The sequence below is a fragment of the Caballeronia sp. dw_19 genome, from assembly GCF_018449515.1.
GTDB lineage: Bacteria > Pseudomonadota > Gammaproteobacteria > Burkholderiales > Burkholderiaceae > Caballeronia.
This window is the reverse complement of the sequence record NZ_JAAVUQ010000048.1, coordinates 1-51,942: the sequence shown is the minus strand read 5'-3', so window position 1 is coordinate 51,942 and position 51,942 is coordinate 1. Positions and strand designations below refer to the sequence as shown.

General features: G+C 59.9%; 51 protein-coding genes. 34 read left to right on the top strand and 17 right to left on the bottom strand.

The annotated features are described in order from the left end of the window. Positions 1–253: hypothetical protein (locus tag HB376_RS36175; RefSeq protein ID WP_213768503.1), on the top strand; the 253-nt coding region annotated here is incomplete at its 5' end. A gap of 108 nt (positions 254–361) precedes the next feature. Here the strand turns inward: HB376_RS36175 and HB376_RS36170 are convergent. After that, complete coding sequence (locus tag HB376_RS36170) at positions 362–1,138, bottom strand: enoyl-CoA hydratase (protein ID WP_213768502.1); 777 nt, start codon at positions 1,136–1,138, stop codon at positions 362–364. A 130-nt stretch (positions 1,139–1,268) separates the two neighbouring features. Between HB376_RS36170 and paaN the strand changes: the two genes are divergently transcribed. The 4 genes from paaN to paaK all read left to right on the top strand — a co-directional run bounded on the left by paaN (position 1,269) and on the right by paaK (position 5,740). Next, positions 1,269–2,978, top strand: a complete 1,710-nt coding sequence (paaN, locus tag HB376_RS36165) for a phenylacetic acid degradation protein PaaN (protein WP_213768501.1) — start codon at positions 1,269–1,271, stop codon at positions 2,976–2,978. Between the two features lie 120 nt (positions 2,979–3,098). Next, the gene (gene paaG, locus HB376_RS36160; RefSeq protein WP_213768500.1) at positions 3,099–3,896 is read left to right on the top strand and encodes a 2-(1,2-epoxy-1,2-dihydrophenyl)acetyl-CoA isomerase PaaG; all 798 of its coding nucleotides are present in this window, start codon (positions 3,099–3,101) and stop codon (positions 3,894–3,896) included. Positions 3,897–3,929: 33 nt separating this feature from the next. After that, positions 3,930–4,361: a hydroxyphenylacetyl-CoA thioesterase PaaI gene (paaI, locus tag HB376_RS36155; protein ID WP_213768499.1), complete on the top strand. Its 432-nt coding sequence runs from the start codon at positions 3,930–3,932 to the stop codon at positions 4,359–4,361. 74 nt (positions 4,362–4,435) lie between these two features. After that, on the top strand, positions 4,436–5,740 hold the full coding sequence (paaK, locus tag HB376_RS36150; protein ID WP_213768498.1) for a phenylacetate--CoA ligase PaaK: 1,305 nt from the start codon (positions 4,436–4,438) through the stop codon (positions 5,738–5,740). Positions 5,741–5,903: 163 nt separating this feature from the next. Here the strand turns inward: paaK and HB376_RS36145 are convergent, their stop codons facing one another. After that, positions 5,904–7,145 (bottom strand): MltA domain-containing protein, encoded by a 1,242-nt coding sequence (locus HB376_RS36145; RefSeq protein ID WP_213768506.1) that lies wholly within the window; start codon positions 7,143–7,145, stop codon positions 5,904–5,906. 95 nt (positions 7,146–7,240) lie between these two features. After that, complete coding sequence (gene apaG / locus HB376_RS36140; RefSeq protein WP_213768497.1) at positions 7,241–7,615, bottom strand: Co2+/Mg2+ efflux protein ApaG; 375 nt, start codon at positions 7,613–7,615, stop codon at positions 7,241–7,243. A gap of 279 nt (positions 7,616–7,894) precedes the next feature. Between apaG and rpe the strand changes: the two genes are divergently transcribed. From rpe to HB376_RS36100, 8 genes are all read left to right on the top strand, one after another. Continuing rightward, the gene (rpe, locus tag HB376_RS36135; RefSeq protein WP_213768496.1) at positions 7,895–8,590 is read left to right on the top strand and encodes a ribulose-phosphate 3-epimerase; all 696 of its coding nucleotides are present in this window, start codon (positions 7,895–7,897) and stop codon (positions 8,588–8,590) included. Continuing rightward, positions 8,587–9,336, top strand: coding sequence for a phosphoglycolate phosphatase (locus tag HB376_RS36130; RefSeq protein WP_213768495.1), 750 nt, complete (start codon positions 8,587–8,589; stop codon positions 9,334–9,336). Before rpe ends, HB376_RS36130 begins: the two co-directional genes overlap by 4 nt. Before the next feature lie 401 nt (positions 9,337–9,737). Continuing rightward, complete coding sequence (gene trpE / locus HB376_RS36125; RefSeq protein ID WP_213768494.1) at positions 9,738–11,234, top strand: anthranilate synthase component I; 1,497 nt, start codon at positions 9,738–9,740, stop codon at positions 11,232–11,234. Positions 11,235–11,247: 13 nt separating this feature from the next. Continuing rightward, positions 11,248–11,832, top strand: coding sequence for an aminodeoxychorismate/anthranilate synthase component II (locus HB376_RS36120; protein WP_213768493.1), 585 nt, complete (start codon positions 11,248–11,250; stop codon positions 11,830–11,832). A gap of 14 nt (positions 11,833–11,846) precedes the next feature. Further along, a complete protein-coding gene (gene trpD, locus HB376_RS36115) occupies positions 11,847–12,878 on the top strand; it encodes an anthranilate phosphoribosyltransferase (RefSeq protein WP_213768492.1) in 1,032 nt (343 codons plus the stop codon). A gap of 12 nt (positions 12,879–12,890) precedes the next feature. Continuing rightward, positions 12,891–13,676, top strand: a complete 786-nt coding sequence (gene trpC, locus HB376_RS36110; RefSeq protein WP_213768491.1) for an indole-3-glycerol phosphate synthase TrpC — start codon at positions 12,891–12,893, stop codon at positions 13,674–13,676. A gap of 21 nt (positions 13,677–13,697) precedes the next feature. After that, entirely contained in the window at positions 13,698–14,354 is a 657-nt protein-coding gene (locus HB376_RS36105; protein ID WP_213768490.1) for a CYTH domain-containing protein, read from the top strand. Then, positions 14,351–15,130, top strand: a complete 780-nt coding sequence (locus HB376_RS36100; RefSeq protein ID WP_213768489.1) for a uracil-DNA glycosylase — start codon at positions 14,351–14,353, stop codon at positions 15,128–15,130. Before HB376_RS36105 ends, HB376_RS36100 begins: the two co-directional genes overlap by 4 nt. Before the next feature lie 67 nt (positions 15,131–15,197). Here the strand turns inward: HB376_RS36100 and HB376_RS36095 are convergent, their stop codons facing one another. From HB376_RS36095 to HB376_RS36080, 4 genes are all read right to left on the bottom strand, one after another. After that, positions 15,198–15,794 carry an NAD(P)H-dependent oxidoreductase gene (locus HB376_RS36095; protein ID WP_213768488.1) on the bottom strand — a complete coding sequence of 199 codons (597 nt, stop codon included), beginning with the start codon at positions 15,792–15,794 and terminating at the stop codon, positions 15,198–15,200. A gap of 147 nt (positions 15,795–15,941) precedes the next feature. Continuing rightward, positions 15,942–17,741, bottom strand: a complete 1,800-nt coding sequence (locus HB376_RS36090; protein ID WP_213768487.1) for a PDZ domain-containing protein — start codon at positions 17,739–17,741, stop codon at positions 15,942–15,944. A 158-nt stretch (positions 17,742–17,899) separates the two neighbouring features. After that, positions 17,900–18,631, bottom strand: a complete 732-nt coding sequence (locus HB376_RS36085; RefSeq protein ID WP_213768486.1) for a DsbC family protein — start codon at positions 18,629–18,631, stop codon at positions 17,900–17,902. Between the two features lie 47 nt (positions 18,632–18,678). Continuing rightward, positions 18,679–19,851 (bottom strand): UbiH/UbiF family hydroxylase, encoded by a 1,173-nt coding sequence (locus HB376_RS36080; protein WP_213768485.1) that lies wholly within the window; start codon positions 19,849–19,851, stop codon positions 18,679–18,681. Between the two features lie 252 nt (positions 19,852–20,103). On the opposite strand from HB376_RS36080, the gene ychF reads away from it, so the two are divergent. The 5 genes from ychF (at position 20,104) to HB376_RS36055 (ending at position 25,622) form a co-directional block, all read left to right on the top strand. Beyond that, complete coding sequence (ychF, locus tag HB376_RS36075; RefSeq protein ID WP_213768484.1) at positions 20,104–21,198, top strand: redox-regulated ATPase YchF; 1,095 nt, start codon at positions 20,104–20,106, stop codon at positions 21,196–21,198. A gap of 139 nt (positions 21,199–21,337) precedes the next feature. Next, positions 21,338–22,180, top strand: coding sequence for a DNA damage-inducible protein D (gene dinD / locus HB376_RS36070; RefSeq protein WP_213768483.1), 843 nt, complete (start codon positions 21,338–21,340; stop codon positions 22,178–22,180). Between the two features lie 89 nt (positions 22,181–22,269). Further along, positions 22,270–22,560 carry a DUF3761 domain-containing protein gene (locus tag HB376_RS36065; protein WP_213768482.1) on the top strand — a complete coding sequence of 97 codons (291 nt, stop codon included), beginning with the start codon at positions 22,270–22,272 and terminating at the stop codon, positions 22,558–22,560. Between the two features lie 208 nt (positions 22,561–22,768). Beyond that, a complete protein-coding gene (ettA, locus tag HB376_RS36060) occupies positions 22,769–24,436 on the top strand; it encodes an energy-dependent translational throttle protein EttA (RefSeq protein ID WP_213768481.1) in 1,668 nt (555 codons plus the stop codon). A 67-nt stretch (positions 24,437–24,503) separates the two neighbouring features. Further along, positions 24,504–25,622: a DUF748 domain-containing protein gene (locus HB376_RS36055; protein ID WP_213768480.1), complete on the top strand. Its 1,119-nt coding sequence runs from the start codon at positions 24,504–24,506 to the stop codon at positions 25,620–25,622. On the opposite strand, the gene HB376_RS36050 is transcribed toward HB376_RS36055, so the two are convergent. From HB376_RS36050 to HB376_RS36040, 3 genes are read right to left on the bottom strand one after another with little or no spacing between them, the layout of a single operon-like run. After that, positions 25,623–26,246, bottom strand: a complete 624-nt coding sequence (locus HB376_RS36050; protein WP_213768479.1) for an HAD family phosphatase — start codon at positions 26,244–26,246, stop codon at positions 25,623–25,625. It lies immediately after the preceding gene. 16 nt (positions 26,247–26,262) lie between these two features. Further along, positions 26,263–28,083 carry an aminopeptidase P family protein gene (locus tag HB376_RS36045; RefSeq protein ID WP_213768478.1) on the bottom strand — a complete coding sequence of 607 codons (1,821 nt, stop codon included), beginning with the start codon at positions 28,081–28,083 and terminating at the stop codon, positions 26,263–26,265. A 41-nt stretch (positions 28,084–28,124) separates the two neighbouring features. After that, positions 28,125–28,388, bottom strand: a complete 264-nt coding sequence (locus tag HB376_RS36040; protein WP_213768477.1) for a hypothetical protein — start codon at positions 28,386–28,388, stop codon at positions 28,125–28,127. A gap of 201 nt (positions 28,389–28,589) precedes the next feature. On the opposite strand from HB376_RS36040, the gene HB376_RS36035 reads away from it, so the two are divergent. The 7 genes from HB376_RS36035 to HB376_RS36005 all read left to right on the top strand — a co-directional run bounded on the left by HB376_RS36035 (position 28,590) and on the right by HB376_RS36005 (position 34,718). Continuing rightward, positions 28,590–29,339, top strand: a complete 750-nt coding sequence (locus HB376_RS36035; protein ID WP_213768476.1) for a response regulator transcription factor — start codon at positions 28,590–28,592, stop codon at positions 29,337–29,339. Between the two features lie 51 nt (positions 29,340–29,390). Next, the gene (gene hemA, locus HB376_RS36030) at positions 29,391–30,704 is read left to right on the top strand and encodes a glutamyl-tRNA reductase (RefSeq protein ID WP_213768475.1); all 1,314 of its coding nucleotides are present in this window, start codon (positions 29,391–29,393) and stop codon (positions 30,702–30,704) included. Positions 30,705–30,803: 99 nt separating this feature from the next. Continuing rightward, entirely contained in the window at positions 30,804–31,886 is a 1,083-nt protein-coding gene (gene prfA, locus HB376_RS36025) for a peptide chain release factor 1 (RefSeq protein WP_213768474.1), read from the top strand. After that, on the top strand, positions 31,883–32,719 hold the full coding sequence (prmC, locus tag HB376_RS36020; RefSeq protein WP_213768473.1) for a peptide chain release factor N(5)-glutamine methyltransferase: 837 nt from the start codon (positions 31,883–31,885) through the stop codon (positions 32,717–32,719). The genes prfA and prmC overlap by 4 nt, the downstream gene beginning before the upstream one ends. Before the next feature lie 178 nt (positions 32,720–32,897). Beyond that, on the top strand, positions 32,898–33,209 hold the full coding sequence (gene grxD, locus HB376_RS36015) for a Grx4 family monothiol glutaredoxin (protein ID WP_213768472.1): 312 nt from the start codon (positions 32,898–32,900) through the stop codon (positions 33,207–33,209). A gap of 2 nt (positions 33,210–33,211) precedes the next feature. Then, entirely contained in the window at positions 33,212–33,835 is a 624-nt protein-coding gene (locus HB376_RS36010; RefSeq protein ID WP_213768471.1) for a UbiX family flavin prenyltransferase, read from the top strand. Between the two features lie 97 nt (positions 33,836–33,932). After that, the gene (locus tag HB376_RS36005; RefSeq protein WP_213768470.1) at positions 33,933–34,718 is read left to right on the top strand and encodes a class III extradiol ring-cleavage dioxygenase; all 786 of its coding nucleotides are present in this window, start codon (positions 33,933–33,935) and stop codon (positions 34,716–34,718) included. Between the two features lie 105 nt (positions 34,719–34,823). Here HB376_RS36005 and HB376_RS36000 read toward each other — a convergent pair whose 3' ends face one another. After that, complete coding sequence (locus HB376_RS36000) at positions 34,824–36,416, bottom strand: amino acid permease (protein ID WP_213768469.1); 1,593 nt, start codon at positions 36,414–36,416, stop codon at positions 34,824–34,826. Between the two features lie 422 nt (positions 36,417–36,838). On the opposite strand from HB376_RS36000, the gene HB376_RS35995 reads away from it, so the two are divergent. Further along, complete coding sequence (locus HB376_RS35995; RefSeq protein ID WP_158937752.1) at positions 36,839–37,042, top strand: cold-shock protein; 204 nt, start codon at positions 36,839–36,841, stop codon at positions 37,040–37,042. Between the two features lie 166 nt (positions 37,043–37,208). On the opposite strand, the gene HB376_RS35990 is transcribed toward HB376_RS35995, so the two are convergent. Continuing rightward, positions 37,209–38,459 carry an Hsp70 family protein gene (locus HB376_RS35990; RefSeq protein WP_213768468.1) on the bottom strand — a complete coding sequence of 417 codons (1,251 nt, stop codon included), beginning with the start codon at positions 38,457–38,459 and terminating at the stop codon, positions 37,209–37,211. Positions 38,460–38,462: 3 nt separating this feature from the next. Here HB376_RS35990 and HB376_RS35985 point away from each other — a divergent pair, with 3 nt between their 5' ends. Then, positions 38,463–38,663: a hypothetical protein gene (locus tag HB376_RS35985; protein WP_213768467.1), complete on the top strand. Its 201-nt coding sequence runs from the start codon at positions 38,463–38,465 to the stop codon at positions 38,661–38,663. Continuing rightward, positions 38,656–40,137 (top strand): MFS transporter, encoded by a 1,482-nt coding sequence (locus tag HB376_RS35980; RefSeq protein ID WP_213768466.1) that lies wholly within the window; start codon positions 38,656–38,658, stop codon positions 40,135–40,137. Before HB376_RS35985 ends, HB376_RS35980 begins: the two co-directional genes overlap by 8 nt. Positions 40,138–40,278: 141 nt before the next feature. Here HB376_RS35980 and HB376_RS35975 read toward each other — a convergent pair whose 3' ends face one another. Next, positions 40,279–40,875, bottom strand: coding sequence for a nitroreductase family protein (locus HB376_RS35975; protein ID WP_213768465.1), 597 nt, complete (start codon positions 40,873–40,875; stop codon positions 40,279–40,281). Between the two features lie 138 nt (positions 40,876–41,013). Further along, positions 41,014–42,297 carry an MFS transporter gene (locus tag HB376_RS35970; protein ID WP_213768464.1) on the bottom strand — a complete coding sequence of 428 codons (1,284 nt, stop codon included), beginning with the start codon at positions 42,295–42,297 and terminating at the stop codon, positions 41,014–41,016. A 202-nt stretch (positions 42,298–42,499) separates the two neighbouring features. Between HB376_RS35970 and HB376_RS35965 the strand changes: the two genes are divergently transcribed. Together HB376_RS35965 and HB376_RS35960 are read left to right on the top strand one after the other, a co-directional pair. Then, a complete protein-coding gene (locus HB376_RS35965) occupies positions 42,500–43,087 on the top strand; it encodes a TetR/AcrR family transcriptional regulator (RefSeq protein WP_213768505.1) in 588 nt (195 codons plus the stop codon). Further along, on the top strand, positions 43,084–43,638 hold the full coding sequence (locus tag HB376_RS35960; protein WP_213768463.1) for a DUF1415 family protein: 555 nt from the start codon (positions 43,084–43,086) through the stop codon (positions 43,636–43,638). Before HB376_RS35965 ends, HB376_RS35960 begins: the two co-directional genes overlap by 4 nt. A 2-nt stretch (positions 43,639–43,640) precedes the next feature. Here the strand turns inward: HB376_RS35960 and HB376_RS35955 are convergent, their stop codons facing one another. Next, positions 43,641–44,537, bottom strand: a complete 897-nt coding sequence (locus HB376_RS35955; protein WP_255631765.1) for an SAM-dependent methyltransferase — start codon at positions 44,535–44,537, stop codon at positions 43,641–43,643. Between the two features lie 444 nt (positions 44,538–44,981). On the opposite strand from HB376_RS35955, the gene HB376_RS35950 reads away from it, so the two are divergent. Further along, a complete protein-coding gene (locus HB376_RS35950; RefSeq protein WP_031362147.1) occupies positions 44,982–45,302 on the top strand; it encodes a hypothetical protein in 321 nt (106 codons plus the stop codon). Positions 45,303–45,379: 77 nt separating this feature from the next. Here the strand turns inward: HB376_RS35950 and HB376_RS35945 are convergent, their stop codons facing one another. Further along, positions 45,380–46,087, bottom strand: coding sequence for an FCD domain-containing protein (locus HB376_RS35945; RefSeq protein WP_213768462.1), 708 nt, complete (start codon positions 46,085–46,087; stop codon positions 45,380–45,382). A 169-nt stretch (positions 46,088–46,256) separates the two neighbouring features. Here HB376_RS35945 and HB376_RS35940 point away from each other — a divergent pair, with 169 nt between their 5' ends. Genes HB376_RS35940 through HB376_RS35930 form a run of 3 tightly spaced genes read left to right on the top strand, consistent with a single transcriptional unit; the run spans position 46,257 to position 49,968 of the window. Beyond that, positions 46,257–47,279 (top strand): zinc-binding alcohol dehydrogenase family protein, encoded by a 1,023-nt coding sequence (locus HB376_RS35940; protein WP_213768461.1) that lies wholly within the window; start codon positions 46,257–46,259, stop codon positions 47,277–47,279. 16 nt (positions 47,280–47,295) lie between these two features. After that, a complete protein-coding gene (locus tag HB376_RS35935) occupies positions 47,296–48,414 on the top strand; it encodes a mannitol dehydrogenase family protein (protein ID WP_213768460.1) in 1,119 nt (372 codons plus the stop codon). A 12-nt stretch (positions 48,415–48,426) separates the two neighbouring features. Beyond that, a complete protein-coding gene (locus HB376_RS35930; RefSeq protein WP_213768459.1) occupies positions 48,427–49,968 on the top strand; it encodes an altronate dehydratase family protein in 1,542 nt (513 codons plus the stop codon). A gap of 248 nt (positions 49,969–50,216) precedes the next feature. Here the strand turns inward: HB376_RS35930 and HB376_RS35925 are convergent, their stop codons facing one another. After that, complete coding sequence (locus tag HB376_RS35925; RefSeq protein ID WP_213768458.1) at positions 50,217–51,830, bottom strand: NAD(P)/FAD-dependent oxidoreductase; 1,614 nt, start codon at positions 51,828–51,830, stop codon at positions 50,217–50,219. Positions 51,831–51,942: the final 112 nt, after the last annotated feature.

Sequence of the window (51,942 nt, the reverse complement as noted above, 5' to 3'; positions counted from 1 at the left end):
TAAGAAACACCACCACGCTCAAAGCCAAGCACCAAGCGCCCACACTTATCGGCTGTTAGTTTTTAAAGAACATTCGCTACACACCGCACAGCCCCAACCCTCAGAACCCTGCCGCTTTCGCGTCGCTGCTTCTGCAGCACAGAAACGAGATTATGTCGTGCGTTTCGCTTTTCGTCAACAGGTTTTTTACTTCACCCGAACTTTCCGATTCGCTGCGAAGCCCGTCCTGCTTGGCTCTGCGGCATCCTCTTAAGCGCCACGCTTACTGCACTTTCTCACTTCCCTTCGCCTCTTTGGGAAGCGAAGGAACGGAATTCTAGTGCCCGTTTCACCCTTGCGCAAGGGGTTCGTGAAAAGAATTTCAACGGTGCTTAAAAACCGGTTTCCGCTTCTCAACAAACGCGGCCATTCCTTCCTTCTGATCTTCAGTGGCAAAGAGTGAATGGAACATGCGCCGCTCGAAGTGAACTCCCTCTGCCAACGTCGATTCATATGCGCGATTAACGGACTCCTTCGCCATCATTACCGCAGGCAGCGAGAAGCTCGCGATTATCGATGCTGCTTCCATTGCTTCGTCTAACAAGCTTGCCGCCGGCACAACGCGCGATACCAAACCCGCGCGCTCCGCCTCTTCGGCGCCCATCATGCGCGCGGTCAGGCACATGTCCATTGCCTTCGCCTTCGACACTGCGCGCGGCAGCCGCTGCGTGCCGCCGGCACCCGGAATCACGCCAAGCTTGATTTCCGGTTGTCCGAACTTGGCGGTATCGGCGGCAATGATGATGTCGCACATCATGGCCAGCTCACAACCGCCGCCAAGAGCGAAGCCTGACACCGCGGCAATGATCGGCTTGCGAATAGTGCGCACCGTTTCCCAGTTGCGCGTGATGTAGTCACCCTTGAACGTGTCCATATAGGAATAGCCGGCCATCATGCCGATGTCCGCCCCCGCCGCGAACGCTTTTTCGCTGCCGGTCAGCACGATCGCGCCGATGTTCTCGTCGGCATCGAATTGCTTCAGCGCGACGCCGAGCTCATCCATCAGGGCATCGTTTAGCGCGTTGAGCGCCTTAGGCCGGTTCAACGTGATCAAGCCGACTCGTCCGCGGACTTCGGTCAATAGATTCTCGTAAGCCATTCATTCCTCCTATGTGAACTCGCGCGAAAACGCTTCGCGCACGCGTCTCGAAAATGCTAACATTCGCAAACCAACCGGTCGGTCAATTAATTGATCCAGCGTCCATCACCGTTACCCATCCCTTGCCGCCATGACACATCCGCTATTCACGAAGCACGAAGCGACGCTTAATCAAGCGCTTTCCGCCATTGCAACACGTGGCTACTGGAGCCCGTTTCCCGAAATGCCGAGTCCCAAAGTGTACGGTGAAACGGCTAGTTCGGATGGCGAGGCGGCCTTCAAAGCACACCTGAACCGGACCTTCGATCTGGACCAGCCGACAACCGGCGAGAAAGTTGGCAATGAGCGTTCGCCCTTTGGGCTCACACTCGGAATTCGCTATCCGAAAGCGAACGTCGACGCACTGCTGGCTGCATCCAGGACCGCTCAAAGCCAGTGGCGCGCGGCCGGTCCCGACGCGTGGGTGGGCGTAAGCCTCGAAATACTGACCCGGCTGAACAAGGCGAGTTTCGAGATCGGCTACAGCGTCATGCACACGACCGGGCAAGCCTTCATGATGGCCTTTCAGGCAGGCGGTCCGCATGCGCAGGATCGCGCGCTCGAAGCAATGGCCTACGCGTGGGACGAGCTTCGCCGAATTCCCGCCGACGCTTATTGGGAAAAGCCCCAAGGCAAGAATCCTCCGCTCGCGATGCACAAGCGTTTCACCATCGTGCCGCGCGGTACAGGTCTTGTGCTCGGTTGCTGTACATTCCCCACCTGGAACGGCTATCCGGGGATGTTCGCCGATCTGGCCACGGGTAACACGGTCATCGTCAAGCCGCATCCTGGCGCCATCCTGCCGCTGGCAATTACGGTACGCATCGCTCGCGACGTTCTGCGCGAAGCCGGATTCGACCCGAACGTGGTCACGCTGCTTGCGACCGAAGCGAACGATGGCCCCCTCGTTCAGGATCTTGCGCTGCGCCCCGAAATCAAGCTGATCGATTTCACCGGCAGCACGCAAAACGGCAACTGGCTCGAGCGCCATGCGCACCAGGCGCAGGTCTACACGGAGAAGGCCGGCGTGAATCAGATCGTGATCGATTCGGTAGATAACCTCAAAGCTGTTGCCGGCAATATCGCATTCTCGCTGGCGTTGTACTCCGGCCAAATGTGCACGGCGCCGCAAAACATCTACGTGCCACGCGACGGCATCCAGACGAGCGACGGCCACATGAGCTTCGACGACGTCGCGAAGACGCTCGCGGCTGCCGTCGAAAAGCTGGTCTCCGATCCGGCCCGCGCGGTGGAATTGACGGGTGCCATTCAGAATGATGGCGTGATGGCGCGCATTGCCGACGCCCGGCAACTGGGCGAAGTGCTGACAGATAGTCAATCGCTCGCTCATCCTACGTTCCCCGATGCCCACGTGCGCTCTCCTCTCATGTTGAAACTGGACATTCGTACCGACGCCGCAAAATTCACGCAGGAGTGGTTCGGCCCAATCTCGTTTGTCATTGCGACGGACTCGACAGCACAGTCTCTTGACCTGGCGGGATCGATTGCTGCGAAACACGGTGCGCTGACGTTCTCCGTGTACAGCACGGACGATGCAGTGGTCGACGCTGCCTACGACGCGGCGATCCGCGGCGGTGTCGCGCTCTCGATCAATCTGACCAGTGGCGTGTTCGTCAACCAGACAGCGGCGTACTCGGATTTCCACGGCACTGGCGCCAATCCTGCCGCTAACTCGTCATTGTCAGACGCAGCGTTCGTCGCGAACCGCTTCCGCGTTGTCCAAGGCAGAATGCATGTTGCACCCAAGACCGTGCCAGCAACAGCTAGCCAAACGGCATAGGTGCCCGGCCCGCAACGCCGCGTCAAGACATAGGCCATTCGGCGGAATGGAACGCGGCGCCGGGCGCGGCTAGTATCGAAGGCATGCGTATTTGCACAACCTGGTCAGCAAGGAGACACCATGTCCGACAACAGCAATTCAATCGTCATCTGTATCGACGCAAGCACGCGCGTCGCCACGCTGACGCTCAATCGTCCCGACAAGCTGAACAGCTTCACGCGGACGATGCACGAGGAATTGAACAAAGCGCTCGATCAGGTTGAAGGAAGCAACGCCCGGGCACTGGTAATCACGGGGGCGGGCCGCGGCTTTTGCGCGGGCCAGGATCTCGCCGATCTTGACTTCACGCCGGGCGCGATGACCAATCTGGGCGCGCTGATCGACCGGCATTTCAACCCGCTCGTGCGCCGCCTGCAGGCCTTGCCGTTGCCGGTGATTGCCGCTGTCAACGGTATCGCGGCCGGTGCCGGAGCGAATCTCGCCATGGCGTGCGACCTGATCGTAGCGGCGCGTTCAGCGAGTTTCGTCCAGGCTTTTGTGAAGATTGGTCTGGTTCCGGATACCGGCGGCACGTGGCTCTTGCCGCGGCGCGTTGGCGAAGCACGGGCGCTGGGCCTCGCATTGACCGGAGACAAACTGGGCGCCGAACAAGCTGAGACGTGGGGACTGGTCTGGAAAGTGGTCGACGACGAGCAATTGCAGAGCGCTGCACTGAAGCTTGCCGCGCAACTCGCACAGCAGCCCGCCAAGGCTATCGCAGCAATCAAGCACGCTATCCGTGCCGCCGCGAACAATACGCTCGATCAGCAATTGGATCTGGAGCGCGACGTTCAACGCGAACTAGGTGACTCGCACGACTACGCCGAGGGCGTCGCGGCCTTCAAGGAAAAACGTGCGCCCCGCTTCGACGGCCTCTGAAATTCGATCAGAAAACTCCGGGAGAACGCAGCAATGACACCTGAAGAACTCGCCAACGCGACCGCGCAAGCCATGTACGAAGCGGATGCATGCAGCCGTGCGCTCGGCCTCGAACTCAAGGAAGTTCGTCCGGGGTACGCGCGCATGCAAATGAACGTCCGCGACGACTTTCTGAACGGTCACGGTATCTGCCACGGCGGACTCATTTTCACGCTGGCCGACTCAACGTTCGCGTTTGCCTGTAACTCGTACAACATCAATACGGTCGCGGCAGGCTGTTCCATTGAATTTCTGCGTGCAGTGAAAGGCGGCGACCGCTTGTCGGCAGAAGCTGTCGAACAATCACTGACGGGGCGAACCGGCATCTACGACATTCGCGTCACGAACCGCGAAGGCGAAACGGTCGCGATGTTCCGCGGAAAGTCGTCGCAGATAAAGGGCAATCTGGTTTCCGTGGAATCCTGACCCACCCTACAAAACACAGCGCCCATACGAACTTGATTCGGGCGATTGATTGACGATCAAGAAGGAGACACTCGATGAACAACGCGCTTCCGCTGGACCCGATCGAGACGGCCAGCCGCGACGAACTAACGGCGCTGCAGCTCGAACGCCTCAAGTGGTCGCTCGCCCATGCGTATGAAAACTCGCCGGTGTACCGCCGCAAGTTCGACGAAGCGGGCGTCCATCCGGACGACGTGAAAAACCTGGCCGACTTAGCGCGTTTCCCGTTCACGACGAAGAAGGATCTCCGCGATAACTACCCGTACGGTATGTTCGCCGTTCCGCACGACCAGATTTCGCGAATCCACGCGTCGTCCGGGACGACGGGCAAGCCGACCGTGGTTGGTTACACGGCGAAGGACATCGACACCTGGGCAAATCTCGTCGCGCGTTCCATTCGGGCTGCGGGCGCTCGGCGTGGCGACAAAGTGCACGTCAGCTACGGCTATGGTTTATTCACGGGTGGCCTCGGTGCTCATTACGGCGCTGAGCGTGCGGGTTTGACCGTGATCCCGTTCGGCGGCGGCCAGACCGAAAAGCAAGTGCAGTTGATCCAGGATTTTCGCCCCGACATCATCATGGTGACGCCCAGCTACATGCTGTCGATCGCCGACGAACTCGAGCGCCAGGGCATTCATCCCGCCGATTGCTCGCTGCGCATCGGCATCTTCGGCGCGGAGCCGTGGACGAACGAGATGCGCACGGCTATCGAGAAGCGGATGGGTATCGACGCTGTCGATATATACGGGCTATCGGAAGTAATGGGACCGGGGGTGGCGTCAGAGTGTGTCGAGACGAAGGACGGCCCGACGATCTGGGAAGATCATTTCTATCCCGAGATCATTGATCCGGAGACCGGCGAGGTCTTGCCCGACGGTGAACTGGGCGAACTCGTATTCACTTCGCTGACCAAGGAAGCACTGCCGATCATCCGCTACCGGACTCGCGATCTCACCCGGCTTTTGCCGGGCAGCGCGCGAACGATGCGTCGGATGGAAAAAATCACGGGGCGCTCGGACGACATGATGATCGTGCGCGGTGTGAATGTATTTCCAACGCAAATTGAAGAGCTGCTGCTCAAGCAGCACGCGCTCGCGCCGCATTATCAGATCGTGCTGACGAAAGAAGGTCCACTTGATGTGCTCACGTTGAATGTTGAACCTTGTCCTGAAACGGCCCCGGATATGGGGGTTCTCGATCAGGCCAAAGTTGCGCTCGCTTACGACATCAAGGCTTTGATCGGTGTCAGTGCAGTGGTTCAGGTGCTGGGTGTGAACGGTATTGAGCGGTCGGTTGGAAAGGCGCGGCGCGTGATTGACCGGCGGAAAGCAGCGAGTTGATTCTGTATTCTGCGCTTGTTACGCGAGCGATACTTGCATTCAAGATTCCGGCTCTCTCGGGCCGATCCTCAAATGATCGCCCGCGCGCAAAGCAGCGAGTTGATTGCATAAGCGCCGGCAATCCGGCGCTTATGCCTACTCTCGCGACATCCCCAACACCCGTCTACGAATTCGGCAGCAGCAGCCACATCCTGCCGGCCTGCTTCATCCGGCCAGCGAGATCGCCGGCATCGTCACCCAGACCCCAGAAATAATCCGCGCGCACGCCGCCCTTGATCGCGCTGCCGGTGTCCTGGGCGAACACCAGCCGGTTCATCGGCGAATTGCTCAACGGGCGAGTGGTCTGCAAGAAAACCGGCGTGCCGAGCGGGATGGAGGACGGGTCCACCGCGATCGAACGTTCGGGCGTAAGCGGAACACCCAGCGCGCCCACCGGCCCGGTTCCCACGCCAGCCGCCAGCGTTTCCGTGCCCGGCATCTCGCGGAAGAACACAAAGCGCGGATTGACGTCGAGCAATGCATCGACACGCGACGGATTCGCTTTCGCCCACGCCTTGATACCTTGCATCGTGGCCTGTGCCGGCGTGAGTTCACGCCGATCCAGCAACTCACGCCCAATTGATTTGTACGGCTGGTTGTTCGTCCCGCCAAAACCAATGCGCATGGTGGTCCCGTCTTCCATCACGACTTGTCCCGAGCCCTGGATCTGCAGGAAGAACGCTTCGATAGGGTCGTCGACCCAAACCAGTTCGTTGCCGTTCAACACACCCGAACTTTCAAGCTGGGCACGCGTCGGCAATGCGGTGCCGGCTTTGAACCGATACGGCCATCGATACAACGCGTATTGATAAGCCCCGTGACGCGTACGCGAACCGCGCAACAACGGCTCGTAGTAACCGGTCACGAGACCGTCGAGCGTGCCGTCGGTGTTGGCCAACTGGAATGGCGTGAAATACGCCTCGAAGAATTCGCGGGCGGCGTTCATGTCGAGATCGTCGAGACGCTGCGCCGCCGCGCATGCCCGGCGCCACGCGGGCTGTTGCGCGAGACGGCTGCAGTTCTGGCGCATCGCGGCAGTCGCGCCGAGCAGCGAATCGTCCTGCCAGCCGGGCACTTGCTGCCAGCTCACTGCAGTCAAGCGATTAGCCGCGCGCTGTCCCGTGATGATCGGTGCACCGGTCGGTGGCGCGAGATACCCGGACTTAATGGAGCCACCGCCGCACGAAGCGAGCAGGACGGCTGCTGTGATCGACGCCGCCCAACCCGCCAATCCGGCGAGCGAGCGAGTGAAACGCATACAATGTTCGTTCTTGATGAGAACCGCCATGTCTGATCTATTCGACGAATACCCAATGCTTATTTTTGCGCTCGAGTCTCTCTTGGCGCTGCTTCTGCTGATCTTTATCGTCGTGTGGACGGCTTCGGGCAAGAAGAAAAACAGGCGCCAGGAGAAACGAAAGCAGCAAGCACCATGACGGCACGTGCTTCAGCGCTGCCAGTTCAATGCAGCGTTCGCGGCATGTGCAACGAAAACTCGGCAATTGGCGCCTCGAAACGCTCGCCATCTTCGGCTACGCAAAAATACGAACCACGCATGGTGCCAACGGGCGTCGCAATGACGGCCCAGCTCGTGTACTCGAATTTCTCTCCCGGCGGCAGCAATGGCTGGTTCCCCACCACGCCAAGTCCCTTTACTTCCTGCACTGCGTCGTCGCTGTCAGTAATGATCCAGTGGCGCGAGATCAGTTGCGCCGCGACCTGCCCGGTATTGCGGATGGTCAGGGTGTAGGCGAAAGCAAACTGCCGGGCGTCCGGATCCGATTGTTCAGGGAGATACTGCGTCTGGACGGAAACGCTGAATTCATACTGGCTCATCGCTTTTCCAATTCAAAAATGTGCTACGCGGGTTCGAACCCCTCCCCCCTTTAAGGACAGAGGCCCGGCGCGGGTCTCGCGAATTTGCGTGAACGTCAGGTGACGCATTCTGCTTGATGCAGCCGGTGCCCGCAACAGAACGCCACTGCGTGCAAGGGCTTTGTCAGCCGCACGAAGCTCCCGCGAAAGGCCGCGGGATGGGACGTAGGCCATTCGGTCAGCGGTCAAAAAGGTCTTCACGCTGTAAAATGCATTTTCCGCTCGCAACCGGCCGACGTCATGACGCAATTTCGCCTGTCCCCCAGTATTTTGTCCGCCGACTTCGCCATTCTCGGCGAAGAGGTCCGCAATGTGGTCGCCGCCGGCGCAGACTGGATCCACTTCGACGTGATGGACAACCATTACGTTCCGAACCTGACAATCGGCCCCATGGTCTGTGAGGCGCTGCGTCCGCATACGGATGTTCCTATCGACGTCCATCTGATGGTGCGGCCGGTCGATCGGATCGTGCCGGATTTCGCCAAGGCCGGCGCTAATGTGATCAGCTTTCACCCGCAAGGTTCAGATCATATCGATCGCACGCTTTCGCTGATTCGCGAACACGGCTGCAAGGCAGGTCTCGTTTTTAACCCGGCGACGTCGTTGAGTCATCTCGACTATGTCATGGATAAAGTCGACCTGGTGCTCATCATGTCGGTGAATCCGGGCTTTGGCGGCCAGTCGTTCATTCCCGAAGCGCTCGTTAAACTGCGCGAAGCGCGTCGGCGCATCGACGAATACCGCGAGCGCACCGGACGCGAGATTCATCTCGAAGTGGACGGCGGCGTCAAAATCGACAACATCCGGGAAATCGCGGAAGCCGGCGCGGATACGTTCGTGGCCGGATCGGCCATTTTCGGCCACCACAATTATCACGACGTGATTGCGCAAATGCGCGCCGAGTTGGCCAAAGTGAATACCGGGGAAGCACGATGAGCGAACTCACGGCGGAGCTTCCGGCGTTCACGAACAAGACGCTGCGCGCGGCGATCATTGACCTTGACGGGACCATGATCGACACCGCGGACGATTTCGTCGCCGCGCTCAACGGCATGCTGGCGCGGATTGGCACGAAGGCCACAGATCGGGACGAAGTCATTGGCTATATCGGCAAAGGTTCGGAGAACCTGATCCGCAGCGTGCTGGCCGTGCGGTTTTCAGCACTCGAAGCAGCCACGAAGTTCGAGGACGCGCTCGCGATCTACCAGACCGAATATGCACGCATCAATGGACAGCACGCCACGCTCTATCCCGAAGTCACGGAAGGCTTGAAAGCGCTGCGGGATCTCGGATTGCCGTTGGCATGCGTGACGAACAAGCCGCACAGGTTCGCTGTCGAATTGTTAACAAAATTCGGCTTGGCCGAATACTTCAAGGTTGTGCTCGGCGGCGATTCCGTCCCGCAAAAAAAGCCTGATCCGGCGCCTATGCTGATTGCTTGCGAACGGCTGGACGTGCTGCCACGCGAAGCCGTGGCCATTGGGGATTCGGAGAATGATGCGCTGGCGGGTCGCGCAGCGGGTATGGCGACGCTTACGGTGCCTTACGGTTACAACCACGGCAAACCCGTGCACCTGGTGAAATCCGATGGTATAGTTTCTTCCCTGCTAGCTGCCGCACAGGCAATAGCAGCAACCATGACCGCGCCCGCCGCACCCGGCGCGACAACATCGACTGACTAGTTCAATCCTCATGTTTCTGAACAAAAAACGGAGTCTGAGCAGCATCGACCGGGGAGCCTGGCCCTGGCGTCGCTGGTCGCGCTAACCTCGCCTGAGGAACGCCGAAGCTCGTCTTCGGCAACCGTTTTTTGTTTCGCTGCGCATTCCGCGCGCCGATCCCGCCGACTTGTTTTACCTTGATGCCTGGCCTGATCCGCATCATTCGTTGCGCCCAAATTCCGTTTTGCGGCCGTGCCGTTTTAGCAAATGGCTACCACCGCCTAAACGATCGGGACAGCGTTTGAAGCATCAGGCAACGCACAAACGAGAGCGAGATTCGCGCCGTGCGGTAAATTGTCCGCAGCGCCCAGTGTGTGCTCGATGTCGCCAAATCCAACAAGCGACACGTAAAGGATCAGAACATGACCGAACTCGAATTCCAATCGCTGGCGAATGAAGGTTTCAACCGCATTCCCCTGATCGCCGAGGCGCTGGCCGACCTCGAAACGCCGCTTTCGCTTTATCTCAAGCTGGCTCAAACCGAGCGCAATGGCGCCAACTCGTTCCTGCTGGAATCGGTGGTGGGTGGCGAGCGCTTCGGGCGTTACTCGTTTATCGGCTTGCCGGCCCGCACCATGATTCGCGTACAGAACGGCGTGTCGGAGGTGCTGAAGGACGGCAACGTCATTGAAACGAGCCAAGCCGATCCGCTGACGTTTATCGAAGAATTTCAGAAGCGCTTCAAAATTGCGCAGCGCCCGGGACTACCGCGCTTTTGCGGCGGTCTGGCCGGGTATTTCGGTTATGACGCCGTGCGTTATATCGAAAAGAAGCTGGCCCATACGGCTCCGCGTGACGATCTCGGCCTGCCCGATATCCAGTTGCTGCTGACCGAAGAAATGGCGGTTATCGATAACCTCGCCGGCAAGCTTTATCTGATTGTCTACGCCGACCCGACCACGCCCGAAGCATTCACGAAAGCCAAACAGCGCCTGCGCGAATTGCGGTCGCGTTTGCGCACGACCGTGCAGCCGCCGGTGACCTCAGCTAGCGTGCGGACGGAGACGTATCGGGAGTTCGCGAAGGACGATTACCTGAACGCGGTGCGAAAGGCGAAGGAGTACATCGCGGCTGGCGAATTGATGCAGGTTCAGGTTGGCCAGCGGCTCGTGAAGCCGTTCCGCGATAACCCGCTCTCGCTGTATCGCGCGTTGCGTTCGCTGAATCCATCGCCGTATATGTATTACTACAACTTCGGCGGGGAATTCCACGTGGTGGGGGCATCGCCGGAAATTCTGGTGCGGCAGGAAAAACGTGGCGACGAACGGATTGTGACCATTCGTCCTCTCGCCGGCACGCGGCCGCGCGGCAACACGCCGGAACGTGATGCAGAACTCGCGACCGAATTGCTGAACGATCCGAAAGAAGTGGCCGAACACGTGATGCTGATCGATCTGGCGCGTAATGATGTCGGCCGGATTGCGCAGACGGGATCGGTGGTGGTGACCGACAAGCTGGCGATCGAAAAGTACTCGCACGTTCAGCACATCGTGAGTTCGGTGGAAGGCAAGCTGAAACCCGGCACGACCAATTTCGACGTGCTGCGCGCCACCTTCCCCGCCGGCACGCTGTCGGGCGCGCCGAAAGTGCGGGCGATGGAAATCATCGACGAGCTGGAGCCGGTGAAACGCGGCTTGTACGGCGGCGCTTGCGGGTATCTGTCGTTCACGGGCGAGATGGATCTCGCCATCGCGATCCGCACGGGTCTGATCCACAAGGGCAATTTGTACGTGCAGGCGGCAGCGGGCGTGGTCGCTGATTCGGTGCCCGAGTCGGAATGGCAGGAGACGGAGAACAAGGCGCGAGCAGTGCTGCGCGCCGCCGAGCAGGTGCAAGACGGCCTCGATAGCGACTTCTGACCGGAGACAGACCATGCTGCTGATGATCGACAACTACGATTCGTTCACCTATAACCTGGTCCAGTATTTCGGCGAACTGGGCGAGGATGTGCGGACTTTCCGCAACGACGAAATTACCCTCGATGAAATCGCAAAGCTCAATCCCGAGCGGATCTGCCTCTCGCCGGGGCCGAGCAATCCGCAACACGCGGGCATCACGCTCAACGTGCTGCGCGAATTTTCCGGAAAGATCCCTATTTTGGGCGTTTGCCTCGGCCATCAGGCCATTGGTGAGGCGTTCGGCGGACGCGTAGTGCGCGCGCAAACCATCATGCACGGCAAAGTCAGCACTATCGAAACGGATTGCCGCGGCGTGTTTTCCGACCTGCCGAAACATTTCAGCGTGACGCGTTATCACTCGCTCGCGATCGAACGCGAGTCGCTGCCGGATTGCCTGGAAATATCCGCGTGGACGCCTGACGGCGAAATCATGGGCGTGCGTCATAAAGAACTCGCGGTCGAGGGCGTGCAATTCCACCCGGAATCGATTCTTTCCGAGCACGGCCACGCGCTGCTCGAAAACTTCGTCAAGAGCCCGGCGCAAGGCATTCGCGCGTGAACCGAGATCCGATCATGACAATTACGGCCCAGGAAGCGTTGCAACGGACAATCGAGCATCGCGAGATTTTCCACGACGAAATGCTGCACCTGATGCGCATGATCATGCGCGGCGAGATGTCGCCGGTGATGTCCGCCGCGATCATCACGGGTTTGCGCGTGAAGAAGGAAACCATCGGAGAAATCGCGGCGGCCGCCACGGTAATGCGCGAGTTCGCGAATCACGTCACCGTGCCGGATAGCGAGAATCTAGTCGATATCGTGGGCACCGGCGGCGACGGCTCGCATACCTTCAACATTTCGACGGCCACCATGTTTGTCACGGCGGCCGCCGGCGCGAAGGTCGCGAAGCACGGCAATCGCGGGGTATCGAGTAAATCGGGCAGCGCAGACGTGCTTGAAGCGCTGGGCGTGAATATCGATCTGAAGCCGGAACAAGTGGCGTTATCCATTGCCGAAACGGGTATGGGTTTCATGTTCGCGCCGAATCATCATCCGGCGATGAAAAACATCGCGCCGGTGCGTCGTGAACTCGGCGTGCGGACGATTTTCAACATCCTCGGCCCGCTGACCAACCCGGCCGGCGCGCCCAATCAGTTGATGGGCGTGTTCCATGAGGACCTCGTCGGCATCCAGGTTCGCGTCATGCAACGCCTGGGAGCTAAGCACGTGCTGGTGGTGTACGGCAAGGACGGCATGGACGAAGTATCGCTGGGTGCGGCAACCGTGGTAGGCGAGCTGCGCAACGGCGAAGTGCGCGAGTATGAGATTCATCCGGAGGACTTCGGCCTGCAGATGGTGTCGAACCGGACGCTGAAAGTGGCCGACGCGCTGGAATCGAAAACCATGTTGCTCGGCGCGCTGAATAACAAGCCGTGCGTCGCGCGCGAAATCGTGACGCTGAATGCGGGCACGGCGTTATATGCCGCGAACGTGGTCGAATCGATCGCGGCCGGCATGGTCCTCGCGAAAGAGGTGATCGCGAGCGGGCAAGCGCGTGAAAAAGTCGATGAACTCGTGCGCTTCACGCAGCAATTCGCGAAATAAAGAGGCCAGGACATGAGTGACATTCTCGACCGCATTATCGAAGTCAAACGAGGCGAAATTCGCATCGCGCAGGAAAGCGTGTCGCTCGAGGAACTGCGTTTGCAGGCGAGCACGCGCGACTCGCGCGACTTCGTCGGCGCATTGCGCGCGAAGCACGCCGCGGGGAAGCCGGCGATCATCGCGGAAGTGAAGAAAGCGAGTCCGTCGAAGGGCGTATTGCGCGAGAACTTCGTCCCCGCCGAAATCGCGAAATCGTACGAACAAGGCGGCGCCGCGTGTTTGTCGGTGCTGACCGACGTGCAGTTCTTCAAGGGCAGCGTTGCGTATCTCGAAGAAGCGCGCGCCGCTTGCAGCCTGCCGGTTCTGCGCAAGGACTTCATTGTCGATCCTTATCAGATCCTGGAAGCCCGCGCGATGGGCGCCGACTGCATTCTGTTGATCGCCGCCGCGCTCCAGCCCTTGCAAATGCGAGATCTCGAAGCGTACGCGCACTCGCTCGGGCTGGCGGTGCTCGTGGAAGTTCACGATCGTGACGAACTCGAGCAATCACTTACGTTGAAGACACCGTTGATCGGTGTGAATAACCGCAATCTCCGCACGTTCGAGACATCGATTGAAACGACGATCGGCATGCTGGACATGGTTCCTGAAGATCGTATAGTGGTGACCGAATCGGGCATTCTGAGCCGCGTCGATGTCGACCGGCTACGCGCCATGGACGTGCAGACGTTCCTGGTCGGCGAGGCGTTCATGCGCGCCGACGACCCCGGTACCGAACTGGCGCGAATGTTCTTCTGACGCTGTTGCACGGAGTTTATTTTGAGTATTGAACGCGAGATCAAACTGGCGCTGCCTACGTCGGAACATGGCGAGATAGCGAAGGACCTGACACAACGCACCGGTCGGGAAGGCCGCAAGATCCAGCTCACCAACGTGTACTTCGATACCCCTGACCGTGCGCTCGCGAAGGCGAAAAGTGCGGTGCGTCTGCGCGGTACGCCGGATCAATGGTTGCAAACGTACAAGACGGCGGGTGAATCGACGGACGGTTTGCACAACCGCCACGAGTGGGAGCGGCCCGTAGCCGGCGAAGCGCTGGAAATCCCCGCCCTGCTTGAAATTTGCGATGACGAGCACGCCGCCAATGCGCTCAGCGACGCCGCGCCCGAATTGGCCGCGCTGTTCCGCACCGATTTCTCACGCGTGATCTGGGACATCGAAATTGACGGTGCGCGGATTGAAGCCGCGCTGGATCTCGGCGAGGTGGTGGCTGAAGTGGACGGCGAGCGCCTGACCGCTCCAATCAGCGAACTCGAACTCGAACTGAAATCTGGCAACGAGGAAGCATTGAACATCCTTGCCGCGCAAATGCGGGGAGCGTTTCTGTATCTCCAGCCTGACGACGCCAGCAAGGCACGCCGGGGCTACGACCTGTGCGAGTCCAAAGTGGCTGGCTCCAACGGCGGCGTGAAATGAGTCAGGCGTCACTATTTGAAGCTGAGTCACCGAAAACCCAGCTCGAACCGTTTACGTCGCTCGAAAGTCAGTTCGACGCGTTGCCGGCGGACTGGCGCAAGCATCTGAAGACTTTTATCGACAGCCCGCATTACGCCGCGTTGTGCGCGTTCGTCGACGCCGAGCGCGCCGCCGGCAAGACCGTGTATCCCGCCGATGTCTTCCGCGCATTGCGCCTGACTCGTCCCGGCGATGTGAAGGTCGTCATCCTCGGACAGGATCCTTACCACGGCGAAGATCGCGGTGCGCCGCAAGCTCACGGCCTGGCGTTTTCGGTGCCGGCGCCGGTTCGGCCGCCGCCATCGCTGAAAAATATCTTCAAGGAAATCAACGCCAGCCTTGGTTTTACTGCGCCCGCTCACGGTTGCCTCGACGCATGGGCGCAACAAGGCGTGCTGCTGTTGAACACATCGCTGACGGTGGAACGCGATAAAGCCGGCAGCCACGCCAAACGCGGCTGGGAGCATTGCACCGACACGCTGATCCACGAACTTGCCCTTCGACACGAACATCTCGTGTTCATGCTTTGGGGTGCGCATGCGCAGGCAAAACGAGGATTGATCGCGTCGGCGGTGGCATCCGGGAAGGCGCACTGCGTGCTGGAAGCGCCCCACCCGTCTCCGCTGTCAGCGCATCGCGGCTTTCTGGGCTGCGGGCATTTTGTGTCGGCGAATACGTATCTCGAGCAACACGGGCGACCGGCCATCGACTGGCGTTTGCCTGACGTCCCAGCGTAAAAAACCCGCCGATGTCTCACGACACGGCGGGTTCTTTCAAAAGCGTCCTGCTACTTCACAAACTTGCTTACAGCGCGGCGATCGAGTCGCGTGCGGTAGCCAAAGCGGCGCCGGCAGCGTCCGGGCCCATTGCCAGGCCTTCGGCGAAGATGAAGCTGACGTCGGTCATGCCCAGGAAACCGAGGAACGACTTCAGATACGGCGTTTGCGAATCATTCGGCGTGCCGCTGTACTTGCCGCCACGTGCCGATACAACTACCACCTTCTTGCCCGTCACCAGGCCTTCCGGGCCGTTCGCGCCGTACTTGAACGTGATGCCTGCGCGTGCGATCCAGTCGAAGTACGCCTTCAGTTGCGACGAAATGCCGAAGTTGTACATCGGCGCGGCGATCACGACTACGTCAGCCGCTTGCAATTCGGCGATAAGCGCTTCGCTCTTGGCGTGGATCGCGTTTTGTTCAGCCGTGCGTTGGTCGGCGGGCGTGAAGAATGCGCCGAGCGTGGCATCGTCGAGGTGGGGAAGGTTGTCGGAGAGAAGATTGCGCACGACTAGCTTCGCACCCGGGTGCACTTGCTGCAGCTTCGCCGACACTTCGTCAGCGAGCAACGTTGATTGGGCGCCTTGCGAGCGAGCTGCGGAATTGATTTGAAGAATGGTCGTCATGATGATTCCTGTGTCTGTTGAGTTCGAGCACGGATCGCGCTCTGACAGGACGCATTCTTCTTTTTTACGACGCCGGGAACAAGCTGCGCACTCGTGACGGATTGTTGCAACAATAGAACAATCCGCCTTTAGCGCTGCTTTAACGCCTCAACCTTTCAGCCAGCGTTCGCGCCATTGCTTCGACGGACCGCGTCCATCGGCGGTAGAAAGCACATAACGCGATACCTCCGGCGGATCGAGCCTGACCTGCGCGACGCGCAATTCGTCGCGCCGGAATGCGTGCACTTCCACCTTCGCGCCTGGCAAATAACGCGCAAGCAGCGTGTCGAGATTCGATCCCGTGACGCGCAAGCCGTCGATTGCAACCAGCACGTCACCGGCCGATAGCCCCGCCTTCTGCGCCGCGCTATTCTCGTGGACAACCGCGAGTACGCAATCCGCGCCATTGCGAATCCGCGCGCCGAGCGACGGTTTCCCCGCCGTGCCGTTGGTCGCGACATCGGGCGCGAACGTGATGCCGAAGGGCTCGAACAAAGTATCGAGCGGCAGATCACGCGTCCCGTGGACACCGTCGCGGAATAGCTTTTTCAAATCGGCGCCGGTAGCTTCGGCGAACAAGGCTTCCACCTCGCTTTCTTCGATACCCCACGCTTTGCCGTGATAAAAATCCCGGCCGTAGCGTTGCCACAGAAGCCGCATGACGTCGTCGAGTGATTTCTTGCCTTCGGTTTGCGCGCGGATCGACAGGTCGAAAGCGAGCGCGACAAGCGAACCCTTCTGGTAATAGCTGACAATTGCGTTCGCTGCGTTTTCGTCCTGCCGATAATATTTGACCCAGGCATCGAACGAACTTTCAGCCACGGTCTGCTTGAGCCGCCCCGACCCGCGCAACACGCCGCCGAGCGTCTTTCCCAGAAGCGAAAAATACTCGCTCGCGCTGATCAGGCCGCTTCGCACGAGCATCAGGTCGTCGTAGTACGACGTAAAACCTTCGAACAACCACAGCAGCGACGTGTAATTTTCCTGCGATAAATCGTATGGCGCGAACGCAGCGGGTTTGATGCGCTTCACGTTCCACGTATGGAAATATTCGTGGCTGCAAAGACCAAGATACGTGCGATAACCATCCGTCACATCCGGCCGCCCGGCAACAGGCAGATCGGCGCGATTGCAGATCAGCGCCGTCGATGCACGATGTTCCAGGCCACCGTAACCATCGGCGACAGCGACCGTCATGAACACATAACGATCAACCGGCGCCTTCTTCGTGCGCGGCTCGAACAACGCAATTTGCGACTCGCAAACGCGCTTGAGGTCGGTTTCCAGGCGATGCATATCGAGCCCGGTCACGCGGCCCGAAATCACGATGTCGTGCTTCGCGCCGTGGGCATCGAAGGAACCAAGCGCGAACTCGCCGAGCGTCACGGGATGATCGATCAGCGCATCGTAATTCGGCGCTTCATACGCGCCGAAACCATAGCGCTTCGTACCGCGCGCCTCGGGCAATGCCGTCGCCACGCGCCAGTTCGCGTATTGCGTGCCCGCAGGCTTTTGAATATCGACTATGCAGGGCGCATCCGCCTGCCCTTCTACCGCGAGGAACACACTCGTACCGTTGAAAAAACCGATGGTGTCGTCAAGATGCGCCGCACGCACTGAGAGGTCCCAGCCGTAGACCTCATAACGCAGCGTGATCGGGCCATCGTGCGGTGCGGTTACCCAAGCGTGCTTGTCGGTTTTATCGATGGCGAGCTTGCGGCCCGCCGCGTTGAACGCCTGCAGCGTCACGATATTGCGGGCGAATTCGCGGATCATGTAGCTGCCCGGAATCCACACAGGCAGCACAAAACGCTGGCCCGACGGATCGGGTTGCGCGACGGTCAGCGTCACTTCGAACAGATGCGCAGCGGGATTTTTCGGAACAATGGTGTAACGGATGGCGTTCATGCGTCGAGGTCCTTTTGTTCTTGTCGCCGGGTTTGGCTGTCCGGGCTTTTTCGCGGTTGAACCGCTCATTGCAGAATCAGGCAAGTGGAAGTTCATGAAAGCGAAAGAGGCGCTTCGCGCGCCTCCTTCGTCGTTGGTCCACGAATCGACAGCGGACTTCAGTGAACCGCCGACAACTCCTTCTCCAGCCGATCGGCCGGCACTGCGCCGGGCAGACGGCGTCCGTCGGCGAGAAAAACGGTCGGCGTACCGGTGACGTTCATCGACTGGCCGAGCTTCAGGTTCTTGTCGATGGCGGTTGTGTCGCAGCCAGCGGCGGCGGTCGGCGCCGTGTGGTCCAGCATCCAGCCTTCCCAGGCGCCCGAACGGTCCTTCGAGCACCAGATCGACTTCGACTTGACCGACGAATCCGGCGACAAAACCGGGTACAGGAAAGTGTAGATGGTGACGTTATCGACGGATTTGAGCGTGGTTTCGAGCTGCTTGCAGTACGGGCAATTCGGATCGGAGAACACCGCGATCTTGCGCGCGCCCGTGCCCTTCACCACTTTGACCGCGTTCTCGAACGGCAGCTTCGCGAAGTCGATCTTGTTCGTTTCTGCCAGACGCGCTTCGGTGATGTTCGTGCGCGTGCGGGTATCGACGAGATCGCCCATCAGCAGATAGTTGCCGGTCGCGTCCGTGTACACGATCTGTGCGCCGAGATTGACTTCGTAGAGCCCTGGAACCGGGGACTTCTCGACGCTTTTGATGTCGGCGTCACCAATGCGCGATTGCAGCGTGGCCTTGATCTTGTCGGTGGTCTGATCGGCTTGTGCCGCGATGCCGATACCAAACACCGCGGCCAACGTGGCAGCAGCGACCAGGGCGCGGCGAAGAGTGATTTTCATTCGAGTTTCCGTCAATCTGAAGTAGGTGGGATGTTCTTGACCAGGTCTCAACCAAGCGCCGCAGACACAAGCCAGCGCTTGATAAGCGGTTGTGCACCCACGAGCGCCATGCCGGTATTGCGCAGTCCGCGAGCGAGCGTGCCGGGCATGGCGAAGAGTTTCTGCAGGCCGTCGCAGGCGAGCGTCAATTTCTGGATGTCCTCGCGACGGGTGCGTTCGTATCGGCGCAGTAAAACCGGGTCGCCGGCTGAGCGGAATGCTTCCTTGTTGGCGAGGGTTTCGGCCAGCGCGGCGACATCGCGCAAACCCAGGTTCATGCCCTGCCCAGCCAGCGGGTGAATCAGATGCGCAGCGTCGCCCACCAGCGCCACACGTGCGCCGATCAGCCGGTCCACGGTTTGCAGCGCGAGCGGAAAGCCCTGCGCGGGCGTCACGCATTCGAGTGCGCCAAGCATGTTTTGCGTGGCCTTTTCGACTTCCGCCGCGAGTTGGGCGGGATCGAGTTTCAGGAGGGTATCGGCGTGTTCGGTTTTAGCGGACCACACGAGCGACACGTGATCACCCGGCAACGGCAACAACGCAATGATCTCGCCATCGCGGAACCATTGGTACGCCGTCTCGCCGTGCGGCTTTTCGCACTTGAAGTTCGCGACCACACCCGTTTGCCGATAATCCCGGCGCTGCATCTTCGCGCCCGTCTGCGCCCGCACCCAGGAATGCGCGCCGTCCGCGCCGACCACCAGGTCCGTTTCGAGCGTGTCGCCGTTTGCGAGGGTCAGATGAGCGGCGTCGTCGTGGATCGCCAGGCCCTGGGCGCGCGAATCGATCCACGTGAGGTTCGGCTGGAAACGCAGCGCGGCATCGAGCGATCGTTCAATCAGCGAAGACTCCACAATCCACGCCAATTGCGGCACGGCCGCCTGGAACGCGGAGAAATGCAGTTCGGCGAAGGCATCGCCGAAAACGCGCATGTCCAGCACCGGCCCAAGCTTGTCGCGCTCCAGCGCCTGCCAGACGCGCAGCCGTTCCAGCAGCGCCTGCGAGCTCGATGACAGCGCGTAGATGCGGGAATCGAAGCTGCCGGCGGCGGGCGGGGCTGCAGCAGGCGTTGCCAGCAACGCGGTGCGCAGGCCGGATTGTGTCAGCGCGAGCGCCGCCGTCTTGCCGACGAGCCCGCCGCCGACCACGACCGCGTGAAAATTTCTTGAGTGGAAAGTCATGCGGCCATTATAGCCGCCGGGGTATGCCGGAAATCGATGGTCAATGCGGTGTTTCAGCGGGTGCGACGCCCTGTAGCGGCATATCCCGCCCGCCCAGCCGACCCGGCCGTGGCGCTACAATAGCGGTTTTTCCGGCCCGTACGACGTGGCCGCCCGCTACGCGCCTTGGTCGCCGGGGTTGTGAAACCCGCGACACGCGCATCCAGCGTTGACCCACGCGGCGCACGCCGTTTCACCAGTTCGAAGGATTCCATGAGCCTCCAATGCGGCATCGTCGGCTTGCCTAACGTCGGCAAGTCCACACTGTTCAATGCACTGACCAAGGCCGGCATCGCCGCCGAAAACTATCCGTTCTGCACGATCGAGCCGAATGTCGGCGTGGTCGAAGTGCCGGATCCCCGTCTGGCGGCGTTGTCCGAGATCGTCAAGCCCGAACGCGTGGTTCCGGCCATTGTTGAATTCGTCGATATCGCGGGCCTCGTGGCCGGCGCTAGCAAGGGCGAAGGCCTGGGTAACAAGTTCCTCGCGAACATTCGCGAAACCGATGCCATCACGCACGTCGTGCGCTGCTTCGAAGACGAAAACGTGATTCACGTCGCGAACAAGATCGACCCGCTCGCGGACATCGAAGTCATCAATACGGAACTGGCGCTGGCGGATTTGGCGACGGTCGAGAAAGCTCATCACCGTTTCGCCAAGTCGGCGCGCTCGGGCAACGACAAGGAAGCGGCGAAGCTCGTCCCCTTGCTGGAAAAGATCCAGGCGCAACTCGATCAGGCGAAACCCGTGCGCGCGCTGGACCTGAACGAAGACGAACTCGCGCTGATCAAGCCGCTGTGCCTGATCACGGCCAAGCCGACCATGTACGTGGCGAACGTGAAGGACGATGGTTTCGAGAACAATCCGCACCTGGACGCGGTGCGCAAGCACGCGGAGGCCGAGGGCGCGCCGGTGGTGGCGGTGTGCGCGGCGATCGAAGCGGAAATCGCGGATCTCGACGACGCCGACAAGCAGGAGTTCCTGGCCGATATCGGCATGGAAGAGCCGGGCCTGGATCGCGTGATTCGCGCGGGTTACAAGCTGCTCGGATTGCAAACGTATTTCACGGCGGGCGTGAAGGAAGTGCGGGCATGGACGATTCATATCGGCGACACCGCGCCTCAGGCCGCCGGCGCTATCCACACGGATTTCGAGCGCGGGTTTATTCGCGCGCAGACCATCGCCTTCGATGACTTCGTCGCGTTCAAGGGCGAGCAAGGCGCGAAGGAAGCCGGGAAAATGCGGGCGGAGGGGAAGGAATATGTCGTGCACGACGGCGACGTGATGAATTTCTTGTTTAACGTCTGATGTAATAATTTGTCGTCCAAGGTTGTTCGAGGTTGTGATTAAAAGCGGAGTCCCTGATAAAGGGATTTCCGCTTTTTTTATTGCTTTGCGCCGGCTGCCTTGCTTGCCAACCGCGCGCAACCCATCTTGGACGGTGTACATGAAGACCGAACTGATTTACTCGTTGACCGAGCATTTCGAAGCGCATGCTCAGCAGACCAATAACGGCGTCGAATTCTGGCTTGCTCGCGACCTTCAGCACCTGCTTGGGTATGCGAAGTGGGAGAACTTCGTCAAGGTTGTGAACAAAGCTGAGATTGCCTGCGAAACATCGGGGCATGCGGCGGCAGACCATTTTCCTGACGTCAGGAAAATGGTCGACCTCGGCTCAGGCAGCCAGCGCGAAGTCGATGACATCATGCTCACTCGCTACGCCTGCTATCTTGTCGCTCAAAACGGCGATCCCAAGAAGCACGAAATTGCGTTTGCACAGACCTATTTCGCCGTCCAGACCCGACGCGCCGAGTTGATCGAGCAACGTCTGCTCGACTCGGAACGTCTGGTCGCCCGCATGAAATTGACCAATACGGAAAAGGAGCTATCCGAAGTGATTTTCGAACAAACCGGTGGAAACGACGATTTCGGCATGATTCGGAGCAAAGGCGATCACGCCTTGTTCGAGAAATCCACCCAGCAAATGAAATCGCATTGGAAGGTCCCCGCCAAGCGGCCATTGGCCGATTTCGCGCCCACGATCATTCTCAAGGCAAAGGATTTCGCAGCGGAAATCACCATCTTCAATTCGCGCGAGAAACAGCTTGGCAATGAAGAAGCGATCTCGCGGGAACATATCAACAACAATGGAGCGGTTCGTAAGACCCTCCTTGAACGCGGCATCCGGCCCGAAACCCTGCCTGCCGCGGAGGACGTGAAAAAAGTCGCGCGCCGGTTGGCATCGGAAGATAAAACACGCGCGAAGAATCCGGCAGCGCTCGATTCCTGACTGATCCAGAAGGATCGCCGGTTCGATAATGCGGCGATCCAGAACGGCCAGCGCAAGCGTTCACGCTCCTCGCGCCCAAAACAAAAACAATGACGACACGTTTCTATCGGCGCACCGCGTCCATCCTCCTCGCCGCCGCCCTCGCGCTCAATGGCTCCGCCTCGTTCGCCTACGCCTATTCCTCCCCGAACGAATCCGACCTCGATAACCACCAGACCTATCGCAATCACGACGGCCGAACCGTCCACTCCCCGGCGCATTCGCGTTCGGGCGAAGCCCCCGACGGCGCCACCGCGCGATGCCGCGATGGCACGTGGAGCTTCAGCCGGCATCGCAGCGGCACGTGTTCGCGCCATGGCGGCGTCGCAGCGTGGCGTTGAGAACGCTTGGGCGCCGGCATCAAAGCCGATAAACGCCCGCCAGGCAGCCATATTCATCGAAGTACAATGTCGTCACTTCCCGCGCGCTGCGGGAGACGCATCGTCGCGTACTGAATCCAGGGGCTTCCCGGCAGAGGCTTAAGAACCAACAGCCGCCCGGCCGAAGCCCGCCGTAAAACCGCAAACCTCAAGACAACCGAATCCGCAAATGGCCCAATACGTCTTCACCATGAACCGCGTCGGCAAGATCGTGCCGCCCAAGCGCCAGATCCTGAAAGACATCTCGCTGTCGTTTTTCCCCGGCGCCAAAATCGGCCTACTCGGCCTGAACGGTTCCGGCAAGTCGACCCTGATCCGCATCATGGCAGGCGTCGACAAGGACATCGAAGGCGAAGCCACGCCGATGCCGAACCTGAACATCGGCTATTTGCCGCAGGAACCGCAACTCAATCCGCAGCAAACGGTACGCGAAGCCGTTGAAGATGGCCTCGGCGAAGTTTTCAGCGCGCAAAAAAAGCTCGACGCCATCTACGCGGCTTACGCGGAACCCGACGCCGACTTCGACGCCCTCGCCGCCGAGCAAGCCAAATACGAAGCCATCCTCGCAACCAGCGACGGCGGCACGCCCGAGCAACAACTCGAAGTCGCCGCCGACGCACTGCGCCTGCCCGCGTGGGACGCGAAAATCGAACACTTGTCGGGCGGCGAAAAGCGTCGTGTGGCGCTGTGCAAATTGCTGCTGCAAAAGCCCGACATGCTGCTGCTCGACGAACCGACCAACCACCTGGACGCAGAATCGGTGGACTGGCTCGAACAATTCCTGACGCGCTATCCGGGTACGGTCGTGGCGGTCACCCACGATCGCTATTTCCTCGATAACGCCGCCGAGTGGATCCTCGAACTCGACCGCGGCCACGGCATTCCGTGGAAGGGCAACTACAGCAGCTGGCTCGACCAGAAGCAGGATCGGCTGAAGCAGGAAGAATCAACGGAATCGGCGCGGCAGAAGGCGCTGAAGAAAGAACTGGAATGGGTGCGCCAGAACCCGAAGGGACGCCAGGCGAAGTCGAAGGCACGGATCGCACGGTTCGAGGAACTCAACAGCCAGGAATATCAGAAGCGCAACGAAACGCAGGAAATCTTCATCCCTGTCGGCGACCGACTGGGCAATGAAGTGATCGAGTTCAAGAACGTGAGCAAGGCTTACGGCGACCGGCTCTTGATCGATAACCTCAACATGAAGATCCCGGCGGGCGCGATTGTCGGAATTATCGGGCCAAATGGCGCAGGGAAATCCACGTTGTTCCGCATGCTGACGGGTAAGGAACAACCGGATTCGGGCGAAATCGTCACGGGTCCGACGGTGAAACTGGCCTACGTGGATCAAAGCCGCGATGCGCTCAACGCCAACAAGACCGTGTTCGAAGAGATCTCGGGCGGCGCGGATGTACTGACGGTCGGCAAGTACGAAACGCCGTCGCGGGCGTATATCGGCCGCTTCAACTTCAAGGGCGGCGATCAGCAAAAGACCGTCGGCGCGCTCTCGGGCGGTGAACGCGGCCGCCTGCATCTGGCGAAAACGCTGATTGAAGGCGGCAACGTGCTGCTGCTGGACGAGCCGTCGAACGACCTGGACGTCGAAACGCTGCGCGCGCTCGAAGACGCGTTGCTGGAATTCGCGGGATCGGTGATGGTGATTTCGCACGATCGCTGGTTCCTCGACCGGATCGCGACGCACATCATCGCGTTTGAAGGCGATTCGCAAGTGACCTTCTTCGACGGCAACTATCAAGAGTACGAAGCCGACAAGCGTAATCGTCTGGGCGAAGAAGCGGCGAAGCCGAAACGCCTGCGCTATAAGCCAATCGTCCGATAAGCACGGCAAGGCCAACAACAACGCACCGGATCGCCGCCCGCGCGCGGCTTGGATGGGGGACATCGGGATGGCGGTTACAAAGGCGCAACGCGTGGCGCTGTGGGCGGGCGCGGTCATCGTGGTGTTGCTGTTGGCGGTGGTCGGCGGCGGGGTTTTCGTCGCGCATGAAATGAAGGCGCGCGTGCTCGAAACACTCGGGCCGCTCGGCTCCGTGGAAGATATCGACGTGGGTTATGCGCGCATCACGCTGAGCCGCGTGCGTCTGCGGGGACCGCAAGGCTGGCCCACGGACGACACGCTGCGCGCCGAGCGCGTGACGCTGAACGTCGATATGCGCGCCCTCCTGAGCAACCGCGTGCATCTGCGCCATGTGACGGTGGACGGGTTTTATCTCTCCGTTGCGCGTTTCGCCGATGGCCACGTCGAGTTGCTGCCCAATCTCCGGCAGTCGACGCGCGAGGCTCAGGCCGGTTCAAGCGAAGCCGCCGCACACGCAGAGGAAGACAGGCTGATCGACCACGTCACATTCGAGCGCGGCGCGATGGAGTTCTTCGATGAATCCGTGCAAACGCCGCCCTACAGGATCCTGATTGCCGACGCGCGGGCCAACGTCGACAACCTGCATCTTCCCGCGCTCGCCGAACCGACCATGCTTGACATGACCGGGTCGATCAAAGGACCGTCGCACACGGGCACGGTCGCGTTCAACGGCTGGATAAAAATCGCGAACAAGGATTCGCAGACCCACACGACCTTGCGCAACGTCGACATTACTACGCTCGATCCGTATCTGCTGAGGAAAGCGGGCGCGAAGACCAGCATCACGGGCGGCACGCTTGACCTTACGCTCGATGCCACGGTGCACGACTACCGCATCCACGCGCCGGGTTCGATCACGCTGAACCGGCTGCAGTTATCGGATAGCGGCAATTCGCTCGACACCTTCCTCAGCATTCCGACCAAGCTCGCGATCGCAGCGCTGAAGAATCACGATCAGATCAAGCTGGACTTTGAACTCGACGGCGATCTGCGCGACCCCAAGTTTTCGCTCAACGAAAGCTTGATGAAAAAGCTGGCGGCGGGCTTCGCGAAGGTGGTTGGCGTGAACACCGAAGGCGTGGCCAAGAACGCCGGCGGTGTGGTCAAGAGCATCGGCGACACGCTGAAACATCTATTCGGAAAGTAATCACACGGGCAAACCGAGCGCCCTCAAGCGCGCTTCGGTCTGCTCGGCGTTCGTGTGATGCACGGCGTTCCAGCCAAGCGCGGTGGCAGCCCGGATGTTCTTCGCGTTGTCATCGATAAAAACGACTTCCTGCGGCTGAATGCCCGGAAGATGCCTTTCAATTTCAGCCCACATCAACGCGAAAATCGCCGGATCGGGTTTTGCGACCAGCACGCGCCCCGACACAACCACCTCGCGAAATCGCTGCAGCACCGGAAACCGATCCCATGCCCAGGGGAAAGTTTCGGCGGACCAGTTGGTGAGCCCGAAAAGCGGCACATCCGCGGCTTCGAGCTTGTCGACCAACGCGACTCCGTCTTCCAGCACGCCCGCCACCATTTCCTGCCAGCGCTCGTAAAACGCGCGGATCAGGGCTTCATGCTCGGGAAACCTGGCGATCAATTCAGCGTTGCCGTCGGCGATGGTTTGCCCCGCGTCCTGCTGCAGCACCCAGTCCATCGCGACCACGTTGTCCATGAACCAGCGCCGTTCGGTGGCATCGGGAATCAGCCTGCTGTACACATACTCAGGATTCCAGTCGATCAGCACGCCGCCGAAATCAAACACCACTGCCTTGATCGCCATACGTTTGCCGCTCCGTTCAGATTGCTTGCGTGCGTTTTTCGAGCCACGCTTTCGCCGCGCCGGACACATGCGGCGAGACGCGTTCGAGGACCGTTGCGTGATAGTCGTTTAGCCACGCGCGTTCGTCGTCGCGCAGCAGGGCCAGGTCGATGCAGCGTGTGTCGATAGGACACAGCGTCAGCGTTTCGAACTTGAGGAAATCGCCGAATTCGGTTTTGCCGGCGGGCTCGTTCATCACCAGGTTTTCGATGCGAATACCCCATTTTCCCGGCCGATAAAGCCCTGGTTCAATCGACGTGATCATGCCGTCTTCCATGGCCGTGTAGGGCTCGGCCGGCGCGTAGTGCGAGATGACCTGCGGGCCTTCGTGCACGTTCAGGAAATAACCGACGCCATGCCCCGTGCCGTGTCCGTAATCCGCGCCGGCTTCCCAGATGGGCGCACGGGCGATGGCGTCGAGCATAGGTGAACGGATGCCGCGCGGGAAATGCGCCCGCGACAACGCGATCGTCCCTTTCAGCACGATGGTGAAATCCCGTTTGTGCTCAGCCGTAATCGTGCCGATAGGTACGACGCGCGTGATGTCCGTCGTACCGCTCAGGTATTGACCGCCCGAATCGATCAGCAGCAAGCCATTGCCTTCGATCACCGAATGCGAGGCTTCGGTCGCGCGGTAATGCGGCATCGCGCCATTCGCATTGAAGCCGGCGATAGTCGCAAAGCTCAACGTCACGAAACCGGGCCGGCGCGCACGCGCAGCCGTCAATTTTTCGTCGATGGTGAGTTCCGTGATCGTCTCGCGCCCAAGCGTATCTTCGAACCACGCGAAGAATTCGGCGAGCGCCGCGCCGTCCTGTTCCATGGTCGCGCGAATATGCGCGGCGTCGGCGGGGCTCTTGCGCGACTTGGCGAACGTCGACGGGTTCACCGCTTCCACGATCTTCACCTCGGGCGGCACTTTCTCAAGAGAGCCGAACGTGATCCGGCGCGGATCGATGAGCAACGTGGAGCCCGCGGGCAACGCGGCAAGCGCATTGGCAACATCGGAATACGGCTCGACGCGCACATTCTCCGTCAGCAGCGACGCCTTGAGATCAGCGGAAATCTTGCCATCGCCGACGAACAATGCTGCGTCATCCAGTCCGATCAACGCGTGCGCGACGAAGACGGGGTTATAGGTGACATCGGCGCCGCGCAGGTTGAACAGCCACGCGAGATCGTCGAGCGTCGAGATGAAATGCCACTGCGCGCCCTTCTCGCGCATCACACGCCGGACTTCCGCCAGCTTTTCCGGACGCGTGACGCTCGCCTGAGGCGCGACGTGTTCGTACACACGCTCCGACGGCAAACCCGGCCGCTCCGGCCAGACGGCATCGAGCAGATCCAGGTCCGTGCGCAAGACGATCCCGCGCGCCGTCAGCGCATCTTTCAGCGCCCGCGCCGCCGCCACGCCGAGCACGGCGCCATCGACGGCCACCGTCTCGCCGGCCGCTACATTCTCCGCGAGCCAGTCGACATGCGGTGCGGATTGCTGCCCGGCCATCATCTTCATCAACGCGATGCCGGTCCCTGCCAGTTGCGCCTCGGCCTGCGTCCAATACCGGCTGTCGACCCACACGCCGGCGAAATCGGCGGTCACGACCAGCGTTCCGACCGAGCCGGTGAATCCTGATAGCCACTGCCGCCCCTGCCAGTGCTCCGGCAGGTACTCGGAGATGTGCGGGTCCGACGACGGCACCAGCACGGCGGCCAGCGCCTCACGCGCCATGGCGCCGCGCAGCAATTCGATACGCCGGGCGAAAGTCTGGCCATCGGGGGAATTCAGTCGATCGTTCATGGAGTCACCTGCAGAATTTTTTTGTTACGTCGAACATAAGATCAACGGCGTGCCGCCAGTCCCACCGTGACGGTCACGGCGGCCAGCGCCAACAACGCGCACGCAAGCCATTCAAGGGAGTCGCCATCGTGGAATGCGCCGGTGATGTTGCCGAGCATTTTTGCGACTATCGCCGCCGCCATGCCCGCGAGTCCCGCCGCCCATAGCCGGCCGAATGGCCTTGAGACCAAACGCCGCAACGGGTGCAGCCACCCGCCGGCCAGCCCGACCACCAAACCGAGAAATACGATGCCAGGCCACCCCATTAGCGGCGCGTTCCAGCGGAATTAGGACTAAACCTATGGGTTGAATCGGATTCGTGAACTAGCATTTTCGGTTCTGTAAACCTAGAAGGTCTGGAAGGCGTTTGCAGCGTAGCGAATGAGTTTAGGGGGCTGGAATGGCGATGGCAAGCAAGTGCCGCGCCGCCCGGCCCGCTCTCAGCGCGCGCGGCGGCGTCGGAAATCATGCGAATCGCCATCATCGACGCGGACGTTCAGCACGCCGCACTCATCCGCCGGACGCTTGTCCTGGACGGCCATTTTTGCCATTTCTTCCCCACTGCGCCCGTGCTGCTGGATCGGATGAGGTACGACACATTCGACTTGCTGATCGCCGCCAATGAAACGCGCGACATGATCGGCGCGGAAATCATCGAACGGGTCAGGCAACTGGCGCCGCAGCTTCCCATCGTGTTGATCGCGGCGAGCCAGAGCGAATCCGATATGGTCGCGTGCCTGAAAGCCGGCGCTGACGATTGCGTCGCCAAACCCGTCCGCTGCGTTGAACTGGCCGCCCGCGTTGAAGTACTGGCGCGGCGTAGCGCGGTTCGTACGCCCGCCGCCGAGCATTTCGGCGAGTATCGGTTCAACGCGTCGGAATTGAGCGTGAGTTTCGTGGATCAGCGGGTCTTGCTCACGCCGAAGGAGTTCCGCTTCGCCCGGTTGCTGTTCACGAACCTCTCGCGCGCCGTCTCGCGTGCACACATCATGGAAGTGGTGTGGCCGCGAGGGAGCGACATGGCGTCGCGGACACTCGATACCCACGCGTCCCGCCTGCGCACGAAATTGCATCTCCGGCCCGACAACGGTTACCGGTTGACGCCGCTGTACGGCTACGGTTACCAACTGGACCGGATTGAAGCGGACGGCATTCCGGGCGGCTTGTCTGGCTTGGGTTTCCCGGCCGGAAATGAAGAAATCCGCGAAAGGCTATAATATCGGGCTAAATTCCAAGGTCCCACAAGGCCATCGGATCAGGCCCAAAACATGCAGCTCCTCGCGATCGGAATCAACCACCACACTGCGCCTATCGCCTTGCGCGAACGCGTGGCGTTTCCGCTCGAACAGATCAAACCAGCGCTCGGCGCGCTGAAAGATCTGTGGCTGGGGTCGCTGGGGAAAACTGCACCGGAAGCCGCGATCCTGTCGACGTGCAACCGCACGGAGCTGTATTGCGCCACCGACGACAAAGCCGCCCGCGACGCCGCCATCCATTGGCTGTCCAAGTATCACAACCTGCCGGTCTCCGAGCTCGCGCCGCATGTCTACGCGCTGCCGCAGTCAGAAGCGGTGCGGCATGCGTTTCGCGTCGCCTCCGGGCTTGATTCCATGGTGCTTGGCGAGACGCAGATTGTCGGCCAGATGAAGGACGCGGTGCGCACAGCGTCCGAAGCCGGCGCACTCGGCACGTATCTGAACCAGCTGTTCCAGCGCACCTTTGCCGTTGCAAAGGAAGTGCGCACGACAACTGAAATTGGGGCGCAATCTGTTTCCATGGCCGCTGCGGCCGTGCGTCTCGCGCAGCGCATCTTCGAAAACATTTCGGGCCAACGCGTGCTGTTCATTGGCGCGGGCGAAATGATCGAGTTGTGCGCGACGCATTTTGCCGCGCAAAAGCCGCGCGAACTCGTGGTGGCGAACCGCACCGCCGAACGAGGCGAAAAGCTCGCCGATCGCTTCAACGGCCGTTCCATTCCGCTTTCCGAGTTGCCGGCGCGCATGCACGAGTTCGACATCATCGTGTCGTGCACGGCATCCACATTGCCTATCATCGGACTCGGCGCGGTGGAACGGGCCGTCAAGGCGCGCCGCCATCGGCCGATTTTCATGGTCGATCTCGCGGTTCCGCGCGACATCGAACCCGAAGTGGGCAAACTGCAGGACGTATTCCTCTATACCGTCGACGACCTCGGCGCGATCGTTCGCGAAGGCAGCGCGTCCCGGCAAGCGGCGGTGGCGCAGGCCGAATCGATCATCGACACCCGTGTGCAGAACTTCATGCAATGGCTCGACGCACGCAGCATCGTGCCGGTGATCCGCCATATGCACACGCAAGCCGACGCCATGCGCCGCGCCGAAGTCGAACGTGCCCGCAAGATGCTCGCGCGTGGCGACGACCCGGCGGCGGTGCTCGAAGCGCTGTCGCAGTCGCTGACCAACAAGCTGATCCACGGCCCCACGCACGCGCTCAGCCGTGCCAGCCGTGAGAATCGCGACCAGCTCATCGACCTGATGGGCGGACTTTACAAGCACGGCCATCCGTCGGGATCGAACGATCCGTCCGATCCGTCGGAAACTTAGCGCCCCTCTTTCGTCTCTTCTGCAGTTGCGCCGCATGCGAGCATCTTTGCGGTCGCGTTCCTGATCGCTGTCCTCTCCGGAGCTTCGCTCCAGCCTTCCATGAAAACGAGCATGCAAAACAAGCTCGACCAGCTGACTACCCGGCTGGCCGAACTCAATGACCTGATGAGCCGTGAAGATGTGACCGCCGATATGGATCAGTATCGGAAGATCACGCGGGAAAACGCCGAAATCGGGCCGGTTGTGGAGCAATACGCGTTGTGGCGGCAGGCGTCGAACGACGAAACCACCGCCATGGAATTGCTCTCCGACCCGTCCATGCGCGATTTCGCCGAAGAAGAAATTGGCGAGGCGCGCGAGCGGATGGTGGCTATCGAGCGCGATCTGCAAGCCATGTTGCTGCCAAAAGATCCCAACGATGACCGCAATATCTTCATCGAAATCCGGGCGGGCACGGGCGGCGATGAATCCGCGCTGTTCGCGGGCGACCTGCTGCGCATGTATCTCCGATATGCCGAGCGCAATCGCTGGACGGTCGAAATGATGTCGGAAAGCGTCTCCGATCTCGGCGGTTATAAAGAAGTGATCGTGCGGATCGCGGGCCAGAACGTGTACTCGAAGCTGAAGTTCGAATCGGGCGGGCATCGCGTACAGCGGGTGCCGGCGACCGAAACGCAGGGGCGCATTCACACGTCGGCGTGTACGGTCGCGGTGATGCCCGAAGCCGACGAAATTGGCGAAGTGGTGATCAATCCGGCGGACTTGCGTATCGATACCTTTCGCGCTTCCGGCGCGGGCGGCCAGCACATCAACAAGACCGATTCAGCGGTGCGCGTGACGCATTTGCCGACTGGGATCGTGGTGGAATGCCAGGACGACCGCTCGCAGCACAAGAACAAGGATCGCGCGCTGAAGGTGCTCGCCGCACGGATCATGGACAAGCAGTATCACGAGCAGCACGCGAAGGAAGCAGCCACGCGCAAGAGTTTGATCGGCTCGGGCGATCGTTCGGAACGGATTCGTACGTATAACTTTCCGCAGGGGCGAATGACGGATCACCGGATCAATCTCACGCTGTATAAGCTCGACGCGATCATGGATGGCGATATCGATGATCTGGTTGCCGCGCTCGTCAGCGAACATCAGGCCGAGTTGCTCGCAGCGTTGGGCGATTCGGAATGACGACGGTCGCCGGGTTAATGCGTGCGTCTGCCCTGCCCGCGCTCGAAACGCGGATCTTGCTCGAGCATGTGCTCGGCTGGCGGCGCACCGAATTGATCACACGCGACGACGAAGAACTGGCTGAGGAGAACGTCGGGCGCTTCGAAGCGTTGGTGCAACGACGCGCGGCGGGCGAACCGATCGCGCAACTCGTGGGAACGCGGGAATTTTTCGGGCTTGAGTTCGAGGTCACGCCGGACGTGTTGATTCCGCGGCCGGAAACTGAATTGCTGGTGGAAATCGCGCTCGAACAGATGGCCGGGGTCGAAGCGCCGCGAGTGCTCGATCTGGGCACGGGTAGCGGTGCGATTGCGATAGGAATTGCATCGGCCCATCCGCAGGCGCATGTCTGGGCGGTCGATCGTTCGACGCAAGCGCTGGCGGTTGCTGCGCGAAATGCAGCGAAGCTGCTTGATGCCGGCCGGCCGGGCGGTGAAATCACGCTGCTGGAAAGCAACTGGACAGACGCCCTCGATCCCGCCCTGCGCTTTGAAGTGATCGTGAGCAATCCGCCCTATATAGCGCAGAACGATCCTCATCTTTTCGAAGGCGATCTGCGCTTCGAACCACGTACCGCCCTAACCGATGAAGCCGACGGACTCGCCGCGATCCGGACAATCGTCCAGACAGCGCCATTTTTCCTGGCGACGGGTGGCTCGCTCTGGCTGGAACACGGCTACGATCAGGCCGCAGACGTGCGCGCCCTGCTGACGGCGCGCGGCTTTTCCGACGTACGCTCGGAGCGTGATCTGGCTGGTATCGAACGTGTCAGCGGCGGATTTTTCACGGCTTGACGCGCGCGTCAACCAACTGCAGACGGGCCGCAAGCCGTCCCAACCGCTTTGCGCCGCCCCGAATGAAATCCGCTATCATTTCAGACACGTTAGCGTGAGAAATTTCGCTTGAAGTAGCGCATGTCTCACTGCTCGACCCAAAATCAACCCCGCATTACAACGCATCGCAGGAAACGCCATGGATACGCAAGAACGCATCAAGGAAATCGTCGAAGGAGCACCGGTCGTGCTGTTCATGAAGGGCACCGCGCAGTTCCCCATGTGCGGTTTCTCCGGTCGCGCCATCCAGGTCCTGAAGGCTTGCGGCGTGACCGAGATCAAGACCGTCAATGTTCTCGAAGACGAAGGCGTCCGCCAGGGCATCAAGGAATTCTCCAACTGGCCGACCATTCCTCAGCTTTACGTGAAGGGTGAGTTCATCGGCGGCTCGGACATCATGATGGAAATGTACGAATCGGGCGAACTGCAGCAATTGTTCGCCGCTGCCTGAGATTGCCTGCCGCACGTCCTTCGCCCGTAGCACCCGCAGTACCCGCGCCACGACGGCTGATTGTCGCCATCACGGGTGCAACGGGTTCAATCTATGGCGTCCGGCTGCTGGAAACGCTGCGCCGCCTAGGTGGCGTCGAAACGCATTTGCTGATCTCCAGCGCGGGTTGGCTGAACATCCAGCACGAACTGGATCTCGATAAAACCACCATCCATGCGCTGGCAGATGTCGTGCACAACGTCCGCGATGTCGGTGCGAGCATCGCATCGGGATCCTTCGCGACCGACGGCATGATCGTCGCGCCTTGCTCGATGAAAACGCTGGCGAGCATCGCGCTCGGGCTATCGGACAATCTGATCGCCCGCGCCGCCGACGTCGTGCTGAAAGAACGCCGCCGCCTTGTGCTAATGGTGCGTGAGACGCCGTTCAACCTCGCGCATTTGCGCAATATGACCTCGGTCACCGAAATGGGCGGCGTTATTTTTCCGCCGTTGCCGGCGTTCTACCATCGTCCGGCTTCTATCGATGAAATGGTCGATCAGACGGTCGAACGCGTGATCGACATGTTCGCGCTTGGCAATCCGATTGCGGCAGCGTGGCCGGGACTGAAAGATACGGATAATTAACAACACCGGCGACACAATTCATTGCCTCGCCGGCTGTTTATCAACGCAGCGACCGTCTTTATAGTCGTGGTAACCCCTCTTTCAGAGATTCGCTGCCATGACCCGCCTTCCGACCGTTTTCATTTCCCACGGCGCTCCCACGTTGCCGATCGACCCGTCGATGCCTTCCGCCGAGTTCGCCTCGTTTGCGACGCGCTTCGAGCGCCCGCGTTCAATCCTCATGCTTTCCGCGCACTGGGGCACGGCACAGCCGGTTGCAAGCATCGCTGAGCAACCCGAGACTATCCACGACTTCCATGGTTTTCCACGCGCCCTTTACGAGATCCAGTATCGCGCGCCGGGCGCGCCAAGACTCGGTAAGCAAGCCGCGACGCTGTTGACCCAAGCGGGCATTCCGTCGGCGATCACTGAACACGGCCTTGACCACGGCGCCTGGGTGCCACTGCTGCTGATGTTTCCTGACGCGGGCATTCCGGTCGCGCAGTTATCCATCCAGCCGCGTCTCGACCCGGCGCACCACTATCGCGTGGGCCGCGCGCTACGAGCACTAAGGGACGACGGCGTGATGATCGTGGGCTCGGGACAGATCACGCACAATCTGCGGACCGCGGATTTCAGCGCGCGGCCGGAAGACGCCGATCCGCGCGTGACCGAATTCACGGACTGGTTTGAGGATCGACTGGAGAAACGGGATATCGAAGCCTTGCTGGACTATCGGAAACAGGCGCCGCACGCGGTGCTGATGCATCCGACCGACGAACATTTGCTGCCGATTTTCGGCGCGCTAGGAGCCGCTGGCGATGATTTCGAACTCGGTATTCAGTCGCTCGGTACATTTCAGAAAACGTTGGCCATGACAAATTACGTTTTCAGCGACGCCTGAGTCCCCACAAAATGCGGTGATTTGCCACGAACAGAAATAAAAAACCCGCTTGATTGCTCAAGCGGGTTTTTTTAATTGAGATAGCGGGGTTTTACGAGCCGGCTATCACGCACCGACTTCGGCGAGGATATCTTCATCGCTTTCGCGTTCATCGAGATATTTGGTCCGATACCCGGTTTGCACGCCCCAATAATAAAACGCCAGCGCCATGACGGCCACCAACGCCATATCCCAGCCGTACGGCAATAATCCGCGTCCGCCGAATTCCTTGCTGCCGATGAGCGAAACAAGGGCCATCGCAGGCAAATACACGATCAGCCACCATGCCGCCTTCAAGTCATCGCCCCACTCGTGGAAACCCGTCTTGAACTGATAGTAGAAATACACCGGCAACGCGACCACCATCAACAGGATGATTTCACCGGTCAGCGGCCACTTGGCCCAATACAACACCTCGGACGCGCACACGAATGCGAACGGCGCGATGATGCTCATGCCTTTGATCATCAGCGGCCGATGCAGATCCGTGGCCGCGCGGCGCAACGCCATCAGGCTCACCGGGCCGGTCAGGTACGAAATCACGGTCGCGACCGAAATCACCGCCGCCAGCGAGCTCCAGCCGCGGAAGAAGAACATGAAGACGAACGCGACGCCGAGGTTGAAGAACATTGCCGGGCGCGGGACACCGTAGAGCGGATGGACGTAGCCCAGGATCTTCGGCAGCGTGTTGTTGCGCTCCATTGCGTAAATCATGCGCGAGGTGGTCGCCATGTAGGTCGTGCCGGTACCGCTCGGGCTGACGAATGCATCGACGTAAAGGAGAAACGCGAGCCAGTTGAGGTTAAGCGCCAGCGCGAGTTCCGCGAATGGCGATGCGAAGTTGAATTGGCCCCAGCCTTTCAACACGTCGCCAGGACTGACCGCGCCGATATACGCCACTTGCAACAATACATAAATCACGAGTGCGAGCAGGATCGAGCCGATCACGGCGAATGGAATACTCTTTGACGGATTGCGCGCTTCTCCAGCGAGATTCACCGGACTCTGAAAACCGTTAAAGCTGAATACGATTCCGCTAGTGGCAACCGCAGTCAAGACTGCGGACCAGCCGTAAGGCGCGAAACTCGAACTCGTACCAAAGTTCTCGCTATGAAAACCGGTCAGCATAAGACCAAGAATAGTCGCGCCGGGAATAATGAACTTGAATACGGTAATAGCGGAATTGGCGCGGGCGAATAATTTAACGCCCCAGTAATTCAGGAGGAAATATACGATCACTAATAATGCCGATAAACCGAGTCCGACCGGCGTTAACGATCCATCGACAAAAAGTGCATGGGCCCATTGATATGGCCAGGTACTCATATATTGAATCGATGCTTCCGCTTCAATCGGAATCACCGAAACGATCGCAATCCAGTTTGCCCAGGCACTGACGAATCCAACCAGCGCGCCATGTGAATAGCGTGCATACCGGACCATTCCGCCAGACTCCGGGAACATTGCGCCGAGTTCCGCATAAGTCAGAGCAATGGCAAGTATGACGACAGCACCAATAACCCATGCGACGATAGCCGCCGGACCTGCAATCTTGGCTGCTTTCCAGGCGCCGAATAACCAGCCCGAACCAATGATGGAGCCCAGACCGGTTAGCAGCAGCGCAACCGGCCCAATGTTCCGTTGAATAGAACTTTTCACACCATCTCCTTCAGTCAGAAAACTTTCAAATACCTTATGCGGGATAATACGGAGCCAGAGCCTATATTCATGCCCTGCCCCAACGTGGCGCGTAGTTTAACGGGTGTGCCGGCATAACGCTCTATCTGTTACGACTGAGGTTTGGACGAGTCCGACTCAAGCAGAAAACATCGATCGAAAGATTTGTAATATGACGTTAGGATGTCGCGAAAACATCTCAAAAAACCCCGGTTTACAGTCGGATATTATTTGACCTTGGGTTTGATTCGCCGTATAAACCTTCTTGCAGGATTTCAAGTGGCGAGTGAATTGGTCTTTCGTAGTTCGCCCATCACGGTACTCCGGTTGTCCCATTGCCCCTTCCTTGATTTTCATGCACATTCGGGCTTCGGCCTTATTCAACATCTTTAGGAACAAGTAACATGGAAACCGGTACCGTCAAGTGGTTCAATGACGCAAAGGGCTTTGGCTTCATCACGCCGGACGGCGGCGGCGAAGACCTGTTCGCACATTTCTCTGAAATTCGCGTGGAAGGCTTCAAGACGCTTCAGGAAAACCAGAAGGTAAGCTTCGAAGTGAAGACAGGCCCGAAGGGTAAGCAAGCTGCCAACATCAAGCCGGCCTGAGTTTTATTGCCGTTTGAATAGCAGAGAAAACCCCGCATTCGCGGGGTTTTTCTTTTTGCATCCCGGGTTTATCAGTAATTAATGAGAAATTACTTTAAATGACTGACCGGACGGTGATAGCAAGCAATACCGATCGGCGAAAACTCAGTCACCGTTCACTTACCGATCAGCCGAATAGCCGGCGTGCATAAATACCGAGCCCGGTCGCCACGCTGGCCAGCCGGTCGCCAAACACGGCTTCAGCCTCCGGGAACGCATTGGAGAGCGATTGCGAGAGAAAACCCAGACCGGTCGATCCGCCGGTGAAGTAGATCGCGCCCACATCCTGGGGCGCGACGCCCGCGCGGTGCACCGTTTCCCGCGCCGCCGCCACGATCCGCCGCGTCTCTTCCAGGCCCGCGTCAATGAGCTGCTGTTCGTTGAACCCGATACGCAGCGCCTCTTCCACCTCTTCCATTCCGATAGTGGTCTCACCGCCCGCCGCCACTTCGATCTTCGCGGCCTCCGCGTGCGACGCCAGCGCGTGTCCAAGACGACGCTCGACCACGCGCATCAGGCGGTCGTGGTGCTTCGAGTCGCTATAGAGATGCCGCATCAATTGCAGTTCGTTGACGCGTTTTGGCCCGTAAACGGTGTTGATCAGATGCCAGGTCGCCAAGTCGAAATAGACTCGGTTCGGCACCTCGCGGCCTTCCGGCGCTATCGACTGATAGCCGAGTTCGCGAAGGATTGTCGCGAGTTCCACACGCCGGTCGAAGTCCGTTCCGGCCACATGGACGCCGTAATGCGCGAGCACGTCGTCTTTTCGCGACAACAGCTTGGCGCGCGCCGGCCCGACCCTCACCAGCGAAAAGTCTGACGTGCCGCCGCCAATATCCGCGACCAGCACCAGCCCTTCCTTCGTCAGGCGCGCTTCGTAGTCGAAAGCGGCGGCAATCGGTTCGTACTGAAAGTGGATATCCGTCAGACCAATGGCTTGCGCCGCTGCCTGAAGCTGGTTCTGGGCGAGCTGATCGGCGCGCGGATCGTCATCGACGAAAAATACCGGACGGCCCAGCACCGCCCGCGTGATAGGCGTGCTGGAAACGGCCTGCGCCTTCTGCTTCAGATGCTGCAGGAACAGCGTGATGACGTCGACGTAGCGGATCGCGGAACCGTCGCCCAGGTCCGTACTCGTCTCAGCCAGCGGCGAGCCGAGAATGCTCTTCATGGAGCGCATCAGGCGGCCGTCGAAGCCGTCGATGTAAGACTCGAGCGCGGCACGCCCGTAGGCCTGCTCGTCCTCGTCCGTGTTGAAAAAGACAGCGGTCGGCAGCGTGGTGGCACTGCCTTCGACCGGCGCGAGCCGGATCGATGCCCCGTCGGGCAATGCGACCGCTGAATTCGACGTGCCGAAATCGATCGCGCAATAGGTCATGAGGTGAGCGACGGCAGCGTGAACGCGGCCGACGTCGCAAACAAAAAGTGGAGCGCGTTTTTAGCACGTAACGCGCAGTACATCAACAACCAATCAAAAACATGGCCGGGGGAATGGATTTTGCTCGAAAACCCGGTAATTAATGCTCTGCCGGAGGCGCGTGCAGCCGGTTATTTCCACGTCATAGGCCAAACGCATGAATGATGCTACGACCATCCGCACGATTGAAGGAGAAAAGGAAGCGCCGGCGAGGATCATTGAAACCGATCTGCCCGGAAGGCTCGACCGGCTGCCGTGGGGCCGCTTTCATACGCTGATCGTGCTGGCGCTCGGAATCACGTGGCTGCTCGACGGGCTTGAAGTGACGCTCGCCGGCGCAGTGGCCAGCGCGTTGAAAACCAGTCACGTGCTGAAGTTTTCGAACGCCGATGTCGGGTTCGCCGGTAGCGCCTACATTGCGGGTGCGGTGATCGGCGCGCTGGGTTTCGGCTGGCTTACAGACCGGCTCGGGCGTCGCAAGCTCTTTTTCATCACGTTGTTTTTGTATGTAGCGGCCACGGCGGCTACCGCCGTTTCATGGAATCTCGCGAGTTTTGTGCTGTTTCGCTTCCTGACCGGCGCGGGGATCGGGGGCGAATACACAGCGATCAATTCCACGATCCAGGAGTTCACCCCCGCCCGCGTGCGCGGCTGGACGGACCTGGCGATCAACGGCACGTTCTGGGTGGGCGCGGGATTGGGCGCGGCGGGTTCGATCGTGCTGCTCGATCCTGGCTTGCTGCCGCCCGATTACGGCTGGCGGGCGTGTTTTCTGATCGGCGCAATCCTGGGATTGCTGATCCTTTTCATGCGCATGTGGGTGCCCGAAAGTCCACGCTGGCTGATCACGCATAACCGTGTGGACGAGGCGAAGGAGATTGTGGAGGGCATCGAGGGGAAGTTTCGCGAACATGGTGTGACATTGCCCGCCGATCCCGTCAAGCCACTGCGCCTGCACGCCCGCGATCACACGAAACTCAGTGAAGTGCTCCACTCGCTGTTTCATTCGCATCGGCGGCGCTCGCTGGTCGGGTTGACGCTGATGACCGCCCAGGCGTTCTTCTATAACGCGATCTTTTTCACCTACGCGCTGGTGCTGACCGATTTCTACGGTGTGCCAGGGGATCACATCGGCTGGTATGTGTTGCCGTTCGCCGTCGGCAATTTCCTCGGGCCGATCATGCTCGGCAAACTCTTCGATATCCTCGGCCGGCGCAAGATGATCGCCTTCACCTACGGTATGTCGGGTGTTTTGCTGACCATCAGCGGATATATGTTCGAGCAGGGCTGGCTGACAAGCACCACGCAGACTATTTCCTGGATGGTGATCTTCTTCTTTGCATCGTCGGCGGCGAGTTCGGCGTATCTCACCGTCAGCGAAACCTTTCCCCTCGAGATTCGAGCGCTGGCCATTGCGATTTTCTATGCCTTCGGGACGGCGCTGGGCGGCATTGCCGGGCCGGCGCTGTTCGGCCGGCTCATTGACACACATCAGCGCGGCGCGGTGTTTGTGGGCTATCTGATCGGCTCTGCGCTGATGGTGCTGGCGGCGGTTGTCGCGGGAATCTGGGGGGTATCGGCGGAACGTAAATCGCTGGAGGACGTGGCGCGGCCGTTGTCATCGGCGGAGGGGGATTGAGCGTTTCCTGCGCGTTCCTGTAGCCAAAAATAAAAAATCCCCGAAACGTCGAGCTTCGGGGATTCAGGGACTTCGCGGCAATCGATTCGGATCCTATCCGACAACCGCGCTTGTCCAGCATGTGCAGCTTGCTCAAACCGCTTATTTGAACGCCTTGCCCCAAGCGCCATCGAATGCGATTTCGCCAATCGGCGCGCGCGAGCGCGGTGCGTTTTCGCGCTCAAGCAGAACTTCGTCGAGCAAGGCGGGATCGCCGTGATGTCCCAGCGCGATCATCGCGATCACTTCTACATCGTCCGGCGGCGAGAAAGCCTCGCGGAACGCGTTGGTATCGAAACCGGCCATTTGGTGCGCGACCAGACCGAGCGCGTGAGCCTGGAGCGTCAGCGACAAACCCGCCGCGCCCGCATCGTACGGAGCCACGCGGTTCACATCGCCCTTAGGCGTCAAGGTCTTCGCCAGCACGCAAATCAGCACGGGTACGTTCGCGTTCCAGCCCTGGTTGAACGGCACCAGCGTGGCGAAAGCCTTCTGGAAAGCGGCTTCATCGTGGTTACGATCGAAGGTCAGGAAACGCCACGGCTGCATGTTGTACGAAGACGGCGCCCAGCGCGCGGCCTCCAGCACGCTATGCAATTGCTCGCGGCTTACCGCCTTGTTCGATATCGCCCGCGGGCTCCAGCGGCCGGCCAGCAGCGGATCGATTGCGACTTCAGTAGGTGCGATTTTTTCGGTCATGCGGCAGTCCCTGGTTGGTTGATCCGGACAGCGTGCGCTCACAGGCACGCTGCAAGACCATAAGAATAACCAAGCTGGCAAACCCGCGCTGCGAGATTGAATTCGCTACCCGGCCGACACGCCGGCGAGCGGCCGATGTCAGGTCGCCACTGCCCGTAGTGAACGCGGAGCTTTGTTGATCCGCAAGACCATCACGGCGGCGACAATACACAGGCTGCCGGAAATCATCGTCGCGACGGTGTAGGTGCCGAGACTCGCGCGCAGCATGCCGCCGCCAAGCGCCGCGAACGCCGCGCCGAGCTGATGCGCCGCCACGACCCAGCCAAACACGATAGGCGCCGACTCCTTGCCGTAGACATCGGTAGCGAGCCGGACGGTCGGCGGCACGGTTGCCACCCAATCCAGCCCGTAGAACACCGCGAAGACCGGCAGTCCATAGAAGTCGATACCAAACGCGTGCGGCAGGAACATCAACGACAACCCGCGCAAGCCGTAGTACCAGAACAGCAGCACGCGAGCGTTGAAGCGATCGGACAGCCAGCCGGACAGCGTGGTGCCGAAGAGATCAAAAATGCCCATGGCGGCGAGAAGACCCGCGCCCTGCACTTCGGTCATGCCGTGATCGGCGCACATTGCGATCAGATGCGTACCGATATACCCATTCGTGCTCGCGCCGCAGATAAAAAAGCTGCCTGACAGCAGCCAGAAATCACGCGTCTTGCTCGCCATGCCCAACGTGCCGAAAGCGAGCTTGATCGGATTCTTCTGTGCGACGGGAACGGGCGGCGGCGCATCGGCGGCTTCACCGAACGGGCGCAGCACGAGATCGGCGGGACGCTCCGGCAGCAGCCACGCCACCAGGGGCAACGCCACCGCCGCAGCCGCCGCGACGACCAGCACCACTGGACGCCATCCGAAACGCTCCGCAATAGCAGCGAGCACCGGCAGGAACACAAGCTGGCCGGTGGCCGAACTGGCGGTGAGAATCCCCATCGCCAGTCCGCGATGCGTCGTGAACCAGCGATTCACCACCGTGGCCGCCAGCGTCATGGCAGCCACTCCGGTGGCGCCGCCCACCAGCACGCCCCACACCAGGATCATTTGCCACGGTGCGGTCATCAGCGCCGACAACGCCACGCCTGCCGACAGCGTCCCCAGCGCGACGAGCACCGTGGGGCGCACGCCGAAGCGCTGCATTGCCGCGGCGGCGAACGGCCCGGTCAGGCCGTACAGCGCCAGGTTGATGGAGATCGCGAGGGAAATGGTCGCGCGGCTCCAGCCGAATTGCTGTTCGAGCGGCAACATCATGACGCTGGGTGTCGCACGCGTACCGGCCGCCGCGAGCAACACAAGAAACACGACCCCTACCGATATCCACGCGTAATGCATGCGGCCCGAAAGCCGCCTGGCTGCCCAATTCATCCTTCGCTCCGGTTTCTTCTGGTTATCTTGCAACAGCGTTTCGACCATGTTTCGACGAACGTTACCGCCCAGTCACATTTAGGTTGCGAGCTTAGTGACTGCTCGGTAACATGTCAAGAATCCCTTCAGAAGTAAAGGACATGCCGTGGTACGCGTATCGAATGAAGACACTGTCACCGATAAAAAAACCGTCCGCCGGCATATGGACGGCGCCACCGCGCAGGAGCAATTGCTCGACGCCGCGGAGCAGCTGTTTTATCGCGACGGCATTCGGGCGGTCAGCGTGGACGCTGTGGTCGAACGCGCGGGCGTGAACAAGATGAGCGTGTACCGGCAGTTTTCGTCGAAGGACGATCTGGTGGTGGCGTATCTCACGCGCATGGACGCGCGTTTTCGGGAACGGGTCGAACGCAATATCGCGAAGCATCCGGATCAACCGGCGAAGGCGCTTGTGCAGAGCATTGCCGACCTTGTCGAACGGGCATCGAATCCGGATTATCGCGGCTGTCCGTTCGTGAACGTGGCCTGCGAATTCGCGGATCGCGAGCATCCGGCGCGGGTATCGGTGGCGCACAACAAGCAGTATCTGATGGCGCGGCTGCTGGAGTTATCGACTGCGGCGGGCGCGGCCGACCCTCGACTTCTCGCCGATTCCCTCGCGTTGCTGATAGAAGGCATATACGCCGCGAGTCAGACGTTCGGCCCCGGTTGCGGACCGATGCGCGCAGCGCCCGCCGCGGCCGCGCTACTCGTGCAAGCCGCTTGCGGCGAAAACAGGATTGAACTGTGAACGAAGAGATTATCGATTCAACGCGGAATTGGCTCACGCGGGCAGTCATCGGGCTGAACCTGTGCCCGTTTGCCAAGGCTGTGTATGTGAAGGACCAGATCCGCTACGCCGTCAGCGAAGCGCGCACGTTCGAAGAGGTGCTCGCCGATATCGAAACCGAACTGAAGCATCTGGCGGACACCGATCCGGAAAAGACTGACACAACGTTGTTGATCGTCCCGCACGCGCTCGCCGATTTCGCCGACTACAACGACGCCCTTCATTTCGCCGATACCCTCCTGAGACAACTCAAGCTGGAAGGTGAACTACAGATCGCGAGCTTTCATCCGAACTATCAATTCGATGACGCCGAGCCCGACGACATCGAAAATTTCACGAACCGCGCGCCGTACCCAATCTTCCATTTGCTGCGTGAGGCAAGCATTGAACGCGCAGTGGAAGCATTCCCCGACGCCGCCGATATCTACGAGCGCAACATGGCCACGCTGCGCCGTCTCGGCCACGCAGGCTGGCTCGAACATCTGAAACGCGACGCAAGTGTCAAGCCATAACGTCAAGTCGTAAAGAACCGCTCGCGCATCTCTTCCAGACCGAGCGTCTCCAGCACATCGGACAAACGCTGCGCGGGTTTTCCGCGCGGCAGATCCTTGAACTGCGCGATGATCAACTCGTTTTTCATCGAGTGCTCCCAGCCGACAAGTTCCGTCACGCTGACCTGGTACCCATGCGATTCCAGTTGCAGGCAGCGCAGCACATTCGTGATCTGACTGCCGAATTCGCGCGTATGCAGCGGATGCCGCCACATCTCCGTCAGCACGTTCTTCGAAAGCGAATGCCCTTTGTTCTTACGTAGAACCGACGCCACTTCGGCCTGACAACACGGCACCACCACAATGGCTTTCGCTTTCTTCTGCAAAGCGAAATGAATCGCGTCGTCGGTGGCGGTATTGCATGCATGCAGTGCCGTGACAACATCCACGGTTTCAGGCAAACGGTCTGACGTAATCGATTCGGCCACCGATAGATTCACGAACGACATACCCTCGAATCCCAGCCGCGCGGCCAATTCCTCCGACTTTTCGACTAGCTCCGAACGCGTCTCAATGCCAAAGATATGTGACCGATCGCGCAGAGCTTTGAAGTAGAGATCGTAGAGAATGAAGCCAAGGTAAGACTTGCCCGCTCCATGATCGACCAGCGTCACCGAACCCTCTTTTGCATGAATTTCCGCAAGCAAAGGTTCGATGAACTGAAACAGGTGATAGACCTGTTTCAACTTCCGACGGCTGTCTTGATTCATCTTGCCGTCGCGCGTCAAGATGTGCAGTTCCTTCAAAAGTTCGAGGGACTGACCAGGACGAATGTCGTGCTTGGCCGATGTTTCCGGCTTTTGATCGGACGAATCCGTTGATGCAATGGGCGCGTTCGGCGCCCGGGACTTCTTGGCCATCGTCTGGATACCGTAGTGATTCTGTAGGCAGGGTCGCGCGGAATTTTCGGCGCGAAGTGTGCGCTAACCGCTGGTTGTATCGATGTAAATCGGCAAGTTTACCCAAAAGCGCATAGACGCACCCGCATGACGCAGCATCGGAAACTGTCGGAGGTTTCGAGTCTCCTCAACAGGCACTGAGGAACCCCGGTTTTTGATGGAACATTTCGTGCATTTAGAACGGGACAACCAACGGGATGGACGGATATTACGGCGGCACAAGGCCGCGACTTTTATAGCAGGACCCCTGGTAGCAAGGCAGGCGCGACCAATCAATGACCTCCGCAACGCGCGAGGCCATGCCAGTGAAACACACCGGCGAACGTCGACGCACGGCCTGTTACGTAACACCTAACGCACACGGCGTGTTCCCACGGGGAACGCGCGAACAAAATGAGGACGGCGATGGACCCAATCCGAGACAGTAAAGCCGAACAGCAGTTTCAGGAAATGCTTGCAAAGCTCACGTCAATGCCCGAGTGGAGCGAAAAACAGCAACTTGAACTCGAAATGGCCCGAGAAATTTCCGGCGAAATGTTGCGGCTCGCGGAAGTCATGCGCGACGGCACCACCGACATGGAAACGTGCCTGACCATGCTCAAGTACGCGAAAGTGATGGATTTCGTGTTGACAACCCTCGCCTCGCGGCGCGAGATTGCGCCGCAGACGCTGCGCGTAATCTTCAAGCTCGCCGGGCTGAAAGTGGACGAGGCTTATCCTGGTTGAACGGTTGCTTGCATACTGGTTGTACGTAGTTCGGCGGCCAGTCCGGGTTGATTGCGGACTGGCTTGATGCAATATTTTCAATGCTTGCGGCGCGTCATCAGCCGCTCATACGACGCCTTCAAATGGCGCTGCATCGACGCTTGGGCCTGAATGGCATCGCGCGCTTCGAGCGCGTCCAGTATGTCCTTATGCTCGCTTAACGCGGCCACCCAGGTTTCCTCCCCCTCAAAATGCACGCGCAGTTTGGATGACAGCGGGCTATGCCGTTCATCGAAAAGACCCGCTACCGTGCGCACCAGCACATCGTTTCCTGACATCTGCGCGACGGCTAAATGAAACGCGCGGTCCGCCGCCAGCGGAATTTGCCCGTCCGCCACTTCCCGCGCCATGTTTTCGTAGATCTCGCGCAGCGCCTTGAGCGCTTTCGGTTTGCCGAACGCCGCAACATTCGCCGCTATCGCCCCTTCGATCACCATTCGAGCGGTCATGATTTCGAGCAGACTTTCGCCGAATTCCGTTCCCGGCGGCGGATTCGGGCGCGACCCGGACGCGGGCGGCGCACAGATATAGACGCCCGATCCCATCCGGATTTCCACGCGCCCTTCCAGCTCCAGCGCCACCAGCGCCTCTCTCACCGACGGCCTCGACACCCCCAGCATCAGCGCCAGCTCACGCTCGGACGGCAAGCGGCCGTTCGGCGCGAAGCCTTGTTCTTCGATCCGCGCGCGGAGTTTATCGGCGATCTGAAGGTAGAGACGACGCGTCTCAACGGGTTTGACAGCCACGAAGGCTCCTTATGTGGGCAGGCAGGCCGGATCGGCGGAAAGTCTGAATTCTAAACAACGATGCCCCGATGGTCAGGCCAAACCCCTAGCCAGCGCTAATTGGCTTGACCAATTCCGTTTTAGGAAACTAACATGCGTTCTGGTAAGGCCAAAAAATCATCCTATTCCCATGAAAACTGTCATCTGCGAACAACCCGGCTCGCTCGTCCTGATTGATCGCCCATCGCCTGAACCCGGTATCGACGACGTTCTGATCCGCATCAAACGTGTCGGCGTGTGCGGTACGGACTTGCATATCTATACCGGGAATCAGCCGTATCTATCGTATCCGCGGGTGATGGGGCACGAGTTGTCGGGGATCGTGGAATCCGCGCCGGCCGGCGCACGCGTGGCAAAGGGCGATCAGGTTTACGTGATGCCCTATCTGGCGTGTGGGAAATGTATCGCGTGCCGGGCTAAAAAGCCGAATTGCTGCATGAATATTCGCGTCCTGGGCGTCCATACCGATGGCGGCCTCGTCGAGCAACTCGCCGTGCCGCAGGCGTTTGTGTTCAAAGCCGACGGCGTGACGCTCGATCAAGCCGCAATGATCGAATTCCTGGCCATCGGGGCGCACGCTGTCGCGCGAGCCGATGTGCAGCCAAAACAGCGTGCGCTGGTGGTCGGCACCGGGCCGATTGGAATGGCTGCGTTGATCTTCGCCAAGCTGCGCGGCGCCGAAGTCACCGTGCTCGATGGCCGCGAGGACCGGCTGCGATTCTGCGAGACGCTGCTGAACGCCGACCATGTCGTGCGCCTGGATACAACCGGCGCCGCCGCGGATGCAAAACAGCTTGCGGAACTCACGGGCAACGAGTTTTTCGATATCGTCTTCGACGCCACTGGCAACGTGAAAGCGATGGAGCGCGGCCTGGAATTCGTCGCACATGGCGGAAAATACGTGCTGATATCGATTGTTAGTGACCGAATCTCCTTCGCCGATCCCGAGTTTCACAAACGCGAGACGACCCTGCTCGCGAGCCGCAACGCCACGCCGGACGACTTCGAAACCGTGCTGAAGGCCATGCGAGCGGGATTCATTCCCACGGCGGCGCTGAACACGCACACGCTCAAGCTGAGTGATTTGCCGAACGAATTTTCCAAACTGCTCGACCCATCTGCGGGCGTGATTAAAGCACTGGTCGAGTGCTGACACGACCGTATAGACGATGAGCAATCCGATTCTCCAGTTCGGCACGAGCCGCTTTCTTCAGGCGCACGTCGATTTGTTCGTTGCGGAGGCTACGCGACGTGAGCCATCGCAGGCGCTCGGACGGATTACCGTCGTGCAGAGCACATCGAATGCGCAAAGCCGGGCGCGGATCGACGCGTTGCGCGCCTCAAGCATCTATCCCGTGCGGATTCGCGGCCAACAAGGCGCGGCGACGATCGACGTCACCGTTCAATGCGACGCGATCACCGAAGCCCTCAACGCCGCCGATGACTGGCCAACGCTACGTGAGCGCGTGCGGCACGACGTCAAGGTGATCGTGTCGAACACCGGCGATACCGGCTACGCCTCCTTTGAAGACGACATCGCGCGAAGCCTTGAGGAAAACTCCGTCCCGCGCGGTTTTCCCGCCAAGCTGGCGCTCTTGCTACACGACCGGTTTATCGCGAGCGCGGAGCCGATGACCTTGCTGCCTTGCGAACTGGTATCGCGTAACGGCGACACATTGCGCGACCTGGTTATCGGCATGGCGAAGCAATGGCGAGCAGACGATGCGTTCATCCGCTATCTGCAACACGATTGCATCTGGGTAAATTCGCTGGTCGACCGCATTGTCTCCGAGCCGATACATCCCGTTGGCGCCATTGCCGAGTCCTACGCGTTATGGGCAATTGAACGCCAACCCGGCATGGTCCTTCCATGCGAGCACGAGGACATCGTCCTCACCGACGATCTCGCCCACTACGAGCGCCTCAAACTTCTGCTGCTCAACCTCGGCCATACGATGCTCGCGGAACTCTGGCTCGCAGATCCTGCCGCCGCCGATACCAACGTCCGCGACGCCATGCGCCACGAAGCATGGCGTACGACATTGGAATCGACATGGCGCGACGAAGTGCTGCCCATCTTCGATGCCCTCGGCGAGCACGACGCCGCACGCGCCTATCTCGTCGATGTCCGGGACCGTTTCGAAAATCCGTTCCTGGATCACCGGCTCTCCGACATCGCGCGTAACCACGCAGAGAAAAAACAGCGCCGTTTCAAACAGGCTGTCGAGCTCGCGCATCAACTCGGCTTGAATATCGACCAGCGGCGGCTTATCGCGGCGCTGTCCTGAGGAATACTTACCATGCCTATCGATCACACCGTTATCCGCCTTCATCCAAACGACGATGTCGTGATCGCGACGCGTCAGCTCATGTCGGGCGCCCGCATTACGTCTGAAGTCGAACCGCTTGTGGTGAGCGGGCTGATTCCGCCGGGCCACAAGATAGCGACGCGCGACATCGCCAAAGGTGAAGCCGTACGGCGCTACAACCAGATCATCGGGGTGGCACTGAATGCCATCTCGCGCGGCCAGCATGTTCATGTCCACAACCTCGGCATGGCGAATTTCAAGCGCGAGCACGAGTTCGGCGTCGATATCCGCGAAACCCATTTCGCCGATAAACCCGCCACATTCATGGGTATTCGTCGCGACGACGGTCGTGTGGCCACGCGCAATTACATCGGTATCCTGACGAGTGTGAACTGTTCGGCCACAGTGGCAAGGGCTATCGCCGATCACTTTCGCCGCGATGTCCGTCCTGAAGCGCTCGCCGATTATCCGAACGTGGATGGCGTGATCGCGTTGACGCATGGTCTGGGCTGCGGCATCGATTCTCTCGGCGACGGCATCGCGATCCTGCGTCGTACCCTCGCGGGTTACGCCGTCCATCCGAACTTTCATTCGGTACTGTTCATCGGCCTGGGCTGCGAGACGAATCAGATCTCAGGCATCCTCGGTTCGGCCGGCCTAAAAGATAACGGCGCGAAACTGCGCAGCTTCACGATCCAGGACAGCGGCGGCACACGCAAGACGATCGAGCGCGGCATCGCGATGGTGAAAGAACTGCTCGCCGATGCCAACCGCGTCGAACGCGAACCCGTGCCGGCGTCGCATTTGGTGGTCGGATTGCAATGCGGGGGTTCGGACGGTTATTCGGGGATCTCGGCGAATCCAGCACTGGGCGCGGCCGTCGACCGCCTGGTTCAGCATGGCGGCACGGCGATTCTCTCGGAGACGCCCGAGGTCTACGGTGCGGAGCATCTGCTCACGCGACGGGCGGTGAGCCGGGAAGTCGGCGAAAAACTGCTGACGCGCATCAAGTGGTGGGAGGATTATTGCGCGCGAAACGGTGCGGCGATGGACAACAATCCATCTGCAGGGAACAAGGTCGGCGGCTTGACCACGATCCTCGAAAAGTCACTAGGCGCGGTGGCGAAAGGTGGCACGACAAAGCTCGTGGAGGTCTATGAATACGCTCAACCTATCGATGCGAAGGGTTTTGTGTTCATGGACTCGCCCGGGTACGACCCGGTCTCGGCGACAGGCCAGGTTGCGTCGGGTGCGAATCTGATCTGCTTCACAACAGGACGTGGCTCGGCTTACGGCTGCGCGCCCTCGCCTTCGCTCAAACTCGCCACGAACACGGCGCTGTGGGAGCGGCAGGAAGAAGACATCGATATCAACTGCGGTGGGGTTGTCGACGGAACGGCATCCATCGATCAGCTTGGAGAAGCCATTTTCCAGATGATGCTGGACTGCGCGTCGGGGGTTCCATCGAAGAGCGAAGCGCACGGTTACGGGCAGAACGAGTTCGTGCCGTGGCAGGTGGGTGTGATTACGTGATGGGTTTTGATTGGCGCGAGTGACGCACAATGACCGTGGTTTGCTTCGGTGCCTTAATCGTTTCGATGCCATTGATCTCGGCTAAGGCAATCCTGCGCCATTTGCATTCCCGCGCCGAGGCATCGCGAGAAGTAGATCCGCCATCGTCCGGCGACCGTGCCTCAGTCGCGGGTAACCCGTCGGGCACTGGCGAATAAATACGTCGTCATGGGCAGCATTCGATCATCAGGCCGACGCGGCACAGCGCCTTAACCCGCCATCATTTTCAATGCCAGCGCCTCGGCCACTTCTATCCCATCGATCGCGGCCGAATAAATACCACCGGCATATCCCGCACCTTCGCCCGCGGGATAAAGACCATCGACATTCACGCTTTGATAATCGTCCTTTCGGCGAACTCGTATTGGTGACGACGTGCGCGTTTCGACGCCCGTCAGCACCGCATCGTGCATAGCGAAGCCGGGAATCTTCTTGTCGATCTGCGGCAATGCTTCGCGAATCGCCTCAACCACGTACTCCGGCAATGCGCTGGTCAGGTCAGTCATACGAACGCCAGGTTTGTACGACGGTTCGACGGACCCCAGCTCGGTAGACGGCCGTCTCGCAATAAAGTCGCCGACCAACTGCGCCGGCGCGCAGTAATCGCCGCCGCCAAGCTCGAACGCGCGCTCCTCCCACTGCCTTTGAAACGCGATCCCTGCTAGCGGACCGCCCGGGAAATCGTCCGGCGTAATTCCGACGACAATGCCCGCATTCGCATTACGCTCATTGCGCGAATATTGGCTCATCCCGTTCGTGACGACACGTCCCGGTTCCGATGCTGCCGCGACCACGGTTCCACCCGGACACATGCAAAAACTATAGACCGCCCGACCGTTGCTGCAATGATGGACGACTTTGTAATCGGCTGCGCCTAATAGCTTATGGCCGGCAAATTTGCCGAACCGGCTCCGATCGATCAATCCTTGCGGATGCTCGATCCGAAACCCGAGTGAAAACGGTTTTGCTTCCATGTAGACGCCGCGATCGTGCAGCATCTCGAACGTATCTCGTGCGCTATGTCCCACCGACAACACGACGTGGTCGCAGCGCAGCGTTTCGCCGTTCGAAAGCGTGAGACTTCGCACCTTGCCGCCATCGATCTCAATATCTTCGACACGCGATTCGAAGCGCACCTCACCACCGAGTTGATGAATTGTCGCGCGCATTTTCTCGACCATCCCCACCAGTCGGAACGTACCGATATGCGGCCGGCTCAGATAGAGAATGTCTTCGGGCGCGCCGGCAAGCACGAACTCTTCGAGCACCTTACGCCCGTAGTGCTTCGGGTCTTTGATCTGGCTGTAGAGCTTGCCGTCCGAAAACGTCCCGGCACCGCCTTCGCCAAACTGCACGTTCGACTCGGGGTTCAGCACGTTTTTTCGCCACAAGCCCCAAGTGTCCTTGGTCCGTTCGCGAACAGCCTTGCCACGTTCCAGGATGATGGGACGAAAGCCCATCTGTGCGAGAATCAATCCGGCGAACAAACCGCACGGTCCCATGCCGATCACTACAGGCCTCGGCGATGTCATCGACACCGGTGCCTTCGCGACGAATTTGTACGCCATGTCTGGTGTAACGCTGCAATGCGGCTGGTCGTCGAGATAACGAAGCGCTGCGGCTTCGTCCTTCACGTCGACATCGACGATGTACGTGAGTTTGATGTCTGAGCGCTTGCGCGCATCGTGCGCGCGACGGAATACCGTATAGCGGATCAGACCATCGGCGGGGACATGAATAAGCGCGAGACGTGAGCGAATTGCCGACTCGAGTTCGCTTTCCGAATGCTCAAGCGGCAGCTTGATTTCGCTTAGACGTAGCATGGGGACCTGTTTTACAAAAGCCGTGAAGACATCCGGCTAAAGCGCTATTTTAGCGTGTTGAAGAACGCGTAAGCCGATGTGTTGTGGCGTTGGGATGCGAGTTGTATGAAGC

Bases quoted from the DNA above. Each gene is read 5' to 3' on its own strand.
- HB376_RS36170 (WP_213768502.1), bottom strand. From the start codon at position 1,138: ATGGCTTACGAGAATCTATTGACCGAAGTCCGCGGACGAGTCGGCTTG.
- paaN (WP_213768501.1), top strand. From the start codon at position 1,269: ATGACACATCCGCTATTCACGAAGCACGAAGCGACGCTTAATCAAGCG.
- paaG (WP_213768500.1), top strand. From the start codon at position 3,099: ATGTCCGACAACAGCAATTCAATCGTCATCTGTATCGACGCAAGCACG.
- paaI (WP_213768499.1), top strand. From the start codon at position 3,930: ATGACACCTGAAGAACTCGCCAACGCGACCGCGCAAGCCATGTACGAA.
- paaK (WP_213768498.1), top strand. From the start codon at position 4,436: ATGAACAACGCGCTTCCGCTGGACCCGATCGAGACGGCCAGCCGCGAC.
- apaG (WP_213768497.1), bottom strand. From the start codon at position 7,615: ATGAGCCAGTATGAATTCAGCGTTTCCGTCCAGACGCAGTATCTCCCT.
- rpe (WP_213768496.1), top strand. From the start codon at position 7,895: ATGACGCAATTTCGCCTGTCCCCCAGTATTTTGTCCGCCGACTTCGCC.
- HB376_RS36130 (WP_213768495.1), top strand. From the start codon at position 8,587: ATGAGCGAACTCACGGCGGAGCTTCCGGCGTTCACGAACAAGACGCTG.
- trpE (WP_213768494.1), top strand. From the start codon at position 9,738: ATGACCGAACTCGAATTCCAATCGCTGGCGAATGAAGGTTTCAACCGC.
- HB376_RS36120 (WP_213768493.1), top strand. From the start codon at position 11,248: ATGCTGCTGATGATCGACAACTACGATTCGTTCACCTATAACCTGGTC.
- trpD (WP_213768492.1), top strand. From the start codon at position 11,847: ATGACAATTACGGCCCAGGAAGCGTTGCAACGGACAATCGAGCATCGC.
- trpC (WP_213768491.1), top strand. From the start codon at position 12,891: ATGAGTGACATTCTCGACCGCATTATCGAAGTCAAACGAGGCGAAATT.
- HB376_RS36100 (WP_213768489.1), top strand. From the start codon at position 14,351: ATGAGTCAGGCGTCACTATTTGAAGCTGAGTCACCGAAAACCCAGCTC.
- HB376_RS36095 (WP_213768488.1), bottom strand. From the start codon at position 15,794: ATGACGACCATTCTTCAAATCAATTCCGCAGCTCGCTCGCAAGGCGCC.
- HB376_RS36090 (WP_213768487.1), bottom strand. From the start codon at position 17,741: ATGAACGCCATCCGTTACACCATTGTTCCGAAAAATCCCGCTGCGCAT.
- HB376_RS36085 (WP_213768486.1), bottom strand. From the start codon at position 18,631: ATGAAAATCACTCTTCGCCGCGCCCTGGTCGCTGCTGCCACGTTGGCC.
- HB376_RS36080 (WP_213768485.1), bottom strand. From the start codon at position 19,851: ATGACTTTCCACTCAAGAAATTTTCACGCGGTCGTGGTCGGCGGCGGG.
- ychF (WP_213768484.1), top strand. From the start codon at position 20,104: ATGAGCCTCCAATGCGGCATCGTCGGCTTGCCTAACGTCGGCAAGTCC.
- dinD (WP_213768483.1), top strand. From the start codon at position 21,338: ATGAAGACCGAACTGATTTACTCGTTGACCGAGCATTTCGAAGCGCAT.
- HB376_RS36065 (WP_213768482.1), top strand. From the start codon at position 22,270: ATGACGACACGTTTCTATCGGCGCACCGCGTCCATCCTCCTCGCCGCC.
- ettA (WP_213768481.1), top strand. From the start codon at position 22,769: ATGGCCCAATACGTCTTCACCATGAACCGCGTCGGCAAGATCGTGCCG.
- HB376_RS36055 (WP_213768480.1), top strand. From the start codon at position 24,504: ATGGCGGTTACAAAGGCGCAACGCGTGGCGCTGTGGGCGGGCGCGGTC.
- HB376_RS36050 (WP_213768479.1), bottom strand. From the start codon at position 26,246: ATGGCGATCAAGGCAGTGGTGTTTGATTTCGGCGGCGTGCTGATCGAC.
- HB376_RS36045 (WP_213768478.1), bottom strand. From the start codon at position 28,083: ATGAACGATCGACTGAATTCCCCCGATGGCCAGACTTTCGCCCGGCGT.
- HB376_RS36040 (WP_213768477.1), bottom strand. From the start codon at position 28,388: ATGGGGTGGCCTGGCATCGTATTTCTCGGTTTGGTGGTCGGGCTGGCC.
- HB376_RS36035 (WP_213768476.1), top strand. From the start codon at position 28,590: ATGCGAATCGCCATCATCGACGCGGACGTTCAGCACGCCGCACTCATC.
- hemA (WP_213768475.1), top strand. From the start codon at position 29,391: ATGCAGCTCCTCGCGATCGGAATCAACCACCACACTGCGCCTATCGCC.
- prfA (WP_213768474.1), top strand. From the start codon at position 30,804: ATGAAAACGAGCATGCAAAACAAGCTCGACCAGCTGACTACCCGGCTG.
- prmC (WP_213768473.1), top strand. From the start codon at position 31,883: ATGACGACGGTCGCCGGGTTAATGCGTGCGTCTGCCCTGCCCGCGCTC.
- grxD (WP_213768472.1), top strand. From the start codon at position 32,898: ATGGATACGCAAGAACGCATCAAGGAAATCGTCGAAGGAGCACCGGTC.
- HB376_RS36005 (WP_213768470.1), top strand. From the start codon at position 33,933: ATGACCCGCCTTCCGACCGTTTTCATTTCCCACGGCGCTCCCACGTTG.
- HB376_RS35995 (WP_158937752.1), top strand. From the start codon at position 36,839: ATGGAAACCGGTACCGTCAAGTGGTTCAATGACGCAAAGGGCTTTGGC.
- HB376_RS35990 (WP_213768468.1), bottom strand. From the start codon at position 38,459: ATGACCTATTGCGCGATCGATTTCGGCACGTCGAATTCAGCGGTCGCA.
- HB376_RS35980 (WP_213768466.1), top strand. From the start codon at position 38,656: ATGAATGATGCTACGACCATCCGCACGATTGAAGGAGAAAAGGAAGCG.
- HB376_RS35975 (WP_213768465.1), bottom strand. From the start codon at position 40,875: ATGACCGAAAAAATCGCACCTACTGAAGTCGCAATCGATCCGCTGCTG.
- HB376_RS35970 (WP_213768464.1), bottom strand. From the start codon at position 42,297: ATGAATTGGGCAGCCAGGCGGCTTTCGGGCCGCATGCATTACGCGTGG.
- HB376_RS35965 (WP_213768505.1), top strand. From the start codon at position 42,500: ATGGACGGCGCCACCGCGCAGGAGCAATTGCTCGACGCCGCGGAGCAG.
- HB376_RS35955 (WP_255631765.1), bottom strand. From the start codon at position 44,537: ATGGCCAAGAAGTCCCGGGCGCCGAACGCGCCCATTGCATCAACGGAT.
- HB376_RS35950 (WP_031362147.1), top strand. From the start codon at position 44,982: ATGGACCCAATCCGAGACAGTAAAGCCGAACAGCAGTTTCAGGAAATG.
- HB376_RS35940 (WP_213768461.1), top strand. From the start codon at position 46,257: ATGAAAACTGTCATCTGCGAACAACCCGGCTCGCTCGTCCTGATTGAT.
- HB376_RS35935 (WP_213768460.1), top strand. From the start codon at position 47,296: ATGAGCAATCCGATTCTCCAGTTCGGCACGAGCCGCTTTCTTCAGGCG.
- HB376_RS35930 (WP_213768459.1), top strand. From the start codon at position 48,427: ATGCCTATCGATCACACCGTTATCCGCCTTCATCCAAACGACGATGTC.
- HB376_RS35925 (WP_213768458.1), bottom strand. From the start codon at position 51,830: ATGCTACGTCTAAGCGAAATCAAGCTGCCGCTTGAGCATTCGGAAAGC.